A 57,671-nucleotide genomic window follows, 5' to 3' on the forward strand; every position below is an offset into this window, starting at 1 on the left:
TCTAACGACCATCGCCAGTTCGCTGACAATCTACTACTTGCTTCGATATAGGCAGAGTACGTTGACGTAGCATCTAAGTCTTTTACGAACCCCACAAGTATTTCACTACCGGCAATATCGTTAGCCATAATTCGCAAACCAAGCATCATATCGTTCTGAGCTATAGCAAAGAAATTATCGTCCCGCTCATCATATTGATATTCTGCTAAATAACCGAGCCCATACCTGCTGCCAAATACACCTTCCTGAGTGTACTCGAACCCCGCAACTAGTGCCGCAAAGTCTTCAGACTGCCCTTGTCTGTAAATACTTTCCAGTTTGAGTAGCCATGCTCCGCTAACCTTAAGTAAATCTACACCTACTTGTTCTATCTGAGCATAATATGGGTTTATGGACAGTTCTCCTGAATCGGAAATTTGCGTAATTAATTCAGGCTCCCTTGTGGTACCAGAAAAATACGAAAGTCCTACTTCCCAGTCATCAATCGAAGATTGCCACCTAAGTGCGTAATCAAGGTTACTCTCTTCACTTGATGATTCGTAAATAGCATCTGAAATCGCCAATGGCGGGCGAAGCCTTCCCTCAGTACTTTGAAACGTTCGCTCGCGGAAATAGGGCAAAACGAAAACTGAAAAATTCCCATACTCTGTAAAATATGAAACGTTCACCATTGGTTGGCCTAACTTGGCTTCACCATCTACAGACTCTACCGAATCGGTTTGGTTGATAATGTCCACGAGGTGCACAGACTCAGTTTGCCCCCAAAACACCTTACCTATGCCAACCTTAGTTTCCCAAGTATCTCTGTAATGCGCCCACTGCAATTCTCTAATATCGCCATGTGTGCGTTCACTATCGTGCTCATCCACACGATAAAAAGGATTGAAAATCAGCGTATCTTGGCCATCGTTGAACTCAGCATAGATTTCGGGAGAAACATACGCTGAAGCATACGTACGCTCTTGCTGCGGATACAACGAATCCTGCAAATAATAACGCAAATCAAGGCCTGCAGAGCCGGTGAACTCTGCAGAATTGGCGAAAGAGGTAGAGTTAATAATTAGTGACAGTGCAACCGCTTTTCTAATCATCGAACTCTCTTTAATCTGTTTTTGTCGAAGTCACTTTCTTGTAAATCTGTGTCGAAAGTCAATTCTTCGGTAATCAAAGACGTCGACTTTTTAGTTTGTACATTTCGCATCAAGCTTTTCATAGGACGCCAAAATTTGTTTTTGTATTGCTTGTAATCAGACAAATAAAGCGTTTTTAACAACGACTCTTTACGGTCAAAAAACTCAACTTTCTGAACACGATAATGTGATTTATCTATCCAAACTTTTTGATAAGAGTATCCTGAAAAATCATATTCTGGAACCTGCTTTAAAACGAAACAGGCCTCCCCGTTTATTTCTTCTTCTCCTAAGAATGTGTACGAAAACTTTTCCACTTCGTACGATGTCATATCTTCAAATGCAAACTCACTACCTACGAAAGGGCCGCTTTTGCTTTGCGATGATATACGCTTTACACGCTTCAACGCTGGCAAGAATATCCATTGTTCATCAGCTTCAAGCGCATGCGAGAAACTTAAAAATGCCGTCCCCTTTACATCTCTAGGAGACTCAAAAACGGTAAGTGCTTTATCTCCGTCATTTTTTACTTCCAGAGACTTAACTTCAAGTTTTCTCGTCGCTTCTTTTCCCTGCGAGTTTTTCAAAAGCATCAGAACTTTTGCCTCGTTAGCGCCCCAACCAGTATCCCTAGCCTTGCGTTCCTTTGCTATAGCGATGGCCTTTTCATCACCCTTTATCTCTGAAGCTAAACCGTAGCTAGCGGTACAACCTAATGTTGCAATCAACACTATTCGCGAGAGAAAATTCATATTAAGACTCCTTCTGGGCCGTTCTAGTGTCCTCTAGCCATGCAAGCAACGCAGGCAGGAAGATAAAATCAACAATTAATGCGGCTACGATAATAATGATTGTCAGCATACCCATATGTGCATTTAAGACAAAGCTTGATGATGCTAACACGGCAAACCCTAAGGTAAGGACAATTGTAGTCGTCGTTAAAGCCATTCCGACAGTTTCAAAGGCATAAACGACACTTTCTTTTGCGTTTAAACCTTGCTCTCTAGCGGTCTGATATTTCGTCAAAAAGTGAACGGTATCATCAACTATTATTCCCATCGTCATACTTATAACGACAGAGAGTGCCATATTTATTTCACCTGAGATAATTCCCCATACTCCAAATCCTATCGCGGCAGGCAGTAGGTTTGTAATTAAACTTATGCCACCAAGCTTTATCGACCTCAAAGCAAATAAAATGAGTATGGAAATTAAGACAAGTGCGAAAACACTTCCCCACACCATGTTTTTCATATTTCGCTCACCGATGTGGGCAAACATCAACGGTGGGCTTGCCGCTTCAATTCTATAATCGTCCGACAGACTCGCAAAATAATCTTTTGCCTCTCTCTCAAGCGTCGTTATATCGCGACTTCCCAAGTTTTTAGTAAGTGCAATTATTCGAAGTGCTGACTTATCTATATCAATTTGGTTACCAAGGTCTAACCCAAATGGCAGAGACATTTCATATAATAATAAATACTGGGATGCGAGCTCGCCGTCGGCGGGTATTACATTAAAGCTTTGGTCATCGCCATTCATGTTTCGGTTCAAGCGTTTAAGCGTATCAGTAAAAGTTAAAACGTGGTTAACTTCACTTCGCGCCCGTAACCATTTAGAAAACTCCTCTATCTGCGCTAAAAAGACAGGGTCTGTGACACCGTATGATTGGTCCGTGTAAATTACGAAGTCAATATTTGACATTCCACCAAGCTTATCTTCGTTTACTTCTACAGCTTGCCTAAACGCACTACGTTCATCGAAATATTTAACCGCAACATCGTTTAAAACATTATTTGTAGCAAATAGGCTAATTACCACAATGACGAGGAGCGAAATAGGCAGCAATATCCGATGGTGCCGATTAACTAAGGTTGCCCACTTCGAGAATACTGAATTATTTACCGAAACAGACGGCTTGAGAGGTCGCAGGGTTAGAAGTGACGGTAATACCGTGAGTGAAAAGACACAAGCCAGCATTACACCAACCGCTGTCATATTGCCTAAGTGGGAAAGAACCGGTACAGCAGAAAAATTTAGCATAACAAACCCTATAGCAGTAGTTATACTGGTAATGAATATAGGCTTTTTATTTACCTCAATACTCTTTCTAATAGCATCTTTATTAGTGAAGCCTTGGTTTAGGTAGTACTTCACTCCAACTATGATATGAATACAGTCTGCAACAGCAAGCGTTGTAATCATAGTCGGTGCATTTACAGTGGCAGTGCTTAAATAAACTCCAAGCCAGCCTGTCAGACCTACAGTAATCGCTACGGAAAAAATCACTACCACTAATGTGAAAACCGCGGCCCAAAGTGACTTTACAATTAAAGCAATCGCGATAAAAATTAGCAAAAACATTAATGGTATTAATGTTTCGGCATCTTGCTGTGCAGCCACGGCGAACGCATCGTTCATTATCACCATGCCATTTAAGTAAATGTCATGGTCGGGATATTTACTCTCAAAGTGAGATTTTATTTGTTTTGCAGCTTCGGCTATTTCAATTACTTGCTGGGTTTGATCGCCATCAGGTAACTGAATTGTCGTATCGATAACGGTAACATCTGTTGTTCTTGATATGAGTCGACCGTAGACTTCTGGACTGCGAGAAAGTACTTGAGCGATGTTCGCAATACCTTCTTTAGAGAGCTTCTCTGCAGTAATTAAATCTTCAACAATTAAATCGCCATCGTCATCGAAGGTATTTTGATAATTAGATATAGATTCAACCCTTGTAGACAAAGGTAGTTGCCATGCAGCTTCTGTTAATTCGTTTACTAGCGTAAGCGTGGACGGCTTCAGTACTTGACCGTCGCTAGGCACAACCATAAATGCAACATTTTCGCTTTTATTGAAAATGTTCTGCATTTCTTCAAATGCAAGCCGTTGTGGATCGTCAGATTCGAAAAATACCTTGTAGTCCCCACGGAAATATAAGTTTTGAGCTCCGATAAGAGAAATGGCTGTGACCACTATGACTAATATTAGCGTTATGACAGGGAATCTTATTGCTATTGGCGCGCTGCTAGATGTGTGACTCATCACAGTATCCTTGATTTTGTATAACGAAATTTTACATTGAAAACAGCAATTAACATAACCCACACAAAAATTTAATCATCAAAAATAACCGCACCTACGTATATCTTGTTGATGCAACACGTAGCGATTTATCTGATAAGTATATGATAAACAGCAACATTAACACTTATTAACGTTAAGATTAGCGATTTTTTTTGATCTTTTGTGAATAAGGTGTAGTATTAACTAAAACAACTGGTCAGATGAGCGGATGAGTTAATTATGAGTATCAGAACTAGCTTAAAAAAAGTATTACCCCCAATTTCAGTCACAGAACAAGAAGCCCTAGACGCGGGTGACGTGTGGATTGAATCTTCTATTTATCAGGGTAAGCCTGACATGCAGGCATTGCGTGATATCCCTCAGGCAAAACTGAGTGCGGATGAACAAGCATTCATGGACGGTCCAGTAGCTGAATTATTGAATATGATCGATGATTTCGAGCTTGGTAACGGTAAGCACATTCCTCAAGAAGTTTTAGACTTTCTTGGTAAGAACCGTTTCTTCTCGATGATCATTCCAAAGAAATTTGGTGGTCTTGAATTCAGTCCTTATGCAAACTCGACTATTGTTGCAACAATCGCTGCGAAAAGCGGTGCAATTGCGGTAACTGTGATGGTACCTAACTCGTTAGGCCCGGGTGAGCTTCTAATGCACTACGGCACAAACGAGCAGCAAGACTATTGGCTACCTCGCCTTGCGGATGGTCGCGACATTCCTTGTTTCGCGCTAACCAGCCCAGAAGCAGGTTCAGATGCAGGTGCTATTCCTGATGCGGCTATCGTTACTAAAGGCGAATACAACGGTGAAGAAGTTCTTGGTCTTCGTGTAAGCTGGGACAAGCGCTATATTACGCTTGCTCCAATTGCAACTGTACTTGGTCTTGCATTTAAAGTATTTGACCCAGACCAACTACTTGGCGACAAACTAGAGCTAGGCATTACGTGTGCCCTTCTTCCTAAGTCGCACCCAGGTGTTGAGCTAGGTAACCGTCACGACCCAATGGGCGTACGTTTCTACAACGGTACTACTCGTGGTCAAGACGTGTTCATTCCTATGGACTTTATCATTGGTGGTCAAAAGAACATCGGTCGTGGCTGGCAGATGCTAGTTAGCTGTCTAGGTGCAGGTCGTGGTATTTCACTTCCGGCAATGGGTGTGGCTACAGCACAATCTGCATTCAAAGGCACAGTAGAGTATTCATTCGTACGTGAGCAGTTTGGTCTTCCAATCGGTCGCTTCGAAGGTATTCAAGAAAAAATGGCTGACATCGCGGGTAAGACATTCTTACTTGAAGCGATGCGTGTTCTAACAACTGAAGGTCTTGGTCTAGGCGTTAAGCCATCGGTAGTGACAGCAATTGCTAAATACCACATGACTGAGCTAGGTCGTGACGTTATGAACTCTGCGATGGATATCCAGGCGGGTAAGGCGATTCAACGTGGCCCTCAAAATACATTGGCGGGCGGTTATGCTGCACTTCCAATTGCAATCACGGTTGAAGGCGCGAACATTCTTACTCGTAACCTAATGATCTTTGGTCAAGGTGCAATGCGTTGTCACCCTTACCTGAAAGACATGGTTGACCTAATCCACAGCAACGAAAGTTCAGCGGATGCAGAGTTCAACAAGGTACTTCGTAAAACTGTAGGCTTCAGTGTTAAAAATGCGTTCCGCAGCTTAGGTAAGGGCTACCTTCCTTTCCTACGTGAGAGTGAGTCGGCATTGCCAGAAGTTCGTAAGTACGAGAAGCGTGTGAACAGCATCTCAGCAAAACTAGCGCCACTTGCTGACCTATCGCTTGCGGTACTAGGCGGTGACCTTAAGAAAGCTGAGCTTTTATCAGCCCGTCTAGGTGACGTTATGAGCTACCTATACGGCGCAATGGCAGCAATTCGTTTTTACGAGCAGCGCATTGAAGATAGAAAGCTTGCACTTCCGTACTTTGAGTACGCTATGCAATGGTCTCTACAACAAGCTGATCAGGCAATTGTTAACTTCATCAACAATTTCCCGAATACAGCAACACGCGGTCTAATGCGCCTTCTTACCAATACCTATACAAACAGTGTAGCGGGTATTAGCGACGACTTAGTACGTGAGCTATCAATTGCGTCTATGCAAGATAACAGCGTGAAAGACCAGCTTACGCACCTTGTACGTGTTAGCCCTGGTGATGGTAACGACATTAACGAGCAAGCGTTTAAAGCGAAACACGCAGTAGCGCACCTTCTTGGTAAAGTGCAAAAAGCACTTCGCAAAGAGCCTGTAGTGCCGTTCATCTCTTTTGAACACGCGCTTAACAAGCTTCAAGAAAAAGGTGTGGTAACTGCTGATGAAGCAGCTAAGCTTCACGACTACAACGAGAAGCGTAAGCTAGCAGTTCGTGTAGACGAATACACGTTCGATATGGAGCTTGTTCCAGCGTCGCAAACGCTTAAAGCGATTGATGGCGGTCAGAACGCTGCGTAAAACGTAACCGTGCAGTAATATTGATAAAAAGCCCTGCCACTTTTAGTGACAGGGCTTTTTTGTATTTACTCAAATCACTGGCTCGCTCTCTTTCCATTGTTTAATTCGTGCTCTATCCTTTAGTTAACCTCATCTCTTAACGAAAGGATCTGTGCTGTGATAAAGGCGCTAGTTTTAATAAATAAAAGCGTTTCCTCTCTCTTTTTCTTTTTAGTTTTATCGTTATCTTTGCCGTTTTGTACCTTAGCTCATGATAATGGACAAAATTTCATCGTAGGCGAACTCAACCACCCTCGCGTGTCTGCTTTCTATAAACCGTTAATACAACGCGCTTATCGTGATATTGGTATAGAAGTTACATTTGAAAAAGTTGGTGGTGAACGAGGGCTTCGACTTTTAAATGAAGGAATGACGGATGCAGATGTTATTCGTTATGACGTCGTCTCACAGCCTGACAACAATATTATTATTGTTCCACCAGTCTCTTTCCCATGGTGCATCTTTTTTGCTGTGTATTAGAGGGGCACAGTGCGATAAAAGCGTGATTCAAGCCCCAGATAAAGCAATAGCCGTGACCACGCGTTTTTTCTTCAATATGCATGTGAACCCAGATGAACTTAGCGCTAATATCTTCGAGTTCGATGACTTTAATCATGTCATCAATTTATTATTAAATGGCAGGTTTGATTACGCAATTTTACCCAGTGACTATTCAGAAAAAGCTATTTTTGAGCAATCAGGAATAGAATATATCCCGCTTGTAGAGCACGAGTTAGTGCATGTTATCCATAAAAAACACGCCCATTTATTAGACCATCTTTCCGGCGCTATAGCCAAACAACTCGAACTAAAAAAGAATAACAACAAATGATACAAATAAAAACGCCCACGTCTGTATGAAGTGGGCGCCTTAAGACTTTGAAATTTAACGTGCTATATATCCTACCTAGGCAAAATCTCTTTATATTGCGCGTTAACTTACCTAGCTTTAGTCAAACATATACTTAAGTGAAAGTACTGTTGTACGACCGTTCAGAGGGCGCGCTCGAACATAACTTCCCACTTCTGCAGAACCTTCTTCTGACTCAGTAATGATGAACTCATCAGTTGCATTATTCATGCTCAGTGACACTGAGAATTGATCGTTAACCCAGTAGGTAGCGAAAAGATTTACTAGCGTATAACCTTCTTGCTTAAGGTCGTTGTTATCTTGAACATAGTACTCAGTTGAACCTTGTAGTGAAGCGCCAACAGACCAGTAATCTGTAACGTACTCAGGCGTAATCGTCCAAATCCAGTCTGCCTGACGGCGAGGCGTATTGCCCTCTAATGCTGGGTTGTTAACGTCATCACTAATCTCAGCGTCAGTCCATGTAAGGTTACCTGACATCACAAAGTTATCCGTTGCATTCCAACGACCTTCAAGCTCAAGACCTGTCGCTTCGTATTCACGCATGAATGTTAGTCCACTTGTTACTTCTGCTTGCGTATCTTCAGTAACAGTATCAAACAAGGTGGCGTTAACCATTAGGTCTTTTGTACCGTACTTATAACCGATTTCAAACTGCTTGGTTGTGTCGTACCCTGAAGTAGTGCTTGTTAAACTACCGTCAGCATTCAACGTACCGCCAATCTGAAGTAGACGGTCAGCAATCGCACGGCCACCTTTTGAGTAGCGAGCAAAGAAGGTTTGGCTATCGCTCAATAGGTATGAGCCACCAATTGAGTAAGACGTGTTATTTGCACTGTAATCTACGATTTGAGACGCCGCACCAGCGCGATTTAGGTTAATTACACCACCACTGATGAATCCGCTGTTAACTGCAGAAGCATCTTCAATTTGCTCAATTACACCGTTACCGTTTAGGTCGAAATCAGCATTACCACCACAGCAAGAACTAATAAGCTCGCCAGATGCTTCAGTGGTATCGTGACGTACCGACGCATCAATGAGAATGTTGTCCGATAACTCGAAGCCAACGTTCATGTAGGGTGCTTTAGTCACATAGTTAAGGTCCCACTCCCAAGAAAGGAAGCTTGCCGATAGTAAACCATCAGACACAAGCTCAACACCGTCTGCATCTGTAATGGTAAGCAACTGAGAATTGTCACCATCAAGTGTTTGAATAAACGTCTGCCAGCTTGACCAGCTTGTAGCGATGTCTTGATTTGAGTAGTAGTAACCTACTGTTAGGTCGATACCGTTATCAAACTCTTTACGCAAGCTGAAATCGTTGATCATGTTGCCAAGATCATTGATGCGCGTGTCGAACTGAAGGTTCGTGAATGCTTGACCCGAATATACTTCACCTGCACCTGGGCCATTGGCTAGAACTACGCTTGTGCTATCACAGTTCAATGCATTGCCATCACCATCTGTCGCGCCGTCACAAAGTGCTGAAGCAAAGTTTGAAACATCACCTGGGCCTGCTGGGAAACCATCCGTGAATGGTGCGATAAAGCCACCAGAGATATCAGAAATACGGAATTTGTTTAATAGGAACAAATTCTCAGCTACTTCAAGGTCAACTTCTACGCCAAATGAGTTTACTTTTGACTCGATACCGTCGCGAACATCACGGTTTTCTGGGTTACCGAAACTGTCGAAAGTAGAAATATTCGTGTTGTAAGCTGAATTCAGTGCTTGCGAGCTCGCATCGTAGCCTGGAACTGGGCCATATTCGCCATCACCTTTAACGAGTACTGGTGAAGGAAGATACGTCGACACTTTATCATCTAAGTTTTTGTAGAAGAAGCGAATGTGACCGTTATCTAACATCTTCGTGATATTAAACTTAACCTGACCGCCTTGGTCGCCGTTGTACCCTGTTTCACGAGGGCCTTCGCCTCCGCGTGCAAAGCCGGCAATGTGGTAATAAAGGTCGTCGCTGATTTCGCCACCGTAGCGGAAATCTAGACGAAACTCTTCATAGTCAACGCCGAATGAGGTACCAATTGCGCCTCCACCCACTTCACCAGTGTTACTGATTAAGTTAATAACACCGCCTGGCGAGTTACTAGCAAATGTTGATGCAGAGCCACCACGTACTGCTTCAACATTCGCCACTGACCAGTCGTAACGTAAGAAGTTGTCGGCATTACCGAAGTTAATGTCACCATATTCCAACACAGGTAGGCCATCTTCATGTAGCTGCAAGAACTTTGAGCCACCTGTAGCCAGCGGAATACCACGAATGGTTATGTTTGCGTTACCGCCACCACCAGAAGATTCAGCTCGTATACCAGGTAGTGCGCGGAAAACTTCAGCGGTAGAACGTGGTGCGAGTTTAAGAATATCTTCTTCGTCAAACGCGCTTACAGAAACACTTGCTTCCTGCATAGTTGCGCCACCAGGTGCAGCAGTCACAACGATTTGTTCAAACTTTTCTTTCGACTTTGTATCAGCGTCTGATGTCGCAGCTTCCTGAGCAAAAGCCGCTCCTGAAAGCGCTGTACAAACGGCAAGAGTCAATGCATTGAGTGTGTGATGTTTTTTCATGTTTTTTCTCCGGCAATGTGTTGGAGTTGTTAAATCCTAAGTAGCCTCTTTCCCTAGACTACTAGGGTTGGCGGCAACACAACAAACTTAATCGATTAAGAATCTATAACAAAAATCCAACATTGTAAACAACCTGTGAAGAATTTATTTAACATCGCACCAGATAAGGCACTCCTAATGTTAAAATACTTGTTCCCAGAGCAGCTCCGCCACCTTCACAAACGCTTCTTCAACAAAACATTATTATCGATTAAGAAAAATTCACGACGAATAGGAACACTAAGAAAGTATTTCTTTACTCATCGATTAGTCCCGACGTTAACTTTCTGAACTTTGGTCTCATTTAAACCATTAACTAAAAAACATACTATAGTATAGCTGTACGTTCTTGAGCGTTAGATGGGAAAGAATTAATAGCTGCTTAAGTGAACTAGATGTTTGAGTAAAATCCCTGATGCACGCAACAGGCACTACGTAAAGGTTTCAAAAGCTTGAATAAACAAGAAGACTTAATCTCAAAGATCGAAATAGAAAGAGACACCACTGACATGCTTTTAGGCAATAGTTTCGTCGGCTTTCTAATGACTATCTTCGCATTTTCAGGCCTTGTCTTTTTCTTCGAAAACAACGAACCGTCGGTTTTTACACATAAGTTGCAAGTGTGGGTCGCTATGGTAAGCATTTCTGTAGCGCGCCTTGTCGATGCTATCTACTGGCGAGTTAATTTGGTGGGCAAAGCGTACAATCCTCGCCCCGCTTTAATCAGGTTCGCTGCTGGCTTGTACATAACCGGTGGAATTTGGGCCCTCTATTCGATTTTATTTTATTCGTCTATGACCACCATAGAGCTTGCTGCAACCATGGTAGTACTCGCCGCTATGGCTGGGGGAGCAGGAACCGTTCTATCGCCAAACAAAAAACTTGTAAGCTTCTACTCTACGGCACTTCTTGTTCCTATGTCGTTATGCGCTGTTACAGACGATGGAGGGGAGTTTTTTATCTTGGGCATTTTAGGGTTAGTTTTTTGGTTCGGTATTTTTACAAGTGCCTTTCGTTATAACAAATTTTTTATTAACACACTTCATCTTAAGGCAAGAAACAATAGCTTGGTTGAGCAAATGAAGGTTGAGCGCAGCGAGACAGAAAAAGTTAATCAACTGCTTATTGCGACTAACGAAAAACTAGATGCATCAAACGCGACGCTTGAAGCTGAAGTCGAACGACGAACCGCTGATCTCTATCAACTTTCTAATAGAGACCCGCTAACTAACTTACTCAACCGAAACGGTTTTTTAAAGTACTTAAACAACTTACTTGACACCACACGAGCACTCGATAACTCATTAGCGCTGTTGTTTATCGACCTAGACGGCTTTAAGCAAGTGAACGATAGTCTGGGCCATAAGATTGGAGACATAGTACTGGCGGAAATCGCCAGTCGATTACGCAACTACACAGAAGAAAACCACCTTGGTAGGTGGGGAGGTGACGAGTTTGTTGCTGTTATCCCCTACGCGAATGGCGACACAGCCAAAGTTGTCGCCCATGCCATGCGAAGCGGTGTAACCGTTCCTATCATTGCAAATGATAACCAGGTAACTCTTGATGCAACAATTGGCATAGCTATGTTTCCCGAACATGGTGAAACTGCTGTTGATTTGATTCAGCAGGCTGACCTAACTATGTATGACCAAAAGCGCGAACAACGCGGCTCTATAGGTGTCTTTAGCCAAGCACTTCACCAAGAAATTAAACGAGAGCAGCAACTTTGCGAACGTTTGCGCTGTGCTATCGATAACAGCGAATTTACCGTTTTCTATCAGCCGATTATGGATGTAGCTTCAAATACACTTTATTCAGTAGAGGCCCTGCTTAGATGGAAATGCGATGATGAAAGTATTTCTCCGGCCGTATTTATTCCACTTGCTGAGCGCAGTGGACTTATGCCGGAAATAGGTGCTTGGGTGTTAAACCGCGCACTAATAGATTTATCTCACTGGCAGTTTAAACAAGGCCTTGCGATTTCAGTTAATGTGTCGGTCTCTCAACTGCTTGATGATAGCTTCCTTAAAACGGTAGACAACGCACTCAAGACTACCCAAATATCTTCGGCGCGGCTTCATTTAGAAATAACAGAAAGTGTTTTTGCTAGTGATAAAGAAGTAGTGAGCGTAAAAGTCAATGAACTAGTAGCTAGAGGAATTAAAGTTTCTATTGATGATTTCGGTACAGGCTACTCATCATTGAGTCGCCTACAGTCAATGCCTTGCGATTTTATTAAAATTGACCGTTCTTTTGTACAGAATAGCTCTGAAGAGAGTGATACCATAATAAGAGCGACACTTTTAATGGCAAAAGAGTTTGGCTGTAAGACTATTGCAGAAGGGATCGAAACCGTAGATCAAAAGCTTCATCTTGCTCAACTAGGTACTGATTACTTACAAGGTTTTTACTTTGCTAAACCTATGAATGCCGGCGACTTAATCTCTTGGTATAACGAAAATTATTAATCACCATGGCTCAACTTTATTTTTATTACTCTGCAATGAATGCAGGAAAATCCACGTCTTTACTTCAATCTGCTTATAACTACCGCGAACGCGGAATGCATTCAATTATCTATACAGCAGCGCTAGATGACAGATACGGCGTTGGCAAAGTAACATCACGTATTGGCTTACAGGCCGACGCTAAGTTATACGCTAAAGGCGATGACTTGTTCACGTCGATAAGTAAAGATTGCGAAGCACGTAAACCCGACTGCGTATTTATTGACGAAGCGCAATTTTTAACTAAAGCCCAAGTAAAGCAGTTAGTAGACGTTGTTGATGAACTAGGCGTACCCGTTCTAGCTTACGGACTACGAACTGACTTCTTAGGGGAAACCTTTGAAGGTAGTCACTACTTGCTGGCTTGGGCAGATAAGCTGTCAGAGTTAAAAACGGTCTGTCATTGCGGTAAAAAAGCAAGTTTTGTTGTGCGTTTGGATGAGAATGGCAATGCCGTAAAAAATGGCGACCAAGTTCAAATAGGTGGTAACGATACTTACGAATCAATGTGTCGAAAGCACTTTAAAGAGTTGGTGTGGGATTAAGGAGGCCGCAAATTGGCCCTTCATATATGCTTAATACTAATTACGCTTTTTACTAAAAAGGGCATTACCATATCTTAGGTTGCTACCGGTTAATAAGGCGCACTAAATTCATACGCCTTATTAACCTTCTTGATAAGGTTTTATTTAAACAGTTTCTCCAACACGAAGCTCGAAAGGCAAGGTGTTTTTGGTAGAAACCATATTAAGTAGCGCTTTGGTTGCTTCAACACCTTTACTTGCACTAGATTGGCATACGGTAGTAAGACTAGGTCGAGCGCGTTCGGCTTCTTCAATACCATCAAAGCCGGTTATTTTAAGCTCTTCTGGGACTTTAACTCCCATATCTAATGCTAAGTTAAGCAACTCCAGCGCTATGATATCACTCATACACAAGACGACATTGGGTCTTGGAGAGCTGGTCAGTACTTCTTTGGCAGCCTGCCTTGCAAAGTGTCGATCACTCTCTGGAAGGTGCCATATACGCTCATTGCTTACCGTAATGTTTTTCTCTTTTGCAGCTTTTAAATAACCATCTAGACGGCGATGGGCAATCGAGCTGTCTACATCAATCAGCTGACTATCATAGATTCGACATGTAGAGGGAGAGTCGATAAGGCGCAGCCCAAAGATGGCTACATTGTCACCTTCATTTAGGGCATGAGATGCTACGCGATACGCAGCCTCTTCGTTATCAATGTTAATAGACGGCTTATCTTCAATATCAAAATCAACCGTAACAACCGGCTTAGGAGATACCCCGAGTTCTTTTACCAAATTACTGTTGCGTGGCTGACCATAGCAGATAAAGCCGTCAACAAAATCAACAACATCAAGGAGGCTGTCCGAGTCACCTGCATAGAGTAACAAGTGCTTCCCATTCTCCTGAAGGGCGGATGAAACCCCTTTAATAAATGTACTAGCAACGGGGTCACTCACCATGTAAGAGATACTATCGGCAAGGACTAAAGCCACAATATTTGAGGTGCCCTTTCTAAGAATTTGCGCTGCTTTATTAGGACCACTGTAACCAATCTTTTTGCACTGCGCCAAAATCTCTTCGCGCTTCGCTTTTGATAATTGGTCTGGGCGATTAAACGCATTTGAAATAGTTGCTGTTGATACGCCTAACTGTTCAGCAACATCTTTAAGGGTAAGTTTCGTTTTATTCATTGTTATTAGCTCTTTTAACGAGACTTACTACCCTGAATCGTAATTAAAAAAGGGTAGCAAGCGTGCGCTTCGACTACCCTTTGACTATATCATTAACTTAAACGTTTAACGCTGCTTTTTTAATACACACCTGGTGTTTGAGCCTAAGTTTTATTGGAAAGCTTAATTTTAAGAAACTGGCGTCTTATCTCGTTCCGAAAATTTTATCTCCAGCATCACCTAGGCCCGGCAGTATGTAGCCTTTTTCATTTAATCTTTCATCAATAGCAGCTGTGAATATATCAACATCAGGGTGGGCATCAACCACGGCTTTAATGCCTTCTGGTGCGGCAACAAGGAACAGCCCCATAATTCGGCGACAACCTTTCTTTTTAAGTAGGTCAATAGTAGCAATTAGGGTTCCGCCTGTGGCAAGCATAGGGTCTACAATCAAGGCAGTACGCTCGTCGATATTTTTTACCACCTTATCAAAGTAAGCAACGGGTTGAAGGGTATCTTCATCGCGATAAAGGCCAACAACACTAATCTTCGCATTTGGGATTAACTCCAATACACCTTCTAGCATGCCCAAGCCGGCGCGAAGAATAGGCACTACGGTTATCTTCTTGCCTTTTATTTGTCTTACTTCCACCTCGTCGCCAGACCAGCTTTTTATGGTCGCGCGTTCTGTAGGCAAAGTTCGGGTTGCTTCATAGGTCAGCAAATTTCCCACTTCAGAGGCAAGCTCGCGAAAATCTTTGCTGCTAATTTTGGCATTTCGCATAAGCCCTAGCTTGTGCGCAATAAGCGGATGGGTAATTTCGTGAACGGCCATGTAAGACTCCTTGTAATCGATTCCACTATATTTTAACCCAGCCGTGCCTTAGTTAAAGCGATTAGTCGTAAAAATATGTTTATTCATGTTTACTTAGAGCAAGTCTAGGTGTTTTACGAAAACAACAAATGCGGGTTATTTAATTTTTCATGAAAAACACATAGCGTATCCAGTCTAAACTACCCTACTTGCAAAGTAGCGCCGTCTGGCATAGTCACTTCAATTTTCATATTTCCACCAACGGCTGCTAAATATGCAGCTGCGCGTTGAAGAGAAACATCTTGGATACGCTTCGATTCTAACTTGCTTACGCCAGAAGCAGTGACTGATAGTGCCATTGCTACGACTTCTTGTTTAACTCTGTGCTGCTTTCTTATGTCACCTAGTGTAATTTCTTTCATTGTCTTTTACCGAGAATTTCGGGCATTAAAAAAGCCCAGATGGTGATACCTTCTGGGCTTTTGCAAAACGTTTTTACCTGCAGTGCCCAGAAGCCAATACTTGCCCCTGAACACCGACGGTCAGGTGCAATCAGTAATTAAAATTATAAAAATAACCAGTTGAAACGTTTCGCATAATAATTCTCTTTTTACAATGTACTTGTACAAACGGCATTTTGCCGAGACTAAGTGAAATAGTTGGGCTAATGATTATTCTGTGAAAACAGTAGCCGCCTCGTGTCACTTATCCTTAACCATACCATGTAGATAAGCAATAGCAATGACTTTCCAAAAAGGAAAGTCTGCAAAGCAAGTTGAAAGCCGCCGTTTTAGGAAACAGACGAGCTTAAGCAAGTAACGTCAGAACCCACCTTTGCTTGTTTAAGCGAAGCGAGAAAGCGCGGTACAAGATCGCTCCCCTCTTCAGGAGACCAACTTGCAAAACCTTTGTCATCCGTCACTTCATACGGCCCTTGCTTAACTTCCATAAATACCACTGGGCTAGAGCACACAGTTGCGTGCCAGGTATTAGGTGGAATTTCAATGCCGAAGGTTTCTCCACCTGCCTTTAATGTTACTCTTTCTTTTACTACGCCGTCGTCGTTGAAAAACAGAATATCCAATTCGCCTTCCACAACCATAAAAAACTCCCATTTGTGAGGCTGCACGTGTCGATGGGGCCGTACGTAAGAGTCTGGCATCATGGCAATGAAAAGACGCTGAACCATATCAGTGTAAGATTTGTGAACGTTAAAATTAACTCGCCGGCGAGGGCTCTCTGCCGCTTTCTGTTTTAACTCACTAAACAATGCTTTATCAAAATACTTAATATCGTCCAACGTCATTTCCTAACTATTGCTTGGGTATTGCATCAAAGCCTATCGCTTCTCCCTCTTAATGCGCAAGCATCGAAAGCCATCATTTGTTTCTCTTCATTCTACGGCTTTGTTCTTGACGCTTCTCTTCTCGTTTTTCTTTCCGGTCTTTCTTATCTGGCGTCAACGACCCTGTTTTGAATTTTGCTTTACGCTTGGCCTTCGCTTCAGCTTTCTTCGCCGCTTCAATAGCCATTTCCTCTTTTTCGACTTCCAGCATTTCCGGTGTCTCTAGCGTTATTCGCCCCAACTTACCCGACTGCAGTTCTTTAAGCAGGATCTCGCATATTTTGTGAAGATTTACGCGGCCACCCGCTTGAATCGCTCCACGCGTTTTAGCGGCGGCTTCTAAAAATTCAATTTCAGTGTCGGGCAGCTCGGTTAGCTTATAGCGCTCTTTCATTACCTCTGGGTACGCTTTTATAAGGTAATCTGCCGCAAAAAAACCGACATCGTCGTATTCCATGGCGGTGTTTTTAACAGCACCTGATGAAGCTAACCGGTAAATAGAATGTGGGTTTTCAAGCTTAGGCCACAGTACTCCCGGTGTATCAAACAAGATAATACCGCTGCCTAAATTTATGCGCTGCTGGCTTTTCGTTACAGCTGGCTCGTTGCCTGTTTTAGCAATGATTCGGTCGGCTAAAATATTAATTAGCGTCGATTTACCCACGTTAGGTATACCAGTGATCATAGCTTTAATTGCTTTAGGCTGACCTTCTTTATACGAACAAATGCTTTTAACCAGCTGCATAATTTGCTTGCTGTTGCCCGGGTTATCGCTAGAGGTCGTAATCGTCTTCACGCCGCGCTCTTTCTCTAAGCTTTCCTGCCAGCGCGCGGTAATTTCTGGATCTGCAAGATCGTACTTATTAAGAATTTTAATACAGGGCTTGTCGCCGCGTATTTTTGCAATTTCGGGGTTTTCACTGGAATACGGAATACGTGCGTCAAGCACCTCAATAAGAATGTCTACTTGATTAAGCGACTCTTTAATTTCTTTCAGGGCTTTGTGCATATGCCCTGGAAACCATTGTAATGCCATGGTTGTTTCCTATCGTAATCGAGTTGAGGGGGTGTGCTTAACGGGTTAATTCATAAGCGCAGATATTCACAGCGCTGGCTAAGTTTAACGAGTCAATTTTACCGCTTCCCGCAATGGTATACGCCGTTGCGTTTAGCCGTGATAGTGCGTCAACAGGCACGCCACGGGCTTCGTTGCCAAACAGATAACATTGGTAATCACCAAAGGAGTTAGAGGTGATATTACTACCACTCATATCCAAGAAAGCGAAACGTTCGAACCGCTCGCCTAGGCTTTCAAGCGCTACATTTAATTCCATGTTCACATGGAAAATAGCCCCCATACTTGAGCGTACAACTTTCGAATTGTAAGGGTCCACACTGTTAGGGCTTAGTAATAGCGTAAAATCACCAAACCACGCTAGCGTTCTTAGTATGGTGCCTAAGTTGCCGGGGTCTTGAACTTCATACAAGTAAATGTACTTTTCGGCACTGGATTTTTTTGCTGAAATGTTGGTTTGTGACCGCTCTGAACTTAACGAAGTGTTAGGAAGTGGAACGCGAGCAATAATACCTTGAGGTGACTTAGTATCGCTGAGTTGCTGCATTTGTTGCGACGATACCGTTTCTACCTTCATTTTAGAGGCTGAAGAAACAAGTTTTTCTTTCACCCACGCCTCATAGTCAGCTGTCACATAAAGGGTGATATCACCTGATGTACTGCTGTCATGCTGAGCAACGTTAATTAACTCTAAAACTAAGTGCTCTCCTTCCACCAAATAGAATCCGAACTGCGTTCTAAATTTCTTTTGATGAAGCTTTTTAACGTCACTTAGTTTCATTTGCACTGCCCTTTTTATAACTTTCGGCGCAAGTGTAAGGTAAGTTCAGGAAAAGGCAAGGTGACAATTTACCCTGCCTATAACATGGTTTAATTAATCTTCAGCAACCACGTAAATGTCACCGTCGTAAATACCTTGTACGGTAAGCTTCTGGCTTGCCAGTGCTTGAAGGTAATCAATATGCGCTTGTTCCACTTTCTGTCCAGGAACAATAAGCGGAATACCAGGCGGATACGGTGTAATTAAGCCAGCTGCTGTGCGTCCAACACTGTTTTGCCATGGAATGGCTTCCCTAGGGCTGAAAAACGCTTTTGACGGAAGGTCGTCTAAATGAATTGGCGGAATGTCTGCCGGTAACGGGCTTTTGCTCTTGCGCTTGCTTAGATTAACGGCGCCATCATCAAGACGTTTCAATGCGTTGTATAGCCTTACAATTTTAGAGCGCATTCCACCTAGCGTAAGCAGTACTAGAATAGTGCTATGAGTGAACTTCTCTATTTCTAAACCGACTTCGTCCATCAAGAAACGATGTATTTCTTGGTTTGAATAATCAAGAGCCGATACGTCAATTAAGATTTTAAGCGGGTCGTGCCCAATATTGTCACTTTCAAAGTGAGAAAACATATTCGCAAAGTCACTAGGCGAGAGTATTTTAAGTCGCTTGAACTTGGCCATTTGCGATTTGAGTTCGGCAACATTGCTTAATAGCTCATTAAGGATTTTGTAGCCTTCCATTTCTAGCTGTTGTCGACAGACATCAAGCGACGCAATCAGTTGATACTTGGGCGAAGTACTGGTATGAATTGCAAACACTTCTTTAAAGAAGTCCTTATCGAAATCCGGATCGTTCACATGAATAAAGGAGGCTTGCGAGAACGCCGACACCACTTTGTGCGCAGAGTGAGTAATATAGTCTGCCCCAGCGGCGATAGCAGAGTAATCACGCAATGCAGGGTGGAACAAGGAATACGCAAACCATGCTTCGTCAATGAACACTTTAATGCCATGCTCATGGGCTAAATTTACGACTTGCTTAAGGTCGGTCAATAACCCGTCGTAGGTACAGCCCGTCAGTACGATAAGTTTAGCGTCAGTATTTTCTTCAATAAGCTGCTTAATTTGCGCCATTCTAGGTGGTGAAAATATACCGTATTCAGGGTTAAATACACTGTCTAAATACACGGGCATGGCTCGCGCCTGAATAATGCCGTAGTGCACTGACTTGTGGCAGTTTCTGTCGGCAATAACTTTGTCGCCCTCACGCAACAGCGTCTGCAAAATAATTTTGTTTGATGTAGAAGAGCCGTTCGTAACGAAATAGGAATGGCGAACCTCAAATGTATTCGCGACAGCAACTTGTGCTTTTCCAATAGCGTGGGTGCCATCTGATAGTGAGCCCAGTGAGTCAACGCTAACAGATAAATCGCTGACGAACACGTTTCGACCGAAGAAACGATAAAAATCACTAATATAGGGGGAATTTCTAAAGCTTGCGCCACCGCTGTGACCTGGCGTATGCCACGAGTCATTAGACTCTACAACGTAGTCTTTGTATTCAGTCCAAAACGGCGTTTCGTTTCTATCATCAAAGTCATTGATGATATAGCCAAGAATAGATTCTGGGTCCGAAATAATGTCGTTACGATAGAAGAACGATTCAATGCCATTGGCTTGGTTTACAATATCCAATCCTTTTACTGCATCGCCTAAGACATACACGGGAAGCTCAGGCCGAATACGCTTAATGGCGTCGATCACTCTGGCGTTATTATCAATTACCGCGTTGCTTGCAGACGACTTTTCGCTTGTAGTTTTCTCGTTCGCGTTTTGTGAACTGACGCTTTCGGCTGCGGGGCTCGTATTTTCATTAGGTACGCCATTTAAAGGCGCTACGTCTGTCAACTCTTTAACCTTCGCAACCACATCCCAGCTAAATACCACAGCCTGAATGTCACCGTCTTCACGAACAAATTGTAGTGCCTTTGCAACGGAGTTCGCTTCAAGCAGGCTTATTTCGACGTCACTTCGGTCAAAGTAAGCAATCGTGTTGCCTATACTCGACGTAATTTGTTCCAATAGATCAACAGCATCTTCTATAACAAGAATCTTTAAATGAGGGCGCATTAACCAACCATGTAATTAATAATGAGCATTTAGCGCTAGGCTAAAACTCATAAAACCAAGAATCAATAAACTAAGAATCTATAAACTAAACACAGTAAAACTAAAAATAGTGTAACTCTGAATTTCACTGGTGTCGTGTAAACTCTTGCTATGTCGTAATAATAGTGCCTAAACGAATTGGACCGGGGCTAACCACTCATGCACACACCTTCCCTTCAAAACCAATTCCCACACGCTTATCTTTCAAAATCAACAAAGCACAAAAGTAACCTACGGGAATTTCTACATTACGCGAAAAACGTGCTCCCTTCTATTGCTTCAACGAAGAAAAGCACCTGGCCAATACATCATGACCACTGTTTTATGCGGGTGATTTTAGACAATATTGTCGGCTGTGCTTGGTATGAGGTTATTCCCTCGCCGGCCTATAACAACCTGACCGACGAACAAGCCAGCGCCGCATTATGCCTTGCCAAGCAAATAGCCACTGAAAGTGTCTCGCTTCACGCGCTCAATCAACGCTCAATCCAATGGCGCAATAAGCAGCTAAAGCTGGAGTTTTAGTATGACAAAACGCACATCCCTCAATGATGCAGTATTGATTCAAGACGGCCAAGACCTAGAGCGTATTGTGAAAGATAAACGTGCGCAATGGAGGGCGAATAATGCGAAAGCGCGACGCAGACAACGTCGATACAAAAAGAAGCTTATTGCAGAACTTCCGCGAATTATCACCGATATTCATAGCACATATCCTGAAGATGAAGCCTAAAGCACTTTCATAAAAGATATCAATTACCTACAATCACTGCTAGAAAGTTGCGCTTAACAGAGTGTGACGTACATTATTTATACACAGCATCCCTACCCAGAAAGTGACAGGACATACCATGGCGTTTAATTTAGCTATTAATAACGATATTGCAGTAATCACCTTTGACGACGGAAAAGTTAACGCCGTAGGCTTTGAGCTTATTCAGCAGTTCAACGATGCCTTAGATGAAGCAGAGAAAAGCGCAAAAGCGGTTGTATTACACGGCGGCGAAGGCAAGTTCTGTGGAGGGTTTGATTTATCAGTAATGAAAGCCGACGACAAAGCAAAACAATTAGAGTTGGTATCAAAAGGCGCTGATTTAATTGTGCGACTTTATAGTTTTCCGCTACCTGTTGTTGTTGCTGCTGAAGGTCACAGTATTGCCATGGGCGCTATTATGCTTATGGCCGCAGACTTACGTATAGGTAAAGATGCCGACACTAAATACGGTCTTAATGAAACCGCCATTGGCATGGTGCTGCCGCCATTCGGTATGGAGCTCGCCAAAGCCAGACTTGCCAATACAAGCCAAACTGAAGCCTTGCTCTTCTCGCGCATCTATCAAGGCAGTGAAGCCGTTAAAGCAGGCTTTTTAGATGCAGCAGTACCTCAGGAGCAAGTACTAGCAACGGCCATGGGTTATGCTGAAAAGCTGAAGATGTTGCCTAGACAGTCTTTTGCTGAGTCTAAACTTCAGCTGCGTAAAGAAACGATAGAGAAGATGAAAGCTTAACTCTCAAGTTATAACAACGCGTTGAGACTGGTTGTTTCAACGCGTTGTTTAGAAATGATTACTTTACAGGGCCAGAGCGGCGTTCTATTTCTTCTTTAAGGGCACTTCTTAGGCCCAACTCAAAGCTTAATTCCGCAAGCACAAATAATGGTCCTATGGCTAACCCCATAATATCGTCAACAAAAGCAGGCTTTTTGCCCTCATAATGATGACCGATAAACTGAAGCACCCACCCACCGATAAAAATGCCTAACGAGATAGCAAGCCACATACTTACACTAAGCTGTGCAATGGGTTGAGCGAAATAGACCATAGCCCCCGTAATAAATGCCATAACAACGCCGAGCTTTATGTCTAATTTGATATAGAATGCGTTGCCTATCACCCATACGAACAAAGCCGGGCTGATGACCATAGCTCCCAAAATGGGGGCATTTACAAAAAATGCAGGCTTACTCAACAAGCAGAATACCGAGAAAACAATTAGCGGGATGCCGATATAATGGGTGTAGATGTTTTTTTGATCTCTGTGGTACTTAGCGTACTCACTTAAGTGTTGTTCTAGATTTTTCATACTGCGCCAACGTTTTATTTGTATTGTAAGGGTCAGTTTACTCTTTGCGAACACATACAAACTGTCGGCTTGACGACAAACTCAACTAAACTGGTTTAGCGTTTGCGGTTTTTTAACTAAATAATATTGCTGAACTTAGTCGTGAAAAGCGACTCCTACCGCTATTGATAAATAATAAGTGGAGTTTTCATGAATAAAAGGAAGTACCTTTTAACTTTAGCTGTACCTGCACTTCTTACCTTAACGGCTTGTAGTTCAGTTTCTTCAATGTATTCGACTGATGAGCAAGAGCAACGTAGTGAAGAAAACAAACTTTCGCTTTCAGGTAGCCATTGGCAGGTCGAAAGCATAAATCAATCAGGTATTATCGACTTTAGCCACGTTACGCTTAATGCAAATGTAAGCGGGGATATTAGCAGAATAAGCGGAAGCACAGGCTGTAATCAGTATACAGGGGGGCTCAACGTTGCGAATGCCAATAAAGTATTCAGTGCTGACAACAATGCTCAACCTTTCTCCGCCGATAAAATTGTACTTACCAGAAAGATGTGTGCCCCAGCGCTTATGAAGCAAGAGCAAAGCTTTGTTGATGCTTTAGCTTCATCGAAAACTTATGCAATATTGGATAACACGTGGCTAGTCCTGTATGACAGTAATGACAATGAAACAGTTCAAGCAATAATCTCATCCCCTTCACAAGGTTCCAATACCGGTAATGCAGGTAAACCCGGGGCAGGAGTTAACAAAAAGCCAAAAGATGTAGCTAAAAAGCAGGATATTGCCAACAGTTCTGCGCAAGCCAATAGCAGAACCTATAAGTGTGAGACGCCAAACGCCAGTATCACAGAATTACGCGTAAATACGCTTGGCCCAGATACAAAAGCACTCTCGCTCAACAACGCGTATCACATTGTGCAGCTATCACGCTCTGCATCGGGAGCGAAATACACAAACAACAAAGGTGTGGTGTATTGGAATAAAGGTGATGTTGCCACCGTTTCTATAAACTCTGGCTACTACCACTGTACAATTAATCATTAGAAATCAGACGGCAAAATTAACGTGTAATACTGCCGTCGCATTTTATTTAGAAAGGTTCACTACTATTTATGTCATGCTTCGGTGTTTTGGATAACGTCCCGAAACCCGAAGTACTTGTCATGAGCTACACGTGCCTTTGTTCTCACCTTTAATTATTCAGCCGCCCTTAATAAAGAGCGCTTCTTTGTTTAAACCAATTTGTGGTTTACCTATTCTACGTTATCTGCCACTACTCTCTGTCGAATAGTTTCAATTAAACACTTTTTAATACTCCATCCTGTTCAAACTAAAAGCTTTAACACAGAGTTAGCGCTTTATTTATATATTTAATGTTACGCCTTAAATCACTATAAATCAGGCATTTAAGCTGTAAACACACGCACTTAACATCCTTATCACTTGCCGTTAAATATGCTTCAACGTTGAAACAATAGTTAGAACACTATACAATTTATTTTTATTGAACAGCCAATTAAAATAAAAACACTACTTAAGCGCATCTAAATCAACTCCTATAAAGCCTGTAGAAACGCGGCTTAGAGAGAGGTCAAGGTAAAGAAAGTTAAAGTGGTGTTTATTAAGCGAAGAGCGATTAGTTCGAACGTTTCGAACGCTTAGCGAGAAAAATAGTTTCAACACTATTCATCGTATTGAAACCAAATATGTGTATTAGCTTGTACGTATTTATTTTTCACGCAAAGAGCGCGCTAATTGGCGAGCGTTGTCAGCACTATTAAAAGTAGGAGTTTATGCATGTCATTACCGACTTATCAGAATTTCATTCACGGCAAGCCGATGGCAAACAAAAGCAAAGAGACCTTTGCAGTCACCAACCCCGCAACCGGTGAGGTAATTTACCACGTAGAAGTGGCTGATGAGTTTATTCAACAAGAAGCGATCAAGAGTGCTAAAGAAGGATTTGCGGTATGGTCAGCAATGATGCCTATCGAAAGAACTCGCATTCTTAACAAGGCCGTTGCACTGCTTCGCGAACGTAATGATGAACTTGCTAAATTAGAAGTACTCGACACCGGTAAGCCTATTCAAGAAGCCGACTGTGTTGATATTGAAACTGGCGCTGATGTTATTGAGTACTATGCGGGCCTTGCACCTACTCAATTGGGTACTCAACAGCCTGTGGGCGCCGACTTCTTCTACACGCGTAAAGAAGCGCTAGGTATCTGTGCCGGTATTGGCGCATGGAACTACCCTATCCAAATCGCTTGCTGGAAGTCAGGCCCAGCGCTAGCTGCTGGTAATGCATTTATATTTAAGTCATCAGAAGAAACGCCGATGGGTGCGCTTAAACTGGCTGAAATTTTCACTGAAGCTGGTGTACCTGCTGGCGTATTTAATGTGGTTCAAGGCGCAGCGCAAGTAGGCCAATGGCTTACTAACAGCCCAGACATTGAGAAAGTATCGTTTACCGGTGAAGTAGGCACAGGTAAAAAAGTGATGCAAAGTGCCGCTGCTTCGAACTTAAAAGACGTGACTATGGAGCTTGGCGGTAAGTCTCCGCTTGTAGTATTTGAAGATGCCGATATTACTCAGGCTATTAGCGCCGCCATGCTAGGCAATTTTTATACTCAAGGGGAAATCTGTACTAACTGTACTCGTGTTTACGTCCAGCGCTCTGTATATCAAGCCTTTATTGATGAGCTTAAAACCCGTACCGAAAACAATATCATTATGGGCGACCCGCTAGACCCTAATGTAAACCTAGGCGCACTTATTTCTAAAAAGCACCAAGAGCTAGTTCTTAGCTATATTGCGAAAGGGAAAGAAGAAGGCGCAACGCTATTAACCGGTGGTAACGCTGCCTCTCCAGCTTCTGCGCCTAACGGCTATTTTGTTGAACCAACAATTTTCACAGATTGCACCGACGATATGACTATCGTTAAGGAAGAGATCTTTGGGCCAGTAATGAGCGTGTTGGTATTCGATGATGAAGACGAAGTGATTGCACGCGCGAATGACACTGAGCTAGGTTTGGCAGCGGGCGTATTCAGTAAAGATATCCAGCGCGCACACCGCGTCATCCACCAGCTACAAGCCGGTATTTGCTGGATAAATGCATATGGAAATTCTCCAGCAGAAATGCCTGTAGGCGGCTACAAACAGTCTGGCATTGGACGTGAAAACGGTGTTGAAACGCTTAATAGCTACACGCAAACCAAGTCGGTTTATGTAGGTATGAGTCAAATTGAGAGCCCGTTTTAAGCCGCAGTAGGAGTACATATGCAGACATTTGATTACATTATTGTTGGAGCAGGTTCTGCTGGCTGTGTGCTAGCGAACCGCCTGTCAGAAAACCCTAAGCACAAGGTCTTGCTGCTGGAAACCGGTGGCTCTGACAAAAGCATTTTCATAAAGATGCCAACAGCGCTGTCTATTCCGATGAATACCGACAAGTATGCATGGCAATTTAATACTGAAAAAGAGCCGTATTTAAACAACCGTGAGATGCACTGCCCACGAGGCAAAGTGCTTGGCGGCTCGTCGTCTATTAACGGTATGGTATACGTACGTGGCCATGCCAAAGACTTCGACGAATGGGAAGCACACGGCGCAGAAGGTTGGAATTACCAAGCCTGCCTACCCTACTTCCAAAAAGCAGAAACCTGGTACAAGGGTAACGATGCTTATCGTGGTGGCAATGGTGAGCTTGGCGTTAACAACGGCAATGAAATGAAAAACCCCCTTTATACCGCCTTTATCAAAGCCGGTGAACAGGCCGGTTACGACATCACAAGCGATTATAACGGTAAGCAACAAGAAGGCTTCGGGCCTATGCATATGACCGTCAAAGACGGCGTTCGTAGCTCAGCAAGCCGTGAATATCTTGACCCAGTTAAATCTCGCAAGAATTTAACCATAGTGACTGGCGCGCTGGTGACTAAAGTTGTTCTTGATAACAAAGTCGCAAAAGGCGTTGAGTATGTGGTTAACGGCAAAACCGAAACGGCAAATACGTCTAACGAAGTTATTTTAAGTGCCGGCTCTATTGGCTCGCCACATATTCTGCAACTTTCAGGTATTGGCGATAAAGAGATTCTTGAAAAAGCAGGTATCGATGTTAACCACCACCTGCCGGGTGTGGGTCAAAACCTGCAAGATCACTTGGAGTTCTATTTCCAGTACAAGTGTAAACAACCGATCACGCTAAACCGCAAACTGGGCTTAATTTCAAAAGGGTTGATCGGTGCTCGCTGGTTGCTTAACCGTTCAGGTTTAGGGGCTACGAATCACTTTGAGTCTTGCGCGTTTATTCGCTCGAAAGCAGATGTAGAGTGGCCTGATATTCAGTACCATTTCTTACCAGTTGCTATCCGTTACGATGGTAAATCAGCATTCGACGGCGACGGCTTTCAGGTACACGTAGGTCACAATAAACCAAAAAGTAGAGGTAGCGTTACCATTCAGTCGACTGACCCAACAGTACCGCCAAAAATCTTGTTTAACTACTTACAGCATCAAGATGATATTGAAGGATTTCGAGCTTGCGTAAGACTAACAAGAGAAATCATCGCACAGTCAGCATTCGACGACTTCAGAGATGGCGAAATCCAGCCTGGCGAGCACATTCAAACGGATGAAGAAATCGATGCTTTTGTGCGTGAAGCCGTTGAGAGCGCTTACCACCCTTCGTGTTCATGCAAAATGGGTGAAGACGACATGGCAGTAGTAGATTCTCAAACCAAAGTACATGGTATTGAAGGCCTGCGAGTGGTGGACTCATCTATCTTCCCTACCATTCCAAATGGAAACCTAAATGCACCGACCATAATGGTAGCGGAAAAAGCGGCGGACAAAATTTTGGGTAAACCCGCTCTACCACCACAAAATGTAGCGGTAGACATACACCCTAATTGGCAAACCGAGCAACGCTAAACGTTAAAACGTTTTTGCACCAGTGCGCTTGTTCTTGCAACGAGCGCACCTTCCACAGTGCCTATATGCCGCCAATCAAGGTGACGATGCATGTAGCTGGGTGGTCTGTTTAATAACGAAAAAAAGGAAAAAACATGTTTCAATTTTATCAATACTGGGAGGGTGACAATGACAGTATGGCTTAGTGCAGGCATTATTTTCACTCTACTTTCAGTGGCCTATATTCTATTTAAATGGGGCAACATGAAAGTGGTAGGTGTAACGCCAGTTAGAACCTTTACCTTTATTGCCATTCTTTTTACCTCGGGTTTGGATGTGGGCCTCATTATGTTCCCACTCACTGAATTTGCTGGTTATGCTGACATAAGCGCAAGTCCTGAATACGCATTCACCAATCCTCTCGCCATTGAGTTTGGGTTTTGGGGTTTCTTAATTTGGGGATTCTACTTTCTTACTTGTTTTTATTTCTGCGTAATAGAACCCAAGGTTAAATTCTTCGAGCTTCCTATCGTTAAGTTCGTAAACAACGTGGTAATCATAGGGACCTGTGCTTTCACAGCTTTCTTACTGCTGTCTAACCTTCCATGGTATTTACCGTCAGTAGGTGATGGTGAATCGGTCGTGCCTGCGTTCTACCTGATCGTGTTTGCAGCCATTGCCTTTGCGGTCTATTCAAGTACTAGCATTAAGTACGTGCGTATTTTAAGCCTTACCACAACGTGGGTATTTATCGCTCTCATTGTTGGCATGTGGGCTGCGGCATTTGTGTTTGGCGAAAGTGAGATAACAGCTTATTTCAAGAATCTAGGCCTAATTGGCGGATATTTTGCGAATATTGATAACTTTGTATTACCCATCAATGATTACCATGAGTTTTATCTATTCTGGTGGTTCAGCTGGAGCATCATGATAGGTCAGTTTACCTCTCGCTTTGTAGGCGGTCTCAAAACCTATCAAGTTATGCTGGCTATGATGGTCATTCCATCTATCCCTATCGCCGCATGGTTTTCGGTACTGTACCACTATCACAGCGCCGGTATTCCTACAGAAGGAATAACCAATATGGCAATGGTATTTGTAGGTATCGTGTTTGTAATCAACTCTCTTGATTCACTAATAAGACTTTATACAGACAACCTTAATATGACCGTGGAGCGTATTGGTAAAGGTAACTACATTGCTCTGAACATAGTCGCACTATCGTTACTTACACTGTTGTTCAAACTAGACTTCTTGCAAATTCAGTGGGTAGGTGCGCTAGTTATCGCTATCTTCTTTAGCTGCTTTGCGTTCATTTTAAGTCAGAAGTTTAAATCGGTGACGGCCATCAAAACCTCGCCGAAAGAAAACAAGATCGACTTTACCAAGATAGAAAACCTTAACTAATTAGAACAATCACTGCTTACCTCGTTAGCGTTGGCTCAATTTTGAGCTAACGGAGGTAAGTATTGCCCGAAATCTGCCTAGAAGCGCATTTGATAGAAAACGGGCCAAATAAAACAACGATAAAAACAGGTGTTTAACAATGAAAAATATGAAATCTTTTTTTGCATCAACTCAGATATTCACAGTGGCTCTCGTAACAGCATTGTATTCTTCAGTCACGTTCGCTGATTGGAGCGCCAATATCTCTGCAGTATCAGATTATACCTTTAACGGTTTAAGCCAAACACAAAACGACCCGGCTCTTCAGGGAGGTGTTGATAAAGCTTTTGATAACGGGACTTACGTTGGTACTTGGGCATCTAACGTTGATTTTGGTGGTGATACCAACCTTGAGTGGGACGCATACATTGGTCGTTATCAAATGCTCACAGAAGCTGTCAGCATTGACTACGGCATTGCCTACTATTCCTATCACGGCGGTGACGACTCAAGCGACGGTAACTATCCTGAAATTTATACTAAATTCGGTTATGCGAGCGACTATGGTAATACCGAGCTTAATCTGTGGTACACGTGGGACTACTTTGGCACGGGCTCAAGACACACAGTTGCTATGATTGCTCATACCTTTGAACTTGCTCCTAACCACAACCTTCGCGCTAGCTTTGACGTGTCTAACTCTTTAGACAGCGATACTTGGGTATGGCGTGACGAAAACACGTCTTTCTATCACTACCGTTTGGCCTACCAGACAAGCTACAAAGGATTAGACTTTGAAATTGCTGCTGAAAACACAAACCTTGATATAGACACCGCCGATGAACGTATTGTGTTTGGTGTATCGAAAACCTTCAGCTTTTAATCCAATAGGCTCGCACTAATCATCGCTTTTATTTTTTAGAGATGTAGACAGCAGTAGACCTTTATTTGCAGCGTTGGAAAGACCATCGACACTCCAGTCCGTCCACGCTGCCATTTCTTTATATGCATTAATAAAAACAGTGGTATTTCGACCATTATTTTTTGCTTGATACAATGCCCAGTCCGCAATCAAAATGGCATGTTCCCATACCTTTGAATCTAGTATGCAATCATCCCAAGGAAGCTTAGTTGCTCCTATTGACATTGTAATGGGCTTAGGTAATTCCAAAACATGGTGAAGCGTCGCTATAGCGTTATGAAGTCGCTTATTAAACTCACCAATATCGTTTGGATTTATTGACGGGACGACTAACAAAAACTCTTCTCCACCCCACCTTATTAACCTATCAGTATTTCGACTGACTGTTCGTAGCGCTTGGCCAACATGATGTAGTGCACTATCACCCTTATCATGACCGTATGTGTCGTTTAGTTGTTTAAAGTTATCAAGGTCGATAAGAAAAATAGCGCACACTTCATCGACGCCAACTGACGCATCCTGCTGTTCTGTTTTCGCATTTACTGCATCAAAGATCTTGGGAGCGAAATTTTTAACTGCTCTTCGATTGTATAAACCTGTTAGCGGGTCGGTAATTGCCGCCTCTTCTAGCGCTTTGTTTTTTTGTTGAAGCTCGCTGTTTACGCGCTCAAAAGCGGCAGTACGCTCATTGACTCTAGCTTCAAGTATCTCGTTTCGTTGTTGATACGAAGCAATGCGAAGGCGGTAAATAATATAAAAAACTGCAAGCAAGGCTAAAACGCCGACTAGCTTAGCCCAGTTAGACTCCCACCAATGAGGCGTTACATAGAGTACTATTGCGTCTCCAGGCAGCCAACCCTCGCCATCAGTTCTAGACTGGACTTCAAAAACCGTTTCTCCCGCTGACAACTTAGCTAAAAAAGCCTCTTCTCTTGAACCGGAATATATCCAATCACTGTCATCTAAACGATATCGATATTCTGGGACCGACTCTGCCGAAAAAATTGGACGTGAAAAAATAATCTCTGCATTTCTCTTTGTGTTGAGATTTATTCGATTGCTGTAGTTATTTTCTCGCTTGCCATCAACATAAACACCCGTAATGACAGTTCGCGCCGCTAACTCATGGTTTTCACTTTTCTGAACCGCTACTACACCGTTTAATGTTGGCAAATATAGGGTATCTTTAAACACTATAGATCTTAAATTACCCGCGCCATTACAACATCTCAAATCGGCTCGTGCGCTGAAATTGCCATCATCTCGCAAGACAACAGTGCTCTTTACATGCGAGTCAGTAATATCGTCGATTTCCACATACGCAACGCCACTTGCACCGCTTAACCAAAGTTTATTACCACGGGTTGTTACACTGAAAAAATTTTGAAATGGTAGTCCGTTCTTAATGTTAAATGAGCGCCACTGCTTACTTTCATCAAGCATCAACAAACCCTGACCGTAAGTTCCTACGAAAAGCCTTCCATCATTTAACTCAAGTAGTGAAGAAGCAAACACACTGGTACCGTTAAGTAACTCTACTTCCTGCCACTTTCCATCTGTTTGGCTAAACAATCCTGACTCTGTGCCTACCCACAGTACACCGTCCTTCGCTGTCAGGATGCTGCGAACTGATTGCTTTTCAAATAGTGGAACGGACTTAAAATCGACACCGTCAAATTGGAATAGGCCCTTTGTCGTCGCTATATAAAACGCATCATCTCCTTGATATAAGGTATTTATTTGCAGACCTGTAAATTCAGGTATCGCCTCAAACTGTGATGCTCCGTTCTTGCTCCTAAAAAGGCCTCTACGAGTGCCAACCCAGAATTCGCCGTTACCTTCAAAAATACTATAAGCATCGCTACCTTCTATTGCGCTGGGAGGAACTATTAGTGTCCAGTCGTCTTCGGAGTTACTTTCAAACACACCTTTGTTTGTTGCTGTGTACAAGCGATCTTCCCGGGCAAAAAATGACCATATACGAGCACTAGATATATTTTGTGTAGGAACTACGCGCCTTACGTTCGTTTTCCAGTATATTACTAACCCATTTGCTTTCGTTCCAAGAAACCACGTTTCTTCATCGTTAAGAAGCACGCTGTTGTCGAGCAGAAGGTTATTATCTACAAACGGTGTTAAGCTATTGAAAGTTGGCTCAGCTTCTGAAGAAATATCAAGAAGCTGGCCTTTATCCGAAACCGCCACTACGCCCCCGTTTTGAGTGCTAAATAGGCTCTTAAATTTAATTTCAGCAAAGGCTGGCATTGTCTTAAAAAGACAGCTTTCAGATGATAGTGTGAAGCGGTGAAGTTTTTGCTTTTGCAATATGTAGACTGTATCTTTTTGCACTAACAGACGTTCTGCGTTGGCAAAAACGCCAATGGGGTAGCGGCACTTCTCATGCACTGAGGATGTAAGACTGGTCTGCAGCAACTCACCTTGAGACGTTAGCAACCACAAATGACGAGTGTCATAATACGAGTTTGTAAAAGTAATATCTGCGTAACTGTAAGGCTTGGCTTTGTCGCCTTGAAGTGACCATAGTGAATCAGTAATTACCCACACCATGTTTTTAGCATCGGCGATAACTTGCTTTATTGGTTTGTCATCAAAATTAACGCCAAATGCTTTGAACTTACCATCATCGAAACTCACTAACCCGACGCCAGTCACTATCCAAAGTCGTCCTGTATTATCAAGAAACAGTGCATTGATCCAATTAGAGCCTAACTCCGGTGTATTAATGGTATTGAAAAACTCGAATTTGCGTCCGTCAAATCGAGCAAGTCCGTTCTCTGTGCCAAGCCACACAAAACCATTGTTATCTTTGACTATTGATTTGATAGATATCTGAGGCAACCCTTTTGCCGATACATATTGCCCTACATCATAGGTCGGTACGCCAGCCACGCTCCACTTTTCAACGCGGTAGCTTTCGCCCCACGAAGCAGCACTCGAAAGACTCAAAAGAACAATGATTAAAGAAGATAGACAGGTGATATTGAATAAAGAAAAGGGACGGTTTTTCATTGAACCTCAAAGAAAACAATTAAAGACGTCGGGAGCTTGAATTTCACAATAATGGAGACGTGCTATTTAAGAACAAACCTTTACGACAATAGTTGTCCACATCACCTACACTGTCAAATCAACATTCGTATGAATTTAATCAGAAAAAGACCACGCTATGAAGCGGCTTAACTTGCTCCCCTGCACCATATCAATGACTTTACACTGCGTCGCACCATAATAATTAATGCTGGTTTTAAGCGGTTTCAAATGAGCACTTTTCGACACTAAGCAGGTGAACCATTCTACGTTGTCTTTCACAGAAACACTTTCTTGAACCATGCGCTGAATGAAGGCAAGTTCACCGCCTTCGCACCACAGTTCATTCGCTTGGCCCGCAAAATTCAAGTTTGCGTCCTTACCTTGGTAAGCGGCATTTTTACCCTTTAGCTTAGATGTACTATCCCCTAAACCTTGAACTCGATTATCGGTAAACTTTGCACCACTTCGCTTCTGCTTATTGCGAGTTAAATTGGATGTCTTCCTACGCGTGCCAGACAGGGCTTCTTGGGCAGATTTATGAAACGGCGGGTTGCACATAGTAAAGGTAAACTGTTCGTTCTCTTCAATTACGCCATTGAAAATACTTGCTCTATTGGTTTGTTTACGCACTTGGAATTTATCGGCCAACACACTGTTTTTGCTCGAAATGACTTTAGCGCTTTTTACAGCAACTTCATCAACATCGCTCCCCACAAACGACCAGTCGTAGGACGCAATACCAATAATAGGATAGATAGCATTAGCGCCCACGCCGATATCTAATCCACGTATATCTCGCCCACGCCCGTTTTTTAAATTAGACCTTGCTGATTTTAATAAGTCAGCAATACCGTGAATATAATCTGCTCTTCCAGGTACAGGGGGGCATAGGTATCCATCGGGAATATCCCAATACTCTAGGCGGTAATAGTGATGAAGCAAAGCTGCATTAAGTACCTTCACCGCTTGTGGATTAGTGAAATCTATACTGATATTGCCACTTTTAGCTTTAACGAGAAAAGGCTTAAGCGCAGGGTATGACTGGCACAGCGCATCCATTGGATAGCCGTTTTTATGGAGATTTTTAGGATGCATGGAGCGCTACTTTTTTTGTGAAACTAAAAACTGAGATTGCACGTTTTCATCGAGCAATTGGGCGCCACTACCTTGGGCTGCCACCTTATCGTCAGTATTGTAAAGCCTACAGCGCTCTAATGACAAACACCCACAGCCAATACAGCCTTCCAGCGAGCTTTTCAAACTGGTCAGCGCCGCAATTTTTGCTTCGATATGCTGATTAAACACCGTACTTAATTTTGCCCAATCAGCTTGTGTTGGCGTTCTGTTGTCAGGAAGTGTAAACAAAAGATTCTTTATATCAGCAAGGGAATACCCCATATTTTGCGCGATTAAAATAAAAGAAACTCTGCGAATGACAGAACGAGGGAATGCTCTATTTCCGCCATTTGTGCGCACAGAAGGAATGAGCCCTTCGTTAGCATAATAGCGAATTAGTGAAACAGCATTGCCAGTACGTTTAGCAATAAAGCCAATGCTTACCATAGGTTCTGGTGCCATAACGCCCCTTTTTCCAATTTCAAAATAGCGGGTAAAAAAACGCTTGATCTAAAGTTAGCTTTAGATATTAAGCTGTTTTTCGTTGATTATCTATACAAGGAAAAACACATGACCACGGCATACTTAGAGCACACAAATATCACCGTTGAAAACCCTGATGAGCTAGCAAGCCTTCTCTGCACTTTGTTCGATTGGAAAATAAGGTGGAGCGGCGGCGCTAAAAACGACGGCTACACGGTACATGTAGGAAACGATAAAGACTACCTTGCCCTGTACAGACCGAAAACTATTAATGAGATAGGGAGCGACTATAAAACCCTGGCTAACGTTAACCATATCGGCATTGTGGTTCAAAATTTAGACGAAACAGAACAGCGGGTTCTTGCCTTAAATTTCAATACCTACAGCCACGGCGATTATGAACCGGGTAGACGCTTTTATTTTATGGCACAGCAAAACATAGAAATTGAAGTCGTTTCATATGTGTAATGCCATTGAGTGTTACACCTAGCTGAACTTTGAAATTTAGTGTTAGATTAACGTTACCTCACTCGTGCGCGTTTTTACTTAATTTTTTTGCTAAGTTTGTTTGCTAAAAATGTACGCGCACTGTGATCATTTCAATAATAATAGACAGGAAACATGGATGAGAAAGGTACTAGCGATAAGTCTAGGTTTAGTAATGTTATCCCTATCAGCAAGCGTATGGGCAGATAACATACTTAGTATGAAACAGCGCAGCGAGCTGATTGACAAGATCACCGTTGAACGCTTCAATTCCGTGCTGCCCCAAATTATGGAGCGTGAAGGCATCGACATGTGGGTGTTAATGTCCCGGGAATACAATGAAGACCCGGTTTTAAAAACCATGCTGCCTTCAACCTGGATTTCCGCACGACGCCATACCATGTTAGTCATTTATAACCCAGGCGATGGTCAACCACTGGAACGTTTAGCCGTTGCAAGATATGCAGTAGGCTCGCTATTTAAAAAAGCGTGGGACAAGGAAGCACAACCCGACCAGTGGGAAGCATTGAAACATATTATCGAGACCCGGAATCCCTCAAAAATAGCTACTAATACGTCGAATGCATTTGCTCTTGCAGATGGCATGACTGCTACTGAACACGAAAAATTTATGGGTGGACTTTCTGAAGAACTAAAAAGCCGAGTAGTGAGTGGTGAAAGGCTGGCTATAGGTTGGTTAGAAACTCGAAGTGAACTGGAAATGCAGTATTATCCCGTACTCACTCAAATTGGTCACTCTCTGATAGCGACAGCATTTTCAAATGAAGTCATCACACCTAACGTAACCACTACAGATGATGTTGTCTGGTGGCTTCGGGATCAAACTCGTGCGCTAGGGCTCACCAATTGGTTTCATCCTACGGTTTCCATCCAAAGGCAAGACAATGAAGTGTTTGATCAAATCAGTGCTTTCAGCAAACGTCCCGGAGAAAACATCATACGACCGGGCGACCTGATACACGTTGATTTTGGCATTACCTACTTGCGACTTAACACGGATCAACAGCAGCATGCCTACGTATTAAAACCTGGAGAAAAAGACGCGCCAGCGTCACTTAAAAAAGCACTTGAAGCGGGTAATAAGCTGCAAGACATTTTGACCAGCAATTTTAAAGTAGGAAGAACGGGCAATACTATTTTGAGTAAGTCGCGACAGCAGGCTATCGAACAAGGGATCACGCCCGCTATTTATACTCACCCGCTTGGTTTTCACGGGCACGCGGCAGGGCCAACAATAGGAATGTGGGATGCACAAGAAGGTGTGCCAATTCAAGGTGACTACCCAATGTTTGCACAGACGGCCTATTCAATTGAGCTTAATGCAGCGAGCTTTATTAAAGAGTGGAACAAAGAAATTAGAATTATGCTGGAAGAGGACGCATTTTTTGACGGGAGGTCAGTAAGCTATTTAGATGGCAGGCAGACCGAATTTCATTTGATTCATTCAGATGAAGAGCAATAAATAAGCGTATAGCTTCATGCCTTTTTCAAAAAGTAAGAGGTATCTATTGGCAAGAAAAGCCAGTGTAGAAAAGGGATTTAAAAGTAAAACTCGTAAAGTGTCAGGCCTTTCGCCTTTTCAAGCGAAAGGCCATGAAACTGTACAAAATATTAGCAGTAGGTTGCTATCCTAAAACGCGGTCTTATTCAGTCTGCAGTGCGAACTACTACGTTTTCTGCGCTGTATTCACGTACAAAGTCAGACATTTCTTTGTGGTTACAGATAATGTTCTCACCTTCCAGACCAAACTTCGCTAGTGCTGCATCTTTACCTACAGAAAGTGCTTCTAGACACGCTTGTGAAGCAACATCTTTATTCTTTGCAACAAGTGCTACTGTTTTTGCGTTTTCAGTTGCCTTGTTGTTCTTGTACATGTAAGCGAAAGTGCGAAGTGATTCACCGTTACAACGTACAGATGCACTGAACTCTTCAGCGTTGATACCTTTAGAGCGTACAAGACGCAAAGCAGAGCCAAAACCCTCTTTAGCCGCAGTCAAACACGCTTGTGTTTCGATGTTGTCGTTAATTGGCTTTAGTACTACATCTTTTGCGAAAGATTGAGTAGCAGCAACAGATAGTGTTAGAGCAATAGCGAAAGTAGACAGTTTCATTTTTGAATTCCTATTTTGTAACTAAATTAGATATCACCTAAGTGATGTGTACATTATGACCAAAACTTTCAAAAAATAAAGCATTTTTCGTAATTTAATTACAGAAAATAGGATTTAAACATACAGATCACGACAAAAATGAAAGTAATTTACATAAAATAACAACATTTATATAAAAATTTACATATAAGTCTTTTTAGTTACAGGTCGCCCATTACAAGCGCACAAAAAAGCGCGCATGAAATTACTTTCAGCGCGCTTAATTCAAAAAATTATAGTGAGGTAATAGTTGTTGCCAGCGTAACCTTAAATTTTTGACCTACAAAATGAGATCGTGCATCCAATTAAGTGATGGCAACTGCTGTTCTGGTTGGTAAAAGAGGCGATTGAGTCTACCTAATAAATTAACGGAACGACTAGGATCATGCGCTTTAACTCTGTGCTCGCTTTCAGTAAGCATGAACTCCCATGGCTGAAGATTGAGTTCGTCTACCTCTTCCTGCTTAATGCCTAGAGATTTTAGCGTTGACAAAATTCGCTCTGTTTTGCTTTCTGCAATAGGAATAATTTCGTTACCGTATAATCTATCGAGCGGCTCATTAATAGCTTCTAACGTGTGATTTATCGCAGCCCATACCTCATCGTGATCAAATGCCCAGCCTCGCGGGGCATAATAACCTTCTATTTCCCATTCAAACTCGGCATTACTCACCGCAATAGAGCTCTCGGCTTCTGGAGAATAGGCCAAATCTGGCTTGGCGCCGATATTGTAAGCATCTACGCTCATGGCGATACAAATAATTAGATCACCGCAGTATTGCTTATTTGTATAAAGCGCTTCAAATGCCGCGCGCTTAACGCCCATCCAACCATGCACCTTTGATGGCTGCTCCACGAAGTGCCTCACATCATCGGGTAAATCTTCACCGTACGCGTTTATGAGCAAAGGCAGCGGATTTTGATCTGGCGCTTCTTCTGGCATCCACACTTCGTATTCTTGTCGGTTATCTGCTTTCCCGCGACTTTTTATTCCATATGACAAATTTACAGGACGACAAATACTTCTATCTTCATCTACTTTATGAAAATACTCAGAGCGCATACGCTTTATAAATGGTGCATCTAACCCTGCTAATGCTGCTGTTGGATAGCGATAGCCTATTTCACTATGCTCAACCATGTGTAACGTTGGAATAGCTTGTGTTAACTTATTTTTAAGCCCTGCCAGCGTGTTCACTTTTGGAAGAACAATACTTCTTTCAGGCTCTATAGTAAGTCTGCTTCCATCTTCAGTAACAAATTTCGGTGTTTTGTGAAATTCATAACCTGTGAAACCCAGCACATTCACTGCGGCGTTTCTATATTGAGAAAGCTCAGTAAAAAGCGCAGTATGATTGCGAATATGTTTAAATAACGGTCTTGATGCGGTCATATTTACTTCCATTTCAGCTACTTCCGTTCTAATTCAGCGTTTACTCACCTAATTTTGGTTTAAAAAGCGAAGCCATATCTGTGCGCCCATATCATCGTATTTTTTTACAAGGTTACGGTAACGCTCTCGCATCGCCACATCCACAAGTGGTGTTGGCAGCAAAGGGTCAAAGACCAAGTGATATAACGCCTTATCTCCTATCACATAAGATTCTTTGGTGGATTCTTCAAGGGGTAAAGTAGGCAATCGGGCAAGAGATTTCTCTAGTTCACTGCATCCTTCTTTATAAAGCGTTTCTAAGTTTAGGTGGCTCCATAGTTTCATAGCCTTAGCTTGCGTTTGATTATCAAAATCGCTGGCGCGAAACACAAGTGCTTTGCCTGATAGACCAAGAGTGTGAAGTTTGTCTCGCACCTCACTTACACCACCTGAAAAATTGTTCGGCCTAATATACATATCACTTGAAAGTTTCATCATACCCACAAGCTTAAGGGCACGTTCAGTAGTCCTCAGCTGCTTTTTATCACTTTTAGGGAGTAAACTGGTTTGAGCAATAATCCAATCGTTCTGCCAAGGTACAAGGCTATTTTCATCCTCTCGCCACTGATGTATTTCTTTAGCAAATCTAATCCCCTTGTCAGCCAATTTATAATCTCCCCTGTCAACCAAGGTGATGAGCTGGGCAGACTGCAGGCGTGTGAGCGTTACTCGAATGTTGTTTTCGGAAATACCAAACAGTGCTCCCACACGAACAGCCGCACTAGCATTCATTTTAATATTGTCACGGGAACCCAGTAGCTTTAGCAGTAGTTTTCGTGCGACGGGCTTTTTCTCTTTTTCTAGCAGCAAGTTCTATTTACTTCTTTTTTTAGATAGTGGCTAAGCAATGACTTCTGTTTCAACTTATTTGATTGCTTACATGGCATAAGCTCAGCCATGTCGCTTCCATCATTATATAAACAAAGGCCCGGCACAAACATTACATAATTTATTAGTTTACAACCACTACTGTAATATTCTAGTGTAATGATTTAATGTAAAGCCTTAGGACAACGATACGCTTTACATATTCATTGAGTGGAAATGCCATGACCTCATCTAATCGATTTGTTACGCACCTTGTAGAAAACCAACCCACCATTCCAGCCCCCTACAATTTGTGGCGTGATGATGCGTTGCTACGTGTGTTTGTAAATCAGCATTTGCCACCATCCCGCCAGTATGACGAAGGGTTACTAGATAAATATGGTCAACTTGCAGGTAATGCACTTATGAATCATGGAGAACTCGCTAACAAAAATAAGCCCGTTCTTCAGACCTTTGATCGCTATGGCCGTCGTGCAGACAATGTAGAGTTTCATCCTAGCTATCACGCGCTTATGGAAAGTGCGATGCAACACAATGTGCATAACTATTCGTGGAAGCATGAGGGGGTTGAGGGTGCACATACTGTTCGCGCAGCATTAATGTATATGCATTATCAAGCTGAGGCTGGTACGTCTTGCCCACTGACCATGACACACGCCGCTATTCCGGCTATGCGGTATGGAAACAACTTACCACCTTACTACTTAGATAAAGTTATCAACGGCGAGTACGACCCTCGTTCCTTACCGGCAAGCCAAAAATACGGGCTGACAATTGGTATGGGGATGACTGAAAAACAAGGAGGTTCAGATGTTAGGCGTAATACAACTAAAGCGACTAAGCAGGCTGATGGCAGTTACCATATTGTAGGACATAAGTTTTTTTTCTCTGCCCCCATGTGCGATGCGCATCTTATACTTGCCCAAGCCGGTGGCGGACTGAGACTGCTTCTTACTACCAAGAGTATTAGAAAACGGTGAACTGAATAACGTGCGCATTCAGCGCTTGAAAGACAAGTTAGGCGATTGGAGCAATGCCTCTTCGGAAGTTGAATTTCAGGACGCTACAGCATATTTAATTGGCGAAGAAGGCCGTGGCGTGCAGGTAATAATAGATATGGTGTCATTGACCCGACTAGACTGCATGATTGGCTCATCTGCTCTTATGCGGCAATCACTGGTTCACGCCTTACATCACGTCAGTCACCGCGACGCCTTCGGCAAAACGCTAATCAACCAGCCTTTAATGCAAAATGTGTTGGCAGACTTAACAATAGAATGCACAGCTGCTACCGCGCTTACTATGCGCGTGGCAAAAGCGGTAGATAGTGCGCCTGATGATAGCCATGAAGCAGCATTGGCAAGGCTGGCCACGGCCATTGGAAAATACTGGGTTTGTAAGCGCACGCCTATGTTTGTAAACGAAGCGCAAGAGTGTTTAGGTGGTATTGGTTATGTAGAAGAAAATCCTATGTCCCGTTATTACCGCCAAGCCCCGCTAAACTCTATTTGGGAAGGCAGTGGAAACGTGCAATGCTTGGATGTACTGCGCGCACTTGCCAAAGAGCCGAATGTTAAAGAGGCCTTGTTTAAAGAGCTTAAAACACAGGTAGGCAAAAATAAGCACTATGATATGCACCTTAGTAAGCTGTTTGACGAGTTATCAAATACGCAGAATATGGAAATGCGAAGCCGATATTTAACTGAGCAAATGGCGCTCGCGCTTCAGGCATGCTCTCTTCTTTTTACGCCGCTCGACAACAACGACGCCCTTATCGATATTGCCCACGCGTTCTGTGAATCTAGGCTTGGCAATGCTAGTGGTTTTGCTTTAGGTACATTACCCGACACAACACCATTTGAACGCATTATTGCGCTGGGGCAGGTTTGTTATAATTGAGCAAGATAAAAACCTTTCGTTATTGCCGCCCCCATCCCTTACCACCCATTTCAACTAACCGAGACGCGGCTCGTCGAAAAGAAAAAGCGAGATCATTGGCAGACGAAAATTGTGCCAGTGACACGCCAATTCGCCCCGTCGCCGACCATTCATAATATTCGCCCTCTTTGGTGCGGATCATTGTGGTCGCAAAAGAACTCGAGTTTCCTCCCTTGTCATTGACAATCAATTCGCCATCACCGTCACTGCTTTCGACTTGCGCTTCAAAATCAACAAACAATTCGTCGAGCGGGACGTGTGCCGCTAGCACCAAGCGGGTACGAGATTCATAACACGCGTCAATGAGAGTCACGAACCGTCGCGCTTCGTTAAGGTAATTGGCGTCCAGTTGGGGGACGCGGTCCATGATGATGACCGGAAATCGCCGGCAGAGGGAAATATAATCGGCCGCCCCCAGCGGTTGGTAGCATAACTCGGAAAAGTCAAACCAGGCGCACCGGTCATTGAATCGGGCGACCTGGACGCTGCGACCAAAGAGGACGGAAATGCTCTCGGTCTCATTTGTGGATGTAGTGCCACCAAATATTTCTTCCAACTGCCCCTGTATGTTGTTGTTAATATTATTATCGCCATGAACACTTTTATCTGACCAAAAATAGGATTGGCCATCCGCCCTACTTTCAAGTCGATAATCCTTCTGGGAATTATCCATAGAAATAACGTCGAACGCGTCTTTTAACATGTCTATGAATGGCAAAAAGAGAGAGCGGTTAATGCCTCCCTCATAAAGGGCGTCGGGGGAGCGATTCGAGGTAGCCACCACCACGACATTCCAATCCGATAAGTATAAAAAGAGTCGTTTCAAAATCATGGCATCGGCAACGTCTGTCACTTGAAATTCATCGAAACAGAGGAGTTGGGCTTCTTGTGCCAATTGTTGCGCAATTATGGGGATCGCATCATCCCGTGGGTGCTCTTGTTTGTAGACGAAGATTCGATGATGGACGTCCAGCATGAACTCATGAAAGTGAACGCGGCGTTTGGTTATTTTTGCGTGTTTGTGACTGTTATCTTTAAAGCAAGAATCATCAGGAACATTAACCAAGTCGTAAAAGAGATCCATTAGAAAGCTTTTGCCGACCCCTACCGGCCCATGAATGTAAATACCTCGCGGTGGTGGACCAGAAGACCACAAATGGAACTTCTTTCGAAGAAAGGACTGCTCGGATGCCAAAGAACGCACCAATAACAGCGGACCGTTGCTTGTAGTGCTGCCCACTGTCTGATGGTCGGTGCGCATGGGTACTGGGGGGAGCGAAGCAAGAGACTTGTATAGAGCATCGAGTTTTGCCGCCAGAGCAAATTGCGCGTTATCTTGTTGCACCTCCCCCGCATCCACCTTGCGTTCATACGCCGCTGTCACTGGGCCTGAAGGAAGTGACTGCCGTGCGACGCGGTGTTGTACTGCCATACTCTTCATCATGAACCTGATGAGTTTATCAACATGGTGGTTTGGTACGTTAGATTTCTGTATGGGTATCAATCGATATTTATAGTTGAGATTCAAGCTTCGGATTTCAACTTACAAAAATCAGACATAACCATATGAATAAATTAATTAAAATAGTTTTTTTACAGTGGTGTATTTGATATCTAAACTAAACAAGAAACCACTTAAACTGAACAACACTTACCTACACCTATACAAACCAACTCAAAATGGATTAACCGAATACCCTTTTTGCGCCAGGCGAGCGTGGGCTGTCATGGCTGATAAGTCCATTACCACTCCATCTATCAAGGCGCTTTTTTCAACGCCATGAGCCCGCAGCAGACTGCCCGCACACTATCACTTTAACGCCTTGCTCTATCAAAGCAGTAAGTAGAACTTCATTGCCGTTAGGTTGCCCCTTGCGCTGTTTGAAGAGTTCAGTCTTTAACATTTCTTCTGTGGCAGAACCGTGAACCACAAGCGCAAGCGAAAGATTTTCCGGCTTCACACCGTTAGCTACATGCATATTGATAAAACGAGCCAGCGACTCAAACTTGCGGTTAACCTCGCCTGGTTTTGCCGCTTTAGCTACGTCAAATGCAACCTTGAATGTCTGATTTTCAGTGAAACTGATGCCTTCCACAGGCGCATGCTTTCCGAAAGAGCTAAACACTGGACCATATTCAAAATCTGATTTAGCTGAAACCTGCCCCGTTATAAAGAACGCTACTGCCAACACAATTGCCGCTTTGCCGTTCACTTTTGTCAAACTCATTTCCATATTCCTTGTACTTTAACGCGCAGGTAGCGCTGTTTTATATACTTCAAACGTCATGTCGCTTACATCGCTGCCCGCATCTTGGATTTTGCTGTTGGTATAGTAAAGCGAACCGTTATAAATACTAAAGGTATCAGCCCAGTTCACCACATCGCCTTTTACAAGTGTGCGAAGGTCCAGGCTCGGTGTAAGGTACTGCACCTCTTGCTTTTCTAAGTCAGCTAAATAGACGTTGCCCTCGTGATAAATCATGCCATCTGGCGCGCCTGTTGTAGCGACTTTGCGCACTTTTTTAGCCAGTACCTCATTCGATACTTCTTTTATATCAGAGGTATTAATGGCATGGAGTGAATAACCCGACAAAGCATGGAAATATAATGTGTCGTTCAAAGTATCTAACGCGATGCCGTCTGATTGAACGGTCATATTGAAAGGCTTACCTTGAATACTTAAAGACTCTACCTCGGCTTTTGTGGTTTCATGATTATCTAAAATACGATAACTGGTATTGTCGTCAAGGTTATACACCACTAAGCCCGCATGAGCCGAATCCGTCATGTATATGCGATTTGTGTTCTCGTCTACGCGTAAATCATTAATGTAAGAATCAGAGTGATAGGCATCTTCACTAAGGATCAAGGTTCCTTCGATTTCGTTTGAAGCTAAATCAACAACAAACAAGCGCGGCGCATCCACTACCCCGTTAAATTTAGGGTTGCGGGTGTCCAATACATACAGTTTATCTTTGTGGGCAACCACTGACTGCACGGCCAAAAAGCAATCCTTTCTTACCTCATTTTGCGCTACACACTCGTTTGTTTCATTATTAGGATATGCAACAAACTCTCCGTTAGCGGCAACCTGAGCCACAGAAAAACTTACACCATCTCGCCAATTGGGCGCGTTTACAAATACTCGCCCATCGTTACTTACCGTCACGCCAGTAATTTGTGTGCCTTTAATTTCACCGACCAATTCAACTTGAGAATCCTGTGCTTCGTGTGCTGCTGCATTAATAGAAAAAACTGCCGCTATTGCAGTAACTGTTAACGTGCGCTTAATATGCATACCCTTTACCTTCAAACCTTTTTTAAGACATAGCCGCTCGCCTACCGTAAATTTCTATGCGTACGCTTTAGCATGCGTATCAGAAAGTAGGTAAGCAACTTTAGATAACAAAGCATACGGTTTAAACACCTAGGCAGAGCACAATTCAACGACGTGTGACAACAGTTCAGCGAATTATCTTCAGTAAGCAAAAGGCTGTAGCGTATTGTCACCCCGTTGTGTGTTAATTCAGATCTTAAACAGGGTATTCTGTCGTTAAAGTTAGATATAGTTAAACCTATCTGCTGACTGAGTAACCTTTTTTACAGCAGTAATTCAAAGAGAGTTTATTATGCGAAGTCGAACTTCAACAGAATGTCACAAAGCCTTTAGACAACAAAAGTTTGGTATTAAGTTAGCCTTATTGTCGTTGTTAAGTTTAGCGTTAGTTGTTGGATGCGCCAGCAAACCTCAAGTGAGCGTAGATGACACGCAAAACTTTGCTGACATTAAAACGTTTTATATCAAAGCGCCACTAAACCCTATCAATGAAACTCTCGCTAACCATTTGTCTTCAACCATAACCGAGCGTTTAATTACCAAAGGTTTAACGCCAACAACAGAGAATGAAGCCGATGTGTCAGTAGGCTACCTTCCTTCAACTACCACAAAAGAAGATGGAACCACGTTAAACTTAGGGTTGGGTACAGGAACGTTCGGGCGTTCTGGTGGCATTTCTCTCGGCAGTATATTTAGTATACCTGTGGGTGAGCAAACCTCTTTCCAACAAGGTCTTCAAATAGACATAGTAAAAGATGGGAAATTTATTTATAGCGCTTCGGGTAGCGTTGAACTCGAGTCTAAAGACAGTATTAGTATTCAAAACAAGCTCGATGAACTTGTAACAAGTTTGCTTGAACAGTATCCAGCAAGAATTAACCAGAACTAGCGAAACACATTTATCAAGGTTGAGCCACGTTGTTCTCTTAAAACAAATGCTGACAACACTATAACATTCGTAAACAAAAAAGCGCCATAAAGGCGCTTTTTACTGATTAAACTTGGTATGAATTAGCTATGTTGACGCTGCTTTTTGCCGCGTTTCTTTTTCATATTATCGAACTTTTCAAGCTGCTCATCGGTTAGAATATCCGCTACTTTCATGCGAAGCTCGGCACGTTTAAGAAAACGCGCTTTTACTTTTTCAGCTTTTTGCTCTGCAATCGCATTTACCTTTTCTTGATAATCAGCGTCATCCGGGTTTAGGCCTGCTAGTGCATTCATTTTTCTGCGCTTACCCTCTTCACCCATTTCGGCTCTTTTAGCCTGACGCTCAGCTTTAAGTTCGTCTTTCAATGCTTCAAACTGCACTATTTGCTCGTCAGTTAGATCAAGTACTCTTTCCATTTTATGCAAAGGTAAGAAATCTCCACCTCTACGTTCATCTGAATTCTTACCGCCTGCGTAAGCAGTGGTTGCGATACATGCACTTAATAAAACACCGGTAATTAATTTTTTCATCTTAATCTTCCTACTTGTTTTGCCATGTTTATGCATGACGTTAAAAAATAATGTTGTTTCATCAACGGAATTAAGTATGCGTGAATCAATCGATAAGTAGGGTTAAGCTAGTGTAAAGTTCGGTAAAGTTGAAAAACACGGCAGTTAATAGGGGTAATATTCGCGCATGGAAAATGAAAAAATAAACGTTTTACTCGTCGACGATGACAAAGACTTGTGCGCCCTACTTAAAGAATTTCTAGAAGGGGACGGCTTTCGTGTTGATGCCATCCACAGCGGCGATGAAGCAATAAAAACACTACTCAACACCGATCAGTACGACACCGTAGTGCTAGATATTATGATGCCCGGTATGTCGGGCCTTGATGTGTTGAAATCAGTAAGGGCCGAAAAGCAAACCCCAATTCTAATGCTAACAGGTCGTGGCGATGACATAGACCGAATTGTGGGTCTTGAGTTGGGTGCTGATGATTACCTTCCTAAGCCTTGTAACCCAAGAGAACTTGGCGCCCGTATCCGCGCTATCATCCGAAGAACTCAGTACTTAAAAACAACGCCTGCCGCTTCGCCAAGCGAACTACATGGAATCCATTTAGATACCGGCGCACGCCAGGCCACCGTTAATGGAAAATCCGTAGCGTTAACGGGTGCTGAGTTCAACGCACTTAGCTACCTGATGGAGCGTGTAGGGCAAACCATTTCCAAGCAGGAGATGACGCAAGAGGTATTGAAACGACCATTGGAAGCCTATGATAGAGCGATGGATGTTCACGTTAGCCGAATTCGTCAGAAGCTCTCAGCTGCGGGGGTTACTAACGTTATTCAATCTGTCCGCGGTATTGGCTATCAAATGCTAACCGTACCTCAGCAAGCAGAATAGAAGGTTTGGGTAATGATAAGTAACATCAAATGGTCGGACATAAAAGCCAACTTAGGGATTAAGCGCTTGTTCTGGCGAATTTTTGTTGCTTTTTGGATAGCCAGTTTAGCGGTTATGGCTGCAACTGGCTACGTCTTAGTAAATGAATATACCTCAAGTAATTATACCAAACGTTTTTTTGACGATGCGACCAATCAGGCAGAAAAAATTGTATGGCGATACGAGCATGAAACGTTTACAAAAGGCAGGGCTAGAAACGAGATTAAAGAGTGGATTAAACGAAGAAACGGCCGAGAAAACCAGCTAATCCCCATGCTAATTTCCTCGGTAGATGGCGAAGCAATTTATCACTACAGAATGAATAAGGTGCCTGAGGACCAACGGGTAACACGTGAAATCTATGGCCCTTCAAACACGCAGTACATCGTTCAATTTAGACAACCGCAAACGCCGCGGATCTATAAACACGTGTTAAGCCGTTTTCAGTCAGTGCAGTTTGTATTTATATTTTTAGCCTCGGCATTAGTAAGTGCCCTACTTAGCTGGAGCATTGTAAAACCGATCAAGTATTTAGGCGCCTTTAGTCGAAAATACGCCAACGACCAAACAGCGTCGCAGGTTCCCTCTCAGCTGCTTTCTCGCGGAGATGAACTCAGTGACTTGGCAGCCGATATAAATTTCATGGTTCGTAAAACCTCCGATGCTATAGAGGCACAAAAAAGGTTATTGCACGACGTGTCCCATGAATTGCGCGCACCACTAGCTCGGCTTCAAACGTCAGCAGCAATAATCGAACAGCATCAACCAGATAACAAACACGTTCTGCAGATACATAATGACTGCCACCGAATGGACCAACTCATTCAGCAAATTCTGAACTTTTCAACGCTAGAACATACACCACAGACAGCTGAACCTTGCGATGTGATTGCGTTATGCAATCGTGTTTTGGACGATATGGCCATTAACTATCCCGGTATTCCTTCCTCGCTAGACTTCGAAGAGTCCTGTAAAAGCGGTGCCATCATAAATGGTTATCCCGAAGCGCTGCACCAGGCGTTAGACAACATCGTAGGTAATGCGTGTAAGTACTCTGACAAGGGGCAGCCGGTTTCTGTAAACGTTGCTTCGGATACTAATAATGTTTTCATCGTTGTTGAAGACAGGGGTGTGGGCGTAGATAACAACGAAATTGAAAAGTTGATGCAGCCGTTTTACCGAGCTGGAAATCAGATGCATACCGAGGGCTTTGGACTGGGTTTAACCATTGCGCTAAAAGCTGTGGAAAAGCATGGCGGAACACTTGTAATGCAAAGTCCAGAACAAAGCGGACTCAGGGTTGAAATTACGTTACCTAAGAACAGGCCAGGTCAAATGTGAAACACCTTTTGGTGAAAAGAAGCTTGGACTTATCAATGGCACAATGCGCTCACTTGATAAATGATGGCTTCCTGCACAAAATCGATTCCACGACTAAGTTTATCTAGTTTCCAAAAATAGAGGAAGTCGATGCGAATTAGCGTTATGCTTGGCGGCATGAAGAAGTGCAGATTAACATAATGGCAACGCAGCAGCCGCTTTCCGTTCAGCAAAACCTTACCATTAGGTTATTGCGAGTATTAAGGTATAACAAGGCCCGCATCGAACGTGCGCTTACCCTCATGCCTGATAAGCACAAACCACTTTTTCATGTGCTTCCATTCCTCGTTCACGTAAATCACGAAGATCTTCCTGGTTATATTGCCCCACCATCGTCCGGCGAAAGCGTACCTTTTGGCATCAATAACTATTCTTTTCGGCCTGATATAGAAAAAGCGCTTATACGGTCTTTCCCAACGAAGAATCATCTATTCTCTGATATCAAGCAGATCTGGCCTAGACAGCGAGCCATTGAGTCACTCGTACTCATGGGTAGCGTGGGCACTATTGCGCAAACCGATGACTCGGACTTCGATTTTTGGGTGTGCATTGAAGGCAATCGCTTTTCAGAAACTGAACTTTCCTTACTACAACAAAAGCTAACTGCTATTGAGAAATGGGCGGAAAGCACCTTTGACATTGAAGTTCACTTCTTTTTATCTGAGATTGATAAAGTAAAGGAGAATGACTTCGGTATTGCTGAAGGTGAAAGCGCTGGCTCTGCACAAGCTTTATTTTTAAAAGCTGAGTTTTACAACACCAACATAGTGGTAGCGGGCAAAGCGCCCTTTTGGTGGCTTACCCCAGAAAAAACCAGCGAAAAGCAATATCAGGCTATTTACAACAGTCTGGAAAAAGGCGGCTCACCAGATTTAGATTGGTTTATGGATTTAGGCCACTTAGAAAAACTTGATGCCAGCGAACTGTTTGGCGCAGCCATTTGGCAACTGGGGAAAGCAATGGACTCCCCATTCAAGTCGGTTTTGAAAATGGCAAAGCTCGAAGTCTACTTGGCCAATATTGCACACGGGCAGCCGCTCTGTAATCTGCTTAAAAAACACGTTCATCGTGGTGTTGAAGCACCGGGCCGCGTTGCAGACATCGACCCTTACGCATTGATGTTTGACGAACTTATTACCCACTATAAAGCCAACGGACAGCCCGAGGACATTGAGATATTACAGCAATGCTTGTACTTAAAATGTGCATGCCCATTAAGTCAGCCGCTTTTTGAGGGAGAAAAGCCAAACTTTAAACGCCGAATTTTAGCGTCTTATGCTAGACAATGGGGGTGGAGCCGAAAGCAAATTCACCACCTAGACAACCAACAGGATTGGACATTTAGTGAGCGTGTACAACTTAGTCGCCGTGTTCATAGTTTTCTTTTGAAGTGCTATCGACGTATTTCTAAAGAGCTTAGCGACCACCAGCAAGTTATGGACGAAAAAGACATGACGGTTTTGGGTAGGCGCTTAAGTACTTATTACGCAAAAAAAGAAGATAAAATAGAATTTCTTCGGCGCGCCTTCGACGAAAGCCTTTACTGCGAAAAAATCACTATCGCCATGCGCCAGCTTAAAAACGGTGATGAAGTATGGTCTGCCTATGCGGGTGATTTGTTGAGTAAATCCGGTATTATTGATGAAGCACAGAAAATATCCCAAGCGCCTAGTGCGATTGCGCTAATGATATGGTTGGTCTCAAGTAAAATAATTGATACTCGCAGTAAAGTTTATTTAGATTATAACTATGGCGAAGTAAGTGAATTAGACCTTAACGATCTTCTGAAGCACTTGTGCAAGCATTTCCCGCCCGTCAGAGTGTCGTCCCTCCCCCGAAATGACCTACTTGCTCCTGAGCGTATAACCGCATGCTTCTCTATTGTAAATTTCCCGACTTTACGTCAAAAAGCCACGGTTGAGGATGTAGCAGTAATCTATAAAACGTCTTGGGGGGAAACGTTTTTAAAATTCGGCAATGATGTACTGGATACCTTATGGTATGACCTTCAGGAAGTATCCCCTAAGCCAGCGTGTTATGTAATGGTTCCAAGAGGAAACCAACAATCGCGCATCTTAGGCGAATTCTTAGAGTCAAACGATCTTAACTTTAACGTCCTCTACTAAAAAGAACTACACGCTTTTTTAACACATCGTCATACCCATACCGACGCCTTAGCCTATTTGTCTCACATTTTCAGTCACTTCTCTGCTTAAAAATACGAAAGCACTGAACTTATTTCTCTTTCCTTACAAAATTGGTTTAAAAATTACACAAAAAAAACCTTGCGCTTTAGAATTACAAGTGTAATCTAAATATATCGACTACAACTGTAATCAGTAAAATAGAATTCGTCACTATGAGCAAAATGTCAGATAAGCCCGAAATTTCGAACGCCGAATTTGAAGTACTAGACGTACTGTGGGATGACCACCCCGCTACATCAAGCGAAGTGGTTTCAAGGTTAAACGATAAGAAAGACTGGCATGAAAAAACCGTCAAAACCCTATTGGGTCGTTTGGTAAAAAAGGAGGTATTAGGCTTTGAAAAGCAGCAGCGCCAGTACCTATATTACCCATTGATTGCGCGTGAAGATTATACAAGAAAAGAAACGGCAAGTTTTGTAAGTCGGCTATTTAAAGGGAAAATCGCGCCTATGGTCGCCGGTTTTGCAAATCAAAACTCACTGTCTAAGCAAGATGTGAACGAGCTTAAAGCGCTAATAAAAGAGTGGGAAGAAAATAATGATTGATTGGATTATTGCTCAACAAGCCATTTTGTCTCTCACGCTCATTTTACTCATTGCTTCTGAGCACTTTTTCACACCTAAATTAGGTGCCTCATTAACCTATAAGCTATGGGCGTTGATACCAGGCAGCTTGATAGTTAATAACCTTCCGCTGTCTTTGGTTAGCATCCCATCAAATAGTTTTGCTCGCTATGTAGTGGGTGTTAAACCTACGGTGAATACTGTTGCGTTTGAAACCTGGTTTACTCTTTGGGCCATAGGCGCAAGCATTATCACTTCCTATGTTTTAGTACATCATATTGCAACATGGGCATCGATAGGGAAGCGACGTGCTATTCACACTAATGCCTACTATTCCAGTAAAGCAGCCACCCCTATGCTGTTTGGCTTCATCGCGCCCAAAGTGCTTATTCCCTTTTCATTTAAAAGCACGTTTTCAAAGCAGCAACAGTCACTGGTATTGGAACATGAAAGCGTTCATCGCAAACATTATGACCACCTGTGGAATATGCTAGCACTCACTATCGCCATTCTATTTTGGTTTAACCCACTAGTTTGGCTTGCGCTTAAATCTTTCAGAATAAACCAAGAGCTGGCTTGTGATCATGCTGTACTAAAAAACAAGACAGAAAAGGAAAAACTCACCTATGCAAAAGCACTTGTGCAGTGTGCCGAGCATTGTTCACGCACTATAAATTTGTACCCAACCTTTGGAGAAAAGACGACTATGATCAAACGTCTAAATGCTATAAAACAACCTATGCGCAGCAATAAAGTACTGGCAGCGAGCGTACTTTCTGTTGCAGCTTTACTGACTATTAATACCGCATTGGCTAATGTGCCTCAGCCGCCGCCAAAAGCTGAAGCCAACATGGATAAATCAAAAGTTAATGAAGCATCACCAGTTAAACGCGTCCCACCCATCTACCCAGAAAAAGCAGAACAAAATGAACTTGAAGGTTTTGTCGTGCTCTCTTTCGATATCACTGAAACAGGCGCAACAGATAATGTAAAAGTGGTTAAATCTCAGCCAGCGGGCGTGTTTGATAAAAGTGCTAAAGTGGCATTAAAACAGTGGGAATATAAACCACGTATTCAAGGTGGCAAAGGCGTCAGACAAACTGGGCTTCTCGTCCAATTAGACTATCAACTGGGCCCGAAACTTGATACAACGAATGCTGAAAAGAACGCTTCTCCAGATGTAGAGCGTATAATCATTCCGCCAGAAACGAAGTAAGCAAGGCCAACAATCAGTCAGAATATTAAAAGGAGCACACCGCTCCTTTTAGTGTTTTGTCTAATTGACTTAATTTTTCGTTGATCCAAACTAGCCTAGATCTCACTATTGCGTACTACCTAGCTCCACTTCAATTAAGTAAAAGTGTAAAGCACCTTTACATTTCACATGAAGAAAACACCGCTTTTCTAAGGTAGAATGTAAGTAATCACATACCTTAATACTTCTAATTTATGGAAGGTTTAGATAATCGATAGCTAATAACTACGATTATTTGCAATCGCTCAACGCCATTAGGGCTTTTACTTTTTTGGCGTACAACAAGGAAACTTATTATGAACCGTTTCGCTTTAGCACCTGCTGTGCTTGCTCTTACCGTCTTTACAACAAACGCAAACGCCAATATCGACCAGCTTAAAGGCCTTTTAGGCGATAAGAAAGCTGACTCGACTGTTAGGACTAGTAGCCTAACTGAAATGGCGACAAGTGCTGCGTCTGGTATCGACCTATCTAGCTTGATAGGTACAGTTTCTGACAATCTCAATGTCTCTGAAGCCCAGTCAGAAGGCGGCATTGCCTCTATTATGAACTATGTTCAAGGTAACCTTTCTAGCGGTGACTACGCGCAGCTGGCAAACAGTATTCCTGGCATTGATGGCCTACTTGAAAATGTGCCGTCACTTAGCAGTGATACAGCTGCAAGTTCTAGCTCGTCACTAACTGGCTTGCTTAATAAAGCCTCTGAATATAGCTCTACACTTAAATCTGTAAATGACTTGAAACAACAGTTTGAAGCGCTTGGCTTATCAACTGATATGATTGCGAGCTTTGCCACGCAAATTAGCTCATACTTAAATGTAAATGCCGACGAAGAAACACAAGCACTCTTCAAATCTGGCCTAGATAATTTGCTAGCGGCTCTGTAGTCTATTAGAAGCGTATTGATATATGCAGCCTTGCACTAATTAATACGCTTTAAATCTTTTTTGCAAGGCTGTATTTCTAATGGCAACCTTGCTCATCTTTTTATACTCAATTACGCAGCCTAATCGCCTATGCAAAATGCAACATCTTGGTTTTCAGCGAAACCAAAGTGGTTTCGGGTTTCTACCTACCTTGTCCTTTTCTATCTTATTTATGCCCTTCTTTTAGGCATAGTAACCCCTGCGGTGCTAGAGGCAAAATTACCTAACCTAATAAAAGAAAATACAGGTCGAAATGCCACGGTAAAAGATATTGCGATAAACCCTTTTCTATTGAAGGTAGTCATTACTGATTTTGTTATCTATTCAGAAATTAAGCCGTCAACCACCAGTGATAGTGACGAGCAGAGTAAAAATAGCAGTGAAAGCGATACCAACAATGAATTGTCACGCGACCGTTTTTTCAGTGTCGATAATATTTCATTAGACATCGGTTTTTGGCAATCGCTGTTTACTCTTACTCCTGCGGTTGAGTCTTTAGCTATCAAGTCGCCATATGCAAAAGTGGCACGGTTAAATACCGATAACGACACACTGACATTTAACTTTTCCGACATTCTTTCCCACATTGAGAAGCGCAGTACAAATGAGAAAGATGAAGAGAAAGAGGTATCTGACGGGCAGATCCCTAGAATAACACTAGGTCAATTTAAACTAAGTAACGGCCATATTGTTTTAGAAGACGAAATTACCGATACCTTGCTTGATTACCCTGAATTGGACGTTGCACTTCAAGATCTAGATACGCATGCTGTAATTAGTGTTAATGACAATAGCGAAGCAGCGTTTAATCAATACCAGTTTGATTTGCTTACCGCCGAAAAAGGCAAAATTTCGATTAAAGGTGAGTTCCAACTGTCTCCCTTTAAAGTTGCTACAGACGTTGCGATAAGTGACGTTGCTTTAGCACCGCTTTGGTCGCTATCGAAAGATTTGGTAGAAGCGAAACTAGTGGACGGCACGGTTAACTTAAGCCTTCGAGCACAGGCTTTTGAAGAGAAAGATGCGCTTCAGTTTCTAATGGAAGGCGGTGAGTTTTCCGTCAACAACTTGGTGTTTAATTCCACTGCACCATCACCCACATCATCAGCCGCGTCACCAAGCTCGCCAGATAGTGTTAGTATCTCGAAAGAGATCCTCGCCATCGCTTCATTTGCCGTTCACAACATAAACGTAAACGGCGCAAAGCAGCAGGTAAATATTGCTAAAGTTGCGCTAGACGATGTCAAAGTGTCGGGCTTGTTTGACGAGACCGGGCTCGATTTACAACGCTTGTTTACACCTAAAAGTCTGACCGCTTCTGCTGCTCAAACAAGCGCCAATGCGAATACAAATTCGCCTTCTGAGCCTGGAATTAAGGACCAGAGCCGTCAGCTTAAAGAACAAATAACACCTCAGCTAGAAGGTGAAATAACACCTGAAACTGACAACAGCGTTGATGCAGAGACCGTTTCGCCAGAATCAACAGGCGAAAAGATGCAAACAGCAGCCCAAACTAAAAATGGCTCACCGGAACTAGAGCAAGAGACGACATGGAAAGTAGCGCTACAAAAGTTTGCATTCAATAACGGCACTATTGATATGCTAGAGCGCAGCATAAGTAATGGCACCTACTATAGAATTAGTCGATTGGATATTGAAAGCGGTGAAATCACCACTGATTTCTCTAAACCCATTTCTTACACCACAAGCCTACAAGTCTCTGCCGATACCCAAGCCTTTAGCAATACGTCAAAAGGTTCCCTGACAAGCAGTGGAAGCCTAGTTATTGCAGAACAAACGGTGCAAGGTAAAGCTGCCATTGAGCAACTAGCACTTAATCAATTCCAGCAATATGTTTCACCCTATGCCAACGTTACCCTTGAAAAAGGTTTTTTCAATCTAAACGTGGAATTTGACGCTGCAATGGGTGATGAGGGAACTGAAACACTAAACGTTAAGGCAAATACGAAGGTGTCTGACTTAAGTGTTCTAGATGACGCCAAAGAGCCGTTGTTGCAATGGCAGTCATTAATAGTGGACGATATTGATTTTAACCATGCCTTAAACCAGCTAAGCGTAGACAATGTTCAGTTGCAATCGCCCTTCGCTCGACTCATTATTGACGAAGCCAAGCAAACCAATGTGAGCAAGCTAGTTGTTGCTTCAACCAAAGACAACAAAACAGAAAAGTCAGTTAAGAATGATATCGCTGGTGAACCTGGCAGCATGAGCTCAACAAATTCGATAACATCTGAAACTCGTGAAAAGGTGACATCAAACGCTGAAGAGCTTGCTATTGTTGTGAACGCCATATCAATTGAGAACGGTAAAGCCTACTTTGCTGATCACTCATTAACACCGAAATTCGCGTCGGCCATAGAAAGCCTAAATGGCAAAGTTTCAGGCATAGACTCCCGTTCAGATACGCCAGCTAATGTGGATATCACTGGAAAAATAGATAACTACGCACCGGTAAAACTAGCGGGCACCATTCACCCATTAAAAAGTGACCTAGACCTAGATTTAAATTTCTCTGTAAAAGGCGCTGAACTGACTTCAGTTAACCCCTACTCTGGCACCTACATGGGCTATTACATTGACAAAGGCTTGTTGTCATTAGCCGTGCAATACAAGCTTAATGGGAAAGCGCTGGAAGGTAAGAATCATGTGGTTATCGACCAGCTAACCTTAGGTAAAAAATCTAATTCTGACCAAGCGCTAAGTTTGCCGCTTGGGCTCGCTATCGCGCTGCTAGAGGATAGCAACGGCGTTATAGATTTAGGTTTAGATGTATCTGGAGACGTAGACAGCCCAGATTTTAGCTTTGGCTCTATAATCCTTAATGCTATTGGCAATATCATTACCAAGGCCGTGACCGCGCCGTTTTCGCTACTAGCAAATCTGGTTGGCAGCGACGACGAGCTAGACAGTGTTGCGTTTACGTTTGGGGAACACAAGCTAAATGCTGAGGCTAAGGAAAAGCTGAATACCCTAGCTAAAGCCTTAAAAAAACGTCCAGGGCTTAGAGTGAACATTGAAGGTACGGTTAATGCAGTATCAGATGCAAGTACGCTGGCACAACGCCAGTTAAACACCACGCTGTTTGCAAAAAGTGGGCTTGTTGAACCATCTAGAATTTCAGGCAATGAGAGTGCGAACGAGAGTACTTCTGCCGATAGTGAGGTTGAAAATCCCAGCAACAGTGGTAGCACGCAAGATGGGCTATTAACCGGCAGCCGAATACCATTGCAAGGTCCACTTGCCGACGCCCTTTTGTCACATTATGTAGAGATGTTTACGCCAGACCTTGATCAAGAATATAAGAAAATGTTGGCTCAGCTATACCCTGAGTTAGCAAGTGAAGGTGAAAGTCAAAACAGTAATGATGATTTTATTGATACGGTTAACGAAGAAGACGTGCAAAAAGCACTGACGATTGCCCGTTACAACAAGCTTCGCAATAGTATCGACATTCCAGAAAGCGCGTTAATTGAACTTGCCGACTTGCGCAGTAAAGCGGTAAAAAGCTATTTAGCCAACGAAGGTAAAATTGAAGCAAACCGTTTATTTTTGCTTAATACTCAGCACGACTTACATACTGAAGTTAGCGGCGTTGAGCTAACCTTGGAAGCGAACTAATAAACAAAAAGGGTAGCCGGTTTAACTAAGCTACCCTTTTCCATTGACACCTTTCTTAAAATTTCTGGCTAGCTAAACGCTGCGAGCAACACGCAAGAGCCCTCAAAATCTCTAAGCTACTTTTTCAAATGCGGCGCACAAGTTTCAGCAACTTTTGATGCATCAAAAATCTCAATCCAGTAGCCATCAGGGTCTTTGATAAATGCGATCCCTTTCATAGAACCATCATTAAGCCCTTTCTGAAAAGGAACGTCTAGTGATGCAAATCTAGCGCAGGCTGCTTCTGCATCGGGTACATGAAAACCAATGTGGCCAAAGCCCTTAGGCTCGGCATTACCGTTGTGATAGCTAACGGTTTCTGGCGTATCGCCCCAGTTATGTGTTAATTCAAGCATTGCTGGGCGACCGAAAGTCTGCTGGGTACGCTTTTCAACATCACCAGAAATATCAGAAAAATCATCTCCGGCCGCCAAAAAGTACAGGCTAAATTCCATTTCTTCGAAATCTAAACGCTTAATCAGCGTCATCCCCATCACTCGTGTGTAAAAATCTAATGAGCGCTTAGGG

The 57,671-nt window shown here is 43.0% G+C and carries 46 protein-coding genes and 1 pseudogene (2 of these 47 running past the window's edge); 24 read left to right on the forward strand and 23 right to left on the reverse strand.

Features of this window, described 5'->3' with window-relative positions:
- The 3 genes in view from ACYX4W_RS17190 to ACYX4W_RS17200 are tightly spaced (at most 1 nt apart) and all read right to left on the reverse strand, a layout consistent with a single transcriptional unit that may run on beyond the window.
- Positions 1-1,091: the 5' portion of a hypothetical protein gene (locus tag ACYX4W_RS17190; protein ID WP_476073978.1), read on the reverse strand. It extends 94 nt beyond the left edge of the window; 1,091 of the gene's 1,185 nt are visible here — the first part of the coding sequence; the start codon lies at positions 1,089-1,091; its stop codon lies off the left edge, out of view.
- A complete protein-coding gene (locus tag ACYX4W_RS17195) occupies positions 1,088-1,882 on the reverse strand; it encodes an outer membrane lipoprotein-sorting protein (protein ID WP_474805588.1) in 795 nt (264 codons plus the stop codon). Before ACYX4W_RS17195 ends, ACYX4W_RS17190 begins: the two co-directional genes overlap by 4 nt.
- Position 1,883: 1 nt before the next feature.
- Complete coding sequence (locus tag ACYX4W_RS17200; RefSeq protein WP_476073979.1) at positions 1,884-4,178, reverse strand: efflux RND transporter permease subunit; 2,295 nt, start codon at positions 4,176-4,178, stop codon at positions 1,884-1,886.
- Positions 4,179-4,439: 261 nt separating this feature from the next.
- Here ACYX4W_RS17200 and ACYX4W_RS17205 point away from each other — a divergent pair, with 261 nt between their 5' ends.
- From ACYX4W_RS17205 to ACYX4W_RS17215, 3 genes are all read left to right on the forward strand, one after another.
- Positions 4,440-6,689 (forward strand): acyl-CoA dehydrogenase, encoded by a 2,250-nt coding sequence (locus tag ACYX4W_RS17205; protein WP_269917480.1) that lies wholly within the window; start codon positions 4,440-4,442, stop codon positions 6,687-6,689.
- Positions 6,690-6,845: 156 nt separating this feature from the next.
- On the forward strand, positions 6,846-7,208 hold the full coding sequence (locus tag ACYX4W_RS17210; protein ID WP_476073980.1) for a hypothetical protein: 363 nt from the start codon (positions 6,846-6,848) through the stop codon (positions 7,206-7,208).
- A 52-nt stretch (positions 7,209-7,260) separates the two neighbouring features.
- Complete coding sequence (locus tag ACYX4W_RS17215; protein WP_476073981.1) at positions 7,261-7,560, forward strand: hypothetical protein; 300 nt, start codon at positions 7,261-7,263, stop codon at positions 7,558-7,560.
- Between the two features lie 117 nt (positions 7,561-7,677).
- On the opposite strand, the gene ACYX4W_RS17220 is transcribed toward ACYX4W_RS17215, so the two are convergent.
- Positions 7,678-10,188, reverse strand: coding sequence for a TonB-dependent receptor (locus ACYX4W_RS17220; protein ID WP_476073982.1), 2,511 nt, complete (start codon positions 10,186-10,188; stop codon positions 7,678-7,680).
- Between the two features lie 491 nt (positions 10,189-10,679).
- On the opposite strand from ACYX4W_RS17220, the gene ACYX4W_RS17225 reads away from it, so the two are divergent.
- On the forward strand, positions 10,680-12,698 hold the full coding sequence (locus ACYX4W_RS17225) for a putative bifunctional diguanylate cyclase/phosphodiesterase (protein WP_476073983.1): 2,019 nt from the start codon (positions 10,680-10,682) through the stop codon (positions 12,696-12,698).
- A 5-nt stretch (positions 12,699-12,703) separates the two neighbouring features.
- A complete protein-coding gene (locus tag ACYX4W_RS17230) occupies positions 12,704-13,282 on the forward strand; it encodes a thymidine kinase (RefSeq protein ID WP_474805577.1) in 579 nt (192 codons plus the stop codon).
- Between the two features lie 144 nt (positions 13,283-13,426).
- Here ACYX4W_RS17230 and ACYX4W_RS17235 read toward each other — a convergent pair whose 3' ends face one another.
- The 7 genes from ACYX4W_RS17235 to ACYX4W_RS17265 all read right to left on the reverse strand — a co-directional run bounded on the left by ACYX4W_RS17235 (position 13,427) and on the right by ACYX4W_RS17265 (position 20,570).
- A complete protein-coding gene (locus tag ACYX4W_RS17235; RefSeq protein WP_476073984.1) occupies positions 13,427-14,452 on the reverse strand; it encodes a LacI family DNA-binding transcriptional regulator in 1,026 nt (341 codons plus the stop codon).
- 184 nt (positions 14,453-14,636) lie between these two features.
- Positions 14,637-15,266: a uracil phosphoribosyltransferase gene (upp, locus tag ACYX4W_RS17240; RefSeq protein WP_474805573.1), complete on the reverse strand. Its 630-nt coding sequence runs from the start codon at positions 15,264-15,266 to the stop codon at positions 14,637-14,639.
- Positions 15,267-15,445: 179 nt separating this feature from the next.
- The gene (locus tag ACYX4W_RS17245; RefSeq protein ID WP_014950268.1) at positions 15,446-15,667 is read right to left on the reverse strand and encodes a helix-turn-helix domain-containing protein; all 222 of its coding nucleotides are present in this window, start codon (positions 15,665-15,667) and stop codon (positions 15,446-15,448) included.
- A 368-nt stretch (positions 15,668-16,035) separates the two neighbouring features.
- A complete protein-coding gene (locus ACYX4W_RS17250; RefSeq protein WP_476073985.1) occupies positions 16,036-16,551 on the reverse strand; it encodes a WbuC family cupin fold metalloprotein in 516 nt (171 codons plus the stop codon).
- Between the two features lie 73 nt (positions 16,552-16,624).
- The gene (gene ylqF / locus ACYX4W_RS17255; protein ID WP_476073986.1) at positions 16,625-17,626 is read right to left on the reverse strand and encodes a ribosome biogenesis GTPase YlqF; all 1,002 of its coding nucleotides are present in this window, start codon (positions 17,624-17,626) and stop codon (positions 16,625-16,627) included.
- A 37-nt stretch (positions 17,627-17,663) separates the two neighbouring features.
- Positions 17,664-18,446: a TrmH family RNA methyltransferase gene (locus ACYX4W_RS17260; RefSeq protein ID WP_476073987.1), complete on the reverse strand. Its 783-nt coding sequence runs from the start codon at positions 18,444-18,446 to the stop codon at positions 17,664-17,666.
- A 93-nt stretch (positions 18,447-18,539) separates the two neighbouring features.
- Positions 18,540-20,570, reverse strand: coding sequence for an aminotransferase class I/II-fold pyridoxal phosphate-dependent enzyme (locus ACYX4W_RS17265; RefSeq protein WP_476073988.1), 2,031 nt, complete (start codon positions 20,568-20,570; stop codon positions 18,540-18,542).
- Between the two features lie 198 nt (positions 20,571-20,768).
- Here ACYX4W_RS17265 and ACYX4W_RS17270 point away from each other — a divergent pair, with 198 nt between their 5' ends.
- From ACYX4W_RS17270 to ACYX4W_RS17280, 3 genes are all read left to right on the forward strand, one after another.
- Positions 20,769-21,134 carry a hypothetical protein gene (locus ACYX4W_RS17270; protein ID WP_476073989.1) on the forward strand — a complete coding sequence of 122 codons (366 nt, stop codon included), beginning with the start codon at positions 20,769-20,771 and terminating at the stop codon, positions 21,132-21,134.
- 1 nt (position 21,135) lies between these two features.
- Positions 21,136-21,342: a hypothetical protein gene (locus tag ACYX4W_RS17275; RefSeq protein ID WP_476073990.1), complete on the forward strand. Its 207-nt coding sequence runs from the start codon at positions 21,136-21,138 to the stop codon at positions 21,340-21,342.
- A 118-nt stretch (positions 21,343-21,460) separates the two neighbouring features.
- A complete protein-coding gene (locus ACYX4W_RS17280) occupies positions 21,461-22,117 on the forward strand; it encodes a crotonase/enoyl-CoA hydratase family protein (RefSeq protein WP_476073991.1) in 657 nt (218 codons plus the stop codon).
- A gap of 58 nt (positions 22,118-22,175) precedes the next feature.
- Here the strand turns inward: ACYX4W_RS17280 and ACYX4W_RS17285 are convergent, their stop codons facing one another.
- Positions 22,176-22,691: an Mpo1 family 2-hydroxy fatty acid dioxygenase gene (locus tag ACYX4W_RS17285; RefSeq protein WP_476073992.1), complete on the reverse strand. Its 516-nt coding sequence runs from the start codon at positions 22,689-22,691 to the stop codon at positions 22,176-22,178.
- A 189-nt stretch (positions 22,692-22,880) separates the two neighbouring features.
- Here ACYX4W_RS17285 and ACYX4W_RS17290 point away from each other — a divergent pair, with 189 nt between their 5' ends.
- The 5 genes from ACYX4W_RS17290 to ACYX4W_RS17310 all read left to right on the forward strand — a co-directional run bounded on the left by ACYX4W_RS17290 (position 22,881) and on the right by ACYX4W_RS17310 (position 29,871).
- Positions 22,881-23,732, forward strand: a complete 852-nt coding sequence (locus tag ACYX4W_RS17290; RefSeq protein WP_476073993.1) for an META domain-containing protein — start codon at positions 22,881-22,883, stop codon at positions 23,730-23,732.
- A gap of 753 nt (positions 23,733-24,485) precedes the next feature.
- Positions 24,486-25,952 (forward strand): betaine-aldehyde dehydrogenase, encoded by a 1,467-nt coding sequence (gene betB / locus ACYX4W_RS17295; RefSeq protein ID WP_476073994.1) that lies wholly within the window; start codon positions 24,486-24,488, stop codon positions 25,950-25,952.
- A gap of 18 nt (positions 25,953-25,970) precedes the next feature.
- A complete protein-coding gene (gene betA / locus ACYX4W_RS17300) occupies positions 25,971-27,623 on the forward strand; it encodes a choline dehydrogenase (protein ID WP_476073995.1) in 1,653 nt (550 codons plus the stop codon).
- A 168-nt stretch (positions 27,624-27,791) separates the two neighbouring features.
- Positions 27,792-29,009: a BCCT family transporter gene (locus ACYX4W_RS17305; RefSeq protein WP_476073996.1), complete on the forward strand. Its 1,218-nt coding sequence runs from the start codon at positions 27,792-27,794 to the stop codon at positions 29,007-29,009.
- Positions 29,010-29,148: 139 nt separating this feature from the next.
- Entirely contained in the window at positions 29,149-29,871 is a 723-nt protein-coding gene (locus tag ACYX4W_RS17310; RefSeq protein ID WP_476073997.1) for a TorF family putative porin, read from the forward strand.
- A 15-nt stretch (positions 29,872-29,886) separates the two neighbouring features.
- Here the strand turns inward: ACYX4W_RS17310 and ACYX4W_RS17315 are convergent, their stop codons facing one another.
- The 3 genes from ACYX4W_RS17315 to soxR form a co-directional block, all read right to left on the reverse strand.
- A complete protein-coding gene (locus ACYX4W_RS17315) occupies positions 29,887-32,940 on the reverse strand; it encodes a ligand-binding sensor domain-containing diguanylate cyclase (RefSeq protein ID WP_476073998.1) in 3,054 nt (1,017 codons plus the stop codon).
- Between the two features lie 135 nt (positions 32,941-33,075).
- A complete protein-coding gene (gene rlmF, locus ACYX4W_RS17320) occupies positions 33,076-34,056 on the reverse strand; it encodes a 23S rRNA (adenine(1618)-N(6))-methyltransferase RlmF (protein ID WP_476073999.1) in 981 nt (326 codons plus the stop codon).
- A gap of 6 nt (positions 34,057-34,062) precedes the next feature.
- Positions 34,063-34,539, reverse strand: a complete 477-nt coding sequence (soxR, locus tag ACYX4W_RS17325) for a redox-sensitive transcriptional activator SoxR (RefSeq protein WP_476056129.1) — start codon at positions 34,537-34,539, stop codon at positions 34,063-34,065.
- Between the two features lie 108 nt (positions 34,540-34,647).
- Between soxR and ACYX4W_RS17330 the strand changes: the two genes are divergently transcribed.
- Entirely contained in the window at positions 34,648-35,028 is a 381-nt protein-coding gene (locus ACYX4W_RS17330; protein ID WP_476074000.1) for a VOC family protein, read from the forward strand.
- A 157-nt stretch (positions 35,029-35,185) separates the two neighbouring features.
- Entirely contained in the window at positions 35,186-36,529 is a 1,344-nt protein-coding gene (locus tag ACYX4W_RS17335) for a M24 family metallopeptidase (RefSeq protein ID WP_476074001.1), read from the forward strand.
- A gap of 185 nt (positions 36,530-36,714) precedes the next feature.
- Here the strand turns inward: ACYX4W_RS17335 and ACYX4W_RS17340 are convergent, their stop codons facing one another.
- The 3 genes from ACYX4W_RS17340 to ACYX4W_RS17350 form a co-directional block, all read right to left on the reverse strand.
- Positions 36,715-37,179 carry a DUF3718 domain-containing protein gene (locus ACYX4W_RS17340; protein ID WP_476074002.1) on the reverse strand — a complete coding sequence of 155 codons (465 nt, stop codon included), beginning with the start codon at positions 37,177-37,179 and terminating at the stop codon, positions 36,715-36,717.
- A 319-nt stretch (positions 37,180-37,498) separates the two neighbouring features.
- On the reverse strand, positions 37,499-38,611 hold the full coding sequence (locus tag ACYX4W_RS17345) for a hypothetical protein (protein WP_476074003.1): 1,113 nt from the start codon (positions 38,609-38,611) through the stop codon (positions 37,499-37,501).
- A 48-nt stretch (positions 38,612-38,659) separates the two neighbouring features.
- Positions 38,660-39,460 carry a PaaX family transcriptional regulator gene (locus tag ACYX4W_RS17350; RefSeq protein ID WP_476074004.1) on the reverse strand — a complete coding sequence of 267 codons (801 nt, stop codon included), beginning with the start codon at positions 39,458-39,460 and terminating at the stop codon, positions 38,660-38,662.
- A gap of 239 nt (positions 39,461-39,699) precedes the next feature.
- Here ACYX4W_RS17350 and ACYX4W_RS17355 point away from each other — a divergent pair.
- Positions 39,700-41,377: pseudogene (locus ACYX4W_RS17355) on the forward strand (acyl-CoA dehydrogenase family protein).
- Positions 41,378-41,396: 19 nt separating this feature from the next.
- Here the strand turns inward: ACYX4W_RS17355 and zapE are convergent.
- From zapE to ACYX4W_RS17370, 3 genes are all read right to left on the reverse strand, one after another.
- On the reverse strand, positions 41,397-42,848 hold the full coding sequence (zapE, locus tag ACYX4W_RS17360) for a cell division protein ZapE (RefSeq protein WP_476074005.1): 1,452 nt from the start codon (positions 42,846-42,848) through the stop codon (positions 41,397-41,399).
- Positions 42,849-43,188: 340 nt separating this feature from the next.
- Positions 43,189-43,644 carry a DsrE family protein gene (locus tag ACYX4W_RS17365; protein ID WP_476074006.1) on the reverse strand — a complete coding sequence of 152 codons (456 nt, stop codon included), beginning with the start codon at positions 43,642-43,644 and terminating at the stop codon, positions 43,189-43,191.
- A gap of 18 nt (positions 43,645-43,662) precedes the next feature.
- Positions 43,663-44,715 carry an L-dopachrome tautomerase-related protein gene (locus ACYX4W_RS17370; RefSeq protein ID WP_476074007.1) on the reverse strand — a complete coding sequence of 351 codons (1,053 nt, stop codon included), beginning with the start codon at positions 44,713-44,715 and terminating at the stop codon, positions 43,663-43,665.
- Positions 44,716-45,046: 331 nt separating this feature from the next.
- Here ACYX4W_RS17370 and ACYX4W_RS17375 point away from each other — a divergent pair, with 331 nt between their 5' ends.
- Entirely contained in the window at positions 45,047-45,643 is a 597-nt protein-coding gene (locus ACYX4W_RS17375; RefSeq protein ID WP_476074008.1) for a DUF4136 domain-containing protein, read from the forward strand.
- 122 nt (positions 45,644-45,765) lie between these two features.
- On the opposite strand, the gene ACYX4W_RS17380 is transcribed toward ACYX4W_RS17375, so the two are convergent.
- Entirely contained in the window at positions 45,766-46,215 is a 450-nt protein-coding gene (locus tag ACYX4W_RS17380) for a Spy/CpxP family protein refolding chaperone (RefSeq protein ID WP_476074009.1), read from the reverse strand.
- A gap of 166 nt (positions 46,216-46,381) precedes the next feature.
- On the opposite strand from ACYX4W_RS17380, the gene ACYX4W_RS17385 reads away from it, so the two are divergent.
- From ACYX4W_RS17385 to ACYX4W_RS17415, 7 genes are all read left to right on the forward strand, one after another.
- Positions 46,382-47,095, forward strand: coding sequence for a response regulator (locus tag ACYX4W_RS17385; protein ID WP_476074010.1), 714 nt, complete (start codon positions 46,382-46,384; stop codon positions 47,093-47,095).
- A 12-nt stretch (positions 47,096-47,107) separates the two neighbouring features.
- Positions 47,108-48,475 carry a HAMP domain-containing sensor histidine kinase gene (locus ACYX4W_RS17390; protein WP_476074011.1) on the forward strand — a complete coding sequence of 456 codons (1,368 nt, stop codon included), beginning with the start codon at positions 47,108-47,110 and terminating at the stop codon, positions 48,473-48,475.
- Between the two features lie 179 nt (positions 48,476-48,654).
- Complete coding sequence (locus tag ACYX4W_RS17395) at positions 48,655-50,640, forward strand: class I adenylate cyclase (RefSeq protein ID WP_476074012.1); 1,986 nt, start codon at positions 48,655-48,657, stop codon at positions 50,638-50,640.
- A gap of 233 nt (positions 50,641-50,873) precedes the next feature.
- The gene (locus tag ACYX4W_RS17400; protein ID WP_476074013.1) at positions 50,874-51,266 is read left to right on the forward strand and encodes a BlaI/MecI/CopY family transcriptional regulator; all 393 of its coding nucleotides are present in this window, start codon (positions 50,874-50,876) and stop codon (positions 51,264-51,266) included.
- Complete coding sequence (locus ACYX4W_RS17405) at positions 51,259-52,500, forward strand: M56 family metallopeptidase (protein ID WP_476074014.1); 1,242 nt, start codon at positions 51,259-51,261, stop codon at positions 52,498-52,500. Before ACYX4W_RS17400 ends, ACYX4W_RS17405 begins: the two co-directional genes overlap by 8 nt.
- A gap of 335 nt (positions 52,501-52,835) precedes the next feature.
- Entirely contained in the window at positions 52,836-53,426 is a 591-nt protein-coding gene (locus ACYX4W_RS17410; protein WP_476074015.1) for a DUF2780 domain-containing protein, read from the forward strand.
- Between the two features lie 129 nt (positions 53,427-53,555).
- Positions 53,556-57,104 (forward strand): DUF748 domain-containing protein, encoded by a 3,549-nt coding sequence (locus tag ACYX4W_RS17415; protein ID WP_476074016.1) that lies wholly within the window; start codon positions 53,556-53,558, stop codon positions 57,102-57,104.
- Between the two features lie 116 nt (positions 57,105-57,220).
- Here the strand turns inward: ACYX4W_RS17415 and gloA are convergent, their stop codons facing one another.
- Positions 57,221-57,671: the 3' portion of a lactoylglutathione lyase gene (gene gloA / locus ACYX4W_RS17420; protein ID WP_476074017.1), read on the reverse strand. It continues 98 nt past the right edge of the window; 451 of the gene's 549 nt are visible here — the last part of the coding sequence; its start codon lies off the right edge, out of view; it ends in the stop codon at positions 57,221-57,223.

The organism is Alteromonas sp. ABH4_454, assembly GCF_056311775.1.

Coding starts and splice junctions, on each gene's coding strand:
- ACYX4W_RS17260 (WP_476073987.1), bottom strand. CDS start 18,446: ATGAAACTAAGTGACGTTAAAAAGCTTCATCAAAAGAAATTTAGAACG.
- ACYX4W_RS17315 (WP_476073998.1), bottom strand. CDS start 32,940: ATGAAAAACCGTCCCTTTTCTTTATTCAATATCACCTGTCTATCTTCT.
- ACYX4W_RS17220 (WP_476073982.1), bottom strand. CDS start 10,188: ATGAAAAAACATCACACACTCAATGCATTGACTCTTGCCGTTTGTACA.
- betB (WP_476073994.1), top strand. CDS start 24,486: ATGTCATTACCGACTTATCAGAATTTCATTCACGGCAAGCCGATGGCA.
- ACYX4W_RS17395 (WP_476074012.1), top strand. CDS start 48,655: ATGGCAACGCAGCAGCCGCTTTCCGTTCAGCAAAACCTTACCATTAGG.
- ACYX4W_RS17365 (WP_476074006.1), bottom strand. CDS start 43,644: ATGAGTTTGACAAAAGTGAACGGCAAAGCGGCAATTGTGTTGGCAGTA.
- ACYX4W_RS17270 (WP_476073989.1), top strand. CDS start 20,769: ATGCACACACCTTCCCTTCAAAACCAATTCCCACACGCTTATCTTTCA.
- ACYX4W_RS17410 (WP_476074015.1), top strand. CDS start 52,836: ATGAACCGTTTCGCTTTAGCACCTGCTGTGCTTGCTCTTACCGTCTTT.
- ACYX4W_RS17205 (WP_269917480.1), top strand. CDS start 4,440: ATGAGTATCAGAACTAGCTTAAAAAAAGTATTACCCCCAATTTCAGTC.
- ACYX4W_RS17200 (WP_476073979.1), bottom strand. CDS start 4,178: ATGAGTCACACATCTAGCAGCGCGCCAATAGCAATAAGATTCCCTGTC.
- ACYX4W_RS17285 (WP_476073992.1), bottom strand. CDS start 22,691: ATGAAAAATCTAGAACAACACTTAAGTGAGTACGCTAAGTACCACAGA.
- ACYX4W_RS17195 (WP_474805588.1), bottom strand. CDS start 1,882: ATGAATTTTCTCTCGCGAATAGTGTTGATTGCAACATTAGGTTGTACC.
- ACYX4W_RS17265 (WP_476073988.1), bottom strand. CDS start 20,570: ATGCGCCCTCATTTAAAGATTCTTGTTATAGAAGATGCTGTTGATCTA.
- ACYX4W_RS17385 (WP_476074010.1), top strand. CDS start 46,382: ATGGAAAATGAAAAAATAAACGTTTTACTCGTCGACGATGACAAAGAC.
- ACYX4W_RS17280 (WP_476073991.1), top strand. CDS start 21,461: ATGGCGTTTAATTTAGCTATTAATAACGATATTGCAGTAATCACCTTT.
- ACYX4W_RS17415 (WP_476074016.1), top strand. CDS start 53,556: ATGCAAAATGCAACATCTTGGTTTTCAGCGAAACCAAAGTGGTTTCGG.
- ACYX4W_RS17235 (WP_476073984.1), bottom strand. CDS start 14,452: ATGAATAAAACGAAACTTACCCTTAAAGATGTTGCTGAACAGTTAGGC.
- upp (WP_474805573.1), bottom strand. CDS start 15,266: ATGGCCGTTCACGAAATTACCCATCCGCTTATTGCGCACAAGCTAGGG.
- ACYX4W_RS17230 (WP_474805577.1), top strand. CDS start 12,704: ATGGCTCAACTTTATTTTTATTACTCTGCAATGAATGCAGGAAAATCC.
- ACYX4W_RS17345 (WP_476074003.1), bottom strand. CDS start 38,611: ATGACCGCATCAAGACCGTTATTTAAACATATTCGCAATCATACTGCG.
- ACYX4W_RS17405 (WP_476074014.1), top strand. CDS start 51,259: ATGATTGATTGGATTATTGCTCAACAAGCCATTTTGTCTCTCACGCTC.
- ACYX4W_RS17340 (WP_476074002.1), bottom strand. CDS start 37,179: ATGAAACTGTCTACTTTCGCTATTGCTCTAACACTATCTGTTGCTGCT.
- ylqF (WP_476073986.1), bottom strand. CDS start 17,626: ATGGCATTACAATGGTTTCCAGGGCATATGCACAAAGCCCTGAAAGAA.
- ACYX4W_RS17335 (WP_476074001.1), top strand. CDS start 35,186: ATGAGAAAGGTACTAGCGATAAGTCTAGGTTTAGTAATGTTATCCCTA.
- betA (WP_476073995.1), top strand. CDS start 25,971: ATGCAGACATTTGATTACATTATTGTTGGAGCAGGTTCTGCTGGCTGT.
- ACYX4W_RS17305 (WP_476073996.1), top strand. CDS start 27,792: ATGACAGTATGGCTTAGTGCAGGCATTATTTTCACTCTACTTTCAGTG.
- ACYX4W_RS17310 (WP_476073997.1), top strand. CDS start 29,149: ATGAAAAATATGAAATCTTTTTTTGCATCAACTCAGATATTCACAGTG.
- ACYX4W_RS17390 (WP_476074011.1), top strand. CDS start 47,108: ATGATAAGTAACATCAAATGGTCGGACATAAAAGCCAACTTAGGGATT.
- ACYX4W_RS17250 (WP_476073985.1), bottom strand. CDS start 16,551: ATGACGTTGGACGATATTAAGTATTTTGATAAAGCATTGTTTAGTGAG.
- ACYX4W_RS17330 (WP_476074000.1), top strand. CDS start 34,648: ATGACCACGGCATACTTAGAGCACACAAATATCACCGTTGAAAACCCT.
- soxR (WP_476056129.1), bottom strand. CDS start 34,539: ATGGCACCAGAACCTATGGTAAGCATTGGCTTTATTGCTAAACGTACT.
- ACYX4W_RS17245 (WP_014950268.1), bottom strand. CDS start 15,667: ATGAAAGAAATTACACTAGGTGACATAAGAAAGCAGCACAGAGTTAAA.
- ACYX4W_RS17290 (WP_476073993.1), top strand. CDS start 22,881: ATGAATAAAAGGAAGTACCTTTTAACTTTAGCTGTACCTGCACTTCTT.
- ACYX4W_RS17380 (WP_476074009.1), bottom strand. CDS start 46,215: ATGAAAAAATTAATTACCGGTGTTTTATTAAGTGCATGTATCGCAACC.
- ACYX4W_RS17400 (WP_476074013.1), top strand. CDS start 50,874: ATGAGCAAAATGTCAGATAAGCCCGAAATTTCGAACGCCGAATTTGAA.
- ACYX4W_RS17375 (WP_476074008.1), top strand. CDS start 45,047: ATGCGAAGTCGAACTTCAACAGAATGTCACAAAGCCTTTAGACAACAA.
- rlmF (WP_476073999.1), bottom strand. CDS start 34,056: ATGCATCCTAAAAATCTCCATAAAAACGGCTATCCAATGGATGCGCTG.
- zapE (WP_476074005.1), bottom strand. CDS start 42,848: ATGGCAGTACAACACCGCGTCGCACGGCAGTCACTTCCTTCAGGCCCA.
- ACYX4W_RS17370 (WP_476074007.1), bottom strand. CDS start 44,715: ATGCATATTAAGCGCACGTTAACAGTTACTGCAATAGCGGCAGTTTTT.
- ACYX4W_RS17275 (WP_476073990.1), top strand. CDS start 21,136: ATGACAAAACGCACATCCCTCAATGATGCAGTATTGATTCAAGACGGC.